Annotated in this window: 54 protein-coding genes, 1 tRNA gene and 1 riboswitch (2 of these 56 cut by a window edge); of the genes, 29 read left to right on the forward strand and 26 right to left on the reverse strand. The window is 49.7% G+C overall.

The genetic code is table 11. The features are described from left to right. A protein-coding gene (locus CODIS_RS07485; protein WP_069123241.1) for a YggS family pyridoxal phosphate-dependent enzyme crosses the window boundary here: on the reverse strand, positions 1–626 show its 5' portion. 82 nt of this gene lie to the left of the window's left edge; 626 of the gene's 708 nt are visible here — the first part of the coding sequence; the start codon lies at positions 624–626; the stop codon falls past the left edge of the window. Positions 627–913: 287 nt separating this feature from the next. Between CODIS_RS07485 and CODIS_RS07490 the strand changes: the two genes are divergently transcribed. Both CODIS_RS07490 and CODIS_RS07495 read left to right on the forward strand, forming a co-directional pair. Then, complete coding sequence (locus tag CODIS_RS07490; protein WP_069123245.1) at positions 914–1,948, forward strand: type IV pilus twitching motility protein PilT; 1,035 nt, start codon at positions 914–916, stop codon at positions 1,946–1,948. 114 nt (positions 1,949–2,062) lie between these two features. Continuing rightward, the gene (locus CODIS_RS07495) at positions 2,063–3,187 is read left to right on the forward strand and encodes a PilT/PilU family type 4a pilus ATPase (protein ID WP_069123662.1); all 1,125 of its coding nucleotides are present in this window, start codon (positions 2,063–2,065) and stop codon (positions 3,185–3,187) included. Between the two features lie 19 nt (positions 3,188–3,206). Here the strand turns inward: CODIS_RS07495 and CODIS_RS07500 are convergent, their stop codons facing one another. The 5 genes from CODIS_RS07500 to CODIS_RS07520 all read right to left on the reverse strand — a co-directional run bounded on the left by CODIS_RS07500 (position 3,207) and on the right by CODIS_RS07520 (position 7,590). Further along, positions 3,207–3,671: a hypothetical protein gene (locus CODIS_RS07500; protein ID WP_069123248.1), complete on the reverse strand. Its 465-nt coding sequence runs from the start codon at positions 3,669–3,671 to the stop codon at positions 3,207–3,209. Positions 3,672–3,825: 154 nt separating this feature from the next. Further along, positions 3,826–4,416 (reverse strand): ankyrin repeat domain-containing protein, encoded by a 591-nt coding sequence (locus CODIS_RS07505; protein WP_069123260.1) that lies wholly within the window; start codon positions 4,414–4,416, stop codon positions 3,826–3,828. 61 nt (positions 4,417–4,477) lie between these two features. Next, a complete protein-coding gene (locus CODIS_RS07510; protein WP_201259016.1) occupies positions 4,478–4,813 on the reverse strand; it encodes a DUF1820 family protein in 336 nt (111 codons plus the stop codon). 133 nt (positions 4,814–4,946) lie between these two features. Beyond that, positions 4,947–6,554, reverse strand: coding sequence for a TIR domain-containing protein (locus CODIS_RS07515; RefSeq protein ID WP_069123264.1), 1,608 nt, complete (start codon positions 6,552–6,554; stop codon positions 4,947–4,949). Between the two features lie 322 nt (positions 6,555–6,876). Further along, complete coding sequence (locus CODIS_RS07520; RefSeq protein ID WP_154723050.1) at positions 6,877–7,590, reverse strand: hypothetical protein; 714 nt, start codon at positions 7,588–7,590, stop codon at positions 6,877–6,879. Between the two features lie 285 nt (positions 7,591–7,875). Here CODIS_RS07520 and CODIS_RS07525 point away from each other — a divergent pair, with 285 nt between their 5' ends. The 7 genes from CODIS_RS07525 to CODIS_RS07555 all read left to right on the forward strand — a co-directional run bounded on the left by CODIS_RS07525 (position 7,876) and on the right by CODIS_RS07555 (position 16,108). Continuing rightward, a complete protein-coding gene (locus CODIS_RS07525; protein ID WP_154723051.1) occupies positions 7,876–8,973 on the forward strand; it encodes a 6-bladed beta-propeller in 1,098 nt (365 codons plus the stop codon). Between the two features lie 593 nt (positions 8,974–9,566). Then, positions 9,567–10,193, forward strand: coding sequence for a cytochrome c3 family protein (locus tag CODIS_RS07530; protein ID WP_069123281.1), 627 nt, complete (start codon positions 9,567–9,569; stop codon positions 10,191–10,193). Positions 10,194–10,212: 19 nt separating this feature from the next. Beyond that, positions 10,213–10,899, forward strand: a complete 687-nt coding sequence (locus CODIS_RS07535) for a c(7)-type cytochrome triheme domain-containing protein (RefSeq protein ID WP_083220608.1) — start codon at positions 10,213–10,215, stop codon at positions 10,897–10,899. Between the two features lie 74 nt (positions 10,900–10,973). Continuing rightward, the gene (locus CODIS_RS21705) at positions 10,974–11,288 is read left to right on the forward strand and encodes a c(7)-type cytochrome triheme domain-containing protein (protein ID WP_069123291.1); all 315 of its coding nucleotides are present in this window, start codon (positions 10,974–10,976) and stop codon (positions 11,286–11,288) included. A 23-nt stretch (positions 11,289–11,311) separates the two neighbouring features. After that, the gene (locus CODIS_RS07545) at positions 11,312–13,309 is read left to right on the forward strand and encodes a hypothetical protein (RefSeq protein WP_154723052.1); all 1,998 of its coding nucleotides are present in this window, start codon (positions 11,312–11,314) and stop codon (positions 13,307–13,309) included. Next, positions 13,306–14,313 (forward strand): 6-bladed beta-propeller, encoded by a 1,008-nt coding sequence (locus tag CODIS_RS07550; RefSeq protein WP_069123299.1) that lies wholly within the window; start codon positions 13,306–13,308, stop codon positions 14,311–14,313. The genes CODIS_RS07545 and CODIS_RS07550 overlap by 4 nt, the downstream gene beginning before the upstream one ends. A 253-nt stretch (positions 14,314–14,566) precedes the next feature. Further along, positions 14,567–16,108, forward strand: a complete 1,542-nt coding sequence (locus CODIS_RS07555; protein WP_162420164.1) for a cytochrome c3 family protein — start codon at positions 14,567–14,569, stop codon at positions 16,106–16,108. A gap of 46 nt (positions 16,109–16,154) precedes the next feature. Here the strand turns inward: CODIS_RS07555 and CODIS_RS07560 are convergent, their stop codons facing one another. Beyond that, positions 16,155–16,484, reverse strand: a complete 330-nt coding sequence (locus tag CODIS_RS07560) for a c-type cytochrome (RefSeq protein ID WP_069123311.1) — start codon at positions 16,482–16,484, stop codon at positions 16,155–16,157. 223 nt (positions 16,485–16,707) lie between these two features. Here CODIS_RS07560 and CODIS_RS07565 point away from each other — a divergent pair, with 223 nt between their 5' ends. Beyond that, on the forward strand, positions 16,708–17,865 hold the full coding sequence (locus tag CODIS_RS07565) for a c-type cytochrome (RefSeq protein ID WP_069123315.1): 1,158 nt from the start codon (positions 16,708–16,710) through the stop codon (positions 17,863–17,865). Between the two features lie 96 nt (positions 17,866–17,961). Here the strand turns inward: CODIS_RS07565 and CODIS_RS07570 are convergent, their stop codons facing one another. Beyond that, positions 17,962–18,348, reverse strand: coding sequence for a hypothetical protein (locus tag CODIS_RS07570; RefSeq protein ID WP_069123320.1), 387 nt, complete (start codon positions 18,346–18,348; stop codon positions 17,962–17,964). 113 nt (positions 18,349–18,461) lie between these two features. Further along, positions 18,462–18,550: riboswitch (cyclic di-GMP riboswitch) on the reverse strand. A gap of 327 nt (positions 18,551–18,877) precedes the next feature. Here CODIS_RS07570 and CODIS_RS07575 point away from each other — a divergent pair. Then, a complete protein-coding gene (locus tag CODIS_RS07575; RefSeq protein WP_069123325.1) occupies positions 18,878–19,351 on the forward strand; it encodes a DsrE family protein in 474 nt (157 codons plus the stop codon). Positions 19,352–19,429: 78 nt separating this feature from the next. Here the strand turns inward: CODIS_RS07575 and CODIS_RS07580 are convergent. The 11 genes from CODIS_RS07580 to CODIS_RS07630 all read right to left on the reverse strand — a co-directional run bounded on the left by CODIS_RS07580 (position 19,430) and on the right by CODIS_RS07630 (position 29,371). Then, positions 19,430–19,505: transfer RNA gene (locus CODIS_RS07580), tRNA-Thr, on the reverse strand. 114 nt (positions 19,506–19,619) lie between these two features. Beyond that, the gene (gene thiO, locus CODIS_RS07585) at positions 19,620–20,705 is read right to left on the reverse strand and encodes a glycine oxidase ThiO (protein ID WP_069123331.1); all 1,086 of its coding nucleotides are present in this window, start codon (positions 20,703–20,705) and stop codon (positions 19,620–19,622) included. 255 nt (positions 20,706–20,960) lie between these two features. Beyond that, positions 20,961–21,422, reverse strand: a complete 462-nt coding sequence (locus CODIS_RS07590; RefSeq protein ID WP_069123334.1) for a type IV pilin protein — start codon at positions 21,420–21,422, stop codon at positions 20,961–20,963. Continuing rightward, entirely contained in the window at positions 21,415–24,234 is a 2,820-nt protein-coding gene (locus tag CODIS_RS07595) for a pilus assembly protein (RefSeq protein ID WP_069123338.1), read from the reverse strand. The genes CODIS_RS07590 and CODIS_RS07595 overlap by 8 nt, the downstream gene beginning before the upstream one ends. A gap of 11 nt (positions 24,235–24,245) precedes the next feature. After that, the gene (locus CODIS_RS07600) at positions 24,246–24,770 is read right to left on the reverse strand and encodes a pilus assembly PilX family protein (RefSeq protein WP_154723054.1); all 525 of its coding nucleotides are present in this window, start codon (positions 24,768–24,770) and stop codon (positions 24,246–24,248) included. A gap of 8 nt (positions 24,771–24,778) precedes the next feature. Next, positions 24,779–25,624 (reverse strand): PilW family protein, encoded by an 846-nt coding sequence (locus CODIS_RS07605; protein ID WP_069123345.1) that lies wholly within the window; start codon positions 25,622–25,624, stop codon positions 24,779–24,781. Between the two features lies 1 nt (position 25,625). Further along, entirely contained in the window at positions 25,626–26,204 is a 579-nt protein-coding gene (pilV, locus tag CODIS_RS07610; protein WP_083220612.1) for a type IV pilus modification protein PilV, read from the reverse strand. Next, positions 26,201–26,641, reverse strand: a complete 441-nt coding sequence (locus CODIS_RS07615; RefSeq protein WP_069123351.1) for a GspH/FimT family pseudopilin — start codon at positions 26,639–26,641, stop codon at positions 26,201–26,203. Before CODIS_RS07615 ends, pilV begins: the two co-directional genes overlap by 4 nt. A 470-nt stretch (positions 26,642–27,111) precedes the next feature. Next, positions 27,112–28,071, reverse strand: a complete 960-nt coding sequence (gene ispH, locus CODIS_RS07620; RefSeq protein ID WP_069123356.1) for a 4-hydroxy-3-methylbut-2-enyl diphosphate reductase — start codon at positions 28,069–28,071, stop codon at positions 27,112–27,114. A 25-nt stretch (positions 28,072–28,096) separates the two neighbouring features. Then, complete coding sequence (locus CODIS_RS07625) at positions 28,097–28,582, reverse strand: FKBP-type peptidyl-prolyl cis-trans isomerase (RefSeq protein ID WP_069123361.1); 486 nt, start codon at positions 28,580–28,582, stop codon at positions 28,097–28,099. 3 nt (positions 28,583–28,585) lie between these two features. Beyond that, positions 28,586–29,371, reverse strand: coding sequence for a hypothetical protein (locus tag CODIS_RS07630; RefSeq protein WP_235615153.1), 786 nt, complete (start codon positions 29,369–29,371; stop codon positions 28,586–28,588). A gap of 99 nt (positions 29,372–29,470) precedes the next feature. On the opposite strand from CODIS_RS07630, the gene CODIS_RS07635 reads away from it, so the two are divergent. Beyond that, positions 29,471–29,671, forward strand: a complete 201-nt coding sequence (locus tag CODIS_RS07635; RefSeq protein ID WP_069123369.1) for a hypothetical protein — start codon at positions 29,471–29,473, stop codon at positions 29,669–29,671. Between the two features lie 132 nt (positions 29,672–29,803). On the opposite strand, the gene CODIS_RS21235 is transcribed toward CODIS_RS07635, so the two are convergent. Next, complete coding sequence (locus tag CODIS_RS21235; protein WP_201259017.1) at positions 29,804–29,944, reverse strand: hypothetical protein; 141 nt, start codon at positions 29,942–29,944, stop codon at positions 29,804–29,806. A gap of 339 nt (positions 29,945–30,283) precedes the next feature. On the opposite strand from CODIS_RS21235, the gene CODIS_RS07640 reads away from it, so the two are divergent. From CODIS_RS07640 to rimO, 3 genes are read left to right on the forward strand one after another with little or no spacing between them, the layout of a single operon-like run. Next, positions 30,284–30,616, forward strand: a complete 333-nt coding sequence (locus CODIS_RS07640) for a transcriptional regulator (protein ID WP_069123374.1) — start codon at positions 30,284–30,286, stop codon at positions 30,614–30,616. Further along, complete coding sequence (locus tag CODIS_RS07645) at positions 30,613–31,476, forward strand: tetratricopeptide repeat protein (RefSeq protein ID WP_069123378.1); 864 nt, start codon at positions 30,613–30,615, stop codon at positions 31,474–31,476. The genes CODIS_RS07640 and CODIS_RS07645 overlap by 4 nt, the downstream gene beginning before the upstream one ends. 10 nt (positions 31,477–31,486) lie before the next feature. Then, positions 31,487–32,827 (forward strand): 30S ribosomal protein S12 methylthiotransferase RimO, encoded by a 1,341-nt coding sequence (gene rimO / locus CODIS_RS07650; protein ID WP_069123381.1) that lies wholly within the window; start codon positions 31,487–31,489, stop codon positions 32,825–32,827. Between the two features lie 84 nt (positions 32,828–32,911). Here the strand turns inward: rimO and CODIS_RS07655 are convergent, their stop codons facing one another. Beyond that, positions 32,912–33,112, reverse strand: coding sequence for a YgaP family membrane protein (locus tag CODIS_RS07655; RefSeq protein WP_069123669.1), 201 nt, complete (start codon positions 33,110–33,112; stop codon positions 32,912–32,914). A 159-nt stretch (positions 33,113–33,271) separates the two neighbouring features. Between CODIS_RS07655 and CODIS_RS07660 the strand changes: the two genes are divergently transcribed. Both CODIS_RS07660 and CODIS_RS07665 read left to right on the forward strand, forming a co-directional pair. Beyond that, a complete protein-coding gene (locus tag CODIS_RS07660) occupies positions 33,272–34,840 on the forward strand; it encodes a bifunctional aminoglycoside phosphotransferase/ATP-binding protein (protein WP_069123385.1) in 1,569 nt (522 codons plus the stop codon). Between the two features lie 75 nt (positions 34,841–34,915). Beyond that, positions 34,916–35,245, forward strand: coding sequence for a hypothetical protein (locus CODIS_RS07665; protein WP_069123388.1), 330 nt, complete (start codon positions 34,916–34,918; stop codon positions 35,243–35,245). On the opposite strand, the gene CODIS_RS07670 is transcribed toward CODIS_RS07665, so the two are convergent. After that, the gene (locus CODIS_RS07670) at positions 35,242–36,156 is read right to left on the reverse strand and encodes a LysR family transcriptional regulator (RefSeq protein WP_069123394.1); all 915 of its coding nucleotides are present in this window, start codon (positions 36,154–36,156) and stop codon (positions 35,242–35,244) included. The genes CODIS_RS07665 and CODIS_RS07670 overlap by 4 nt on opposite strands. A 115-nt stretch (positions 36,157–36,271) precedes the next feature. On the opposite strand from CODIS_RS07670, the gene CODIS_RS07675 reads away from it, so the two are divergent. From CODIS_RS07675 to CODIS_RS07695, 5 genes are all read left to right on the forward strand, one after another. Next, positions 36,272–37,117, forward strand: coding sequence for a pirin family protein (locus tag CODIS_RS07675; protein ID WP_069123399.1), 846 nt, complete (start codon positions 36,272–36,274; stop codon positions 37,115–37,117). Beyond that, positions 37,117–37,662, forward strand: coding sequence for a cytochrome b (locus CODIS_RS07680; RefSeq protein WP_069123411.1), 546 nt, complete (start codon positions 37,117–37,119; stop codon positions 37,660–37,662). The genes CODIS_RS07675 and CODIS_RS07680 overlap by 1 nt, the downstream gene beginning before the upstream one ends. A 23-nt stretch (positions 37,663–37,685) precedes the next feature. Further along, entirely contained in the window at positions 37,686–38,285 is a 600-nt protein-coding gene (locus CODIS_RS07685; RefSeq protein WP_069123416.1) for a flavodoxin family protein, read from the forward strand. A gap of 448 nt (positions 38,286–38,733) precedes the next feature. Further along, positions 38,734–39,306 (forward strand): YceI family protein, encoded by a 573-nt coding sequence (locus tag CODIS_RS07690; protein ID WP_201259018.1) that lies wholly within the window; start codon positions 38,734–38,736, stop codon positions 39,304–39,306. A gap of 413 nt (positions 39,307–39,719) precedes the next feature. Continuing rightward, positions 39,720–41,144, forward strand: a complete 1,425-nt coding sequence (locus tag CODIS_RS07695; RefSeq protein WP_069123426.1) for an SPFH domain-containing protein — start codon at positions 39,720–39,722, stop codon at positions 41,142–41,144. Here the strand turns inward: CODIS_RS07695 and dusA are convergent, their stop codons facing one another. After that, positions 41,145–42,167 carry a tRNA dihydrouridine(20/20a) synthase DusA gene (gene dusA, locus CODIS_RS07700; RefSeq protein ID WP_083220613.1) on the reverse strand — a complete coding sequence of 341 codons (1,023 nt, stop codon included), beginning with the start codon at positions 42,165–42,167 and terminating at the stop codon, positions 41,145–41,147. It abuts the gene before it with no gap. An 876-nt stretch (positions 42,168–43,043) separates the two neighbouring features. Here dusA and CODIS_RS07705 point away from each other — a divergent pair. The 4 genes from CODIS_RS07705 to CODIS_RS07720 are packed head-to-tail and all read left to right on the forward strand — an operon-like array spanning position 43,044 to position 49,421. After that, on the forward strand, positions 43,044–44,201 hold the full coding sequence (locus tag CODIS_RS07705; protein ID WP_162420168.1) for a TolC family protein: 1,158 nt from the start codon (positions 43,044–43,046) through the stop codon (positions 44,199–44,201). Beyond that, entirely contained in the window at positions 44,198–45,829 is a 1,632-nt protein-coding gene (locus CODIS_RS07710) for an efflux RND transporter periplasmic adaptor subunit (RefSeq protein WP_069123440.1), read from the forward strand. Before CODIS_RS07705 ends, CODIS_RS07710 begins: the two co-directional genes overlap by 4 nt. 27 nt (positions 45,830–45,856) lie before the next feature. Next, on the forward strand, positions 45,857–49,054 hold the full coding sequence (locus CODIS_RS07715) for an efflux RND transporter permease subunit (protein WP_305782093.1): 3,198 nt from the start codon (positions 45,857–45,859) through the stop codon (positions 49,052–49,054). A 13-nt stretch (positions 49,055–49,067) separates the two neighbouring features. Then, positions 49,068–49,421 carry a copper-binding protein gene (locus CODIS_RS07720; protein ID WP_069123444.1) on the forward strand — a complete coding sequence of 118 codons (354 nt, stop codon included), beginning with the start codon at positions 49,068–49,070 and terminating at the stop codon, positions 49,419–49,421. Between the two features lie 116 nt (positions 49,422–49,537). Here CODIS_RS07720 and CODIS_RS07725 read toward each other — a convergent pair whose 3' ends face one another. Further along, a complete protein-coding gene (locus tag CODIS_RS07725; RefSeq protein WP_069123448.1) occupies positions 49,538–50,722 on the reverse strand; it encodes a YbfB/YjiJ family MFS transporter in 1,185 nt (394 codons plus the stop codon). Positions 50,723–51,170: 448 nt separating this feature from the next. Between CODIS_RS07725 and CODIS_RS07730 the strand changes: the two genes are divergently transcribed. Next, entirely contained in the window at positions 51,171–53,276 is a 2,106-nt protein-coding gene (locus CODIS_RS07730; RefSeq protein WP_069123451.1) for an ATP-binding protein, read from the forward strand. Between the two features lie 34 nt (positions 53,277–53,310). Here CODIS_RS07730 and CODIS_RS07735 read toward each other — a convergent pair whose 3' ends face one another. Continuing rightward, on the reverse strand, positions 53,311–54,990 hold the full coding sequence (locus CODIS_RS07735) for an ATP-binding protein (protein WP_069123454.1): 1,680 nt from the start codon (positions 54,988–54,990) through the stop codon (positions 53,311–53,313). A 130-nt stretch (positions 54,991–55,120) separates the two neighbouring features. After that, complete coding sequence (locus CODIS_RS07740) at positions 55,121–55,882, reverse strand: sensor histidine kinase (protein ID WP_069123457.1); 762 nt, start codon at positions 55,880–55,882, stop codon at positions 55,121–55,123. A 391-nt stretch (positions 55,883–56,273) separates the two neighbouring features. On the opposite strand from CODIS_RS07740, the gene CODIS_RS07745 reads away from it, so the two are divergent. Both CODIS_RS07745 and cfa read left to right on the forward strand, forming a co-directional pair. Further along, positions 56,274–57,182: a crotonase/enoyl-CoA hydratase family protein gene (locus tag CODIS_RS07745; protein ID WP_069123675.1), complete on the forward strand. Its 909-nt coding sequence runs from the start codon at positions 56,274–56,276 to the stop codon at positions 57,180–57,182. A gap of 453 nt (positions 57,183–57,635) precedes the next feature. Continuing rightward, positions 57,636–57,671, forward strand: the 5' end (the start) of a protein-coding gene (gene cfa / locus CODIS_RS07750) for a cyclopropane fatty acyl phospholipid synthase (protein WP_069123460.1). The gene runs 1,134 nt beyond the window's last position; 36 of the gene's 1,170 nt are visible here — the first part of the coding sequence; it begins with the start codon at positions 57,636–57,638; its stop codon lies beyond the right edge, outside the window.

A 57,671-nucleotide genomic window follows, 5' to 3' on the forward strand; every position in this document is an offset into this window, starting at 1 on the left:
TCGTCGGACATACCCATGGATAGGGTGTCCAGCGGTATTTTCGCGCTCTTCAGCTCATCACGCAGTAATCTTAACCGCTTTAGGGGGGTGTGTTTAGCGGCTTCATCGGCTGCGGGCGCGGGGATCGTCATCAGACCCCTGATGCGTACATTGGGGAGTGCGGTACAGGCCTCGAACTGTTCTCTCAATCTCTCCTCGCTGTAACCATCCTTGCTCGATTCGCCGCTGCTATTGACCTGAAGACAGATATTCAAAGGCGGCAGATCGGAGGGGCGCTGGTCACTCAATCGAGTGGCGTGTTTCAGACTTGCAACACTGTGGACCCAAGTGAAATTTTCAGCGATCGCTCGGGTCTTGTTGCTCTGAATACGACCGATAAAATGCCATTCCAGCCCTTTGCCCCGTAACTGCTCGATCTTTGTCAGCGCCTCCTGAAGATAGTTCTCTCCGAAACGTTGATGCCCGAGATCCGCCAGCAAACCGATCTCTTCGGCACTCCTGGTTTTACTGACAGCGAGTAGCTTAACGCTACCCGGTGTTCGCTTAGCTGCTTTTTCCGCTTGATGAATCCGATTCAACACCCTTTGATAGTGCTGCAGGAGGCTGTTTCTTGTCTGATCTGTCACGCTTGATACGCCATTAAAAAATTGTGCGGATGGCCTGGTTGTTCGGTTGAATTTGATACTATGCTGCAAAATGAGGCCTGGTTAATGTCATTTCAAGTAAAAGCGCCCTGGATTTTAAAGCGCTTTCTTAATTTTTAACCTCAACACGGCTAAACTAATCTACTTTTAGGACGATAGCTATGAAAAGCGCAAATCCAGGGATTGATAGATGCCATCATCGCGGAACATCGCTACAGTGTCTATATAGCGTCTCGTCATGTGTCTTAAGATTTCTAATGGGGGAATGAATGGATATCGCTGAACTTCTGGCCTTCAGTGTCAAGCATAACGCATCAGATTTGCATATATCTGCCGGTTTGCCGCCCATGATTCGTGTGGATGGCGACATCAGGCGCATCAATGTCCCCGCACTTGAACACAAGGTCGTGCACGCGCTTGTGTATGACATCATGAATGATAAGCAGCGCAAGGACTTCGAGGAATTCCTTGAAAACGACTTTTCCTTCGAGATTCCCGGATTGGCGAGATTTCGTGTCAATGCCTTCAATCAGGCACGCGGAGCCTCGGCTGTTTTTCGCACCATCCCATCCAAGGTGTTGACGCTGGAAGAGCTCGGTTGTCCTCAAACCTTCAAGGATATCGTGGATGTACCCCGGGGACTGGTGTTGGTGACCGGACCGACCGGTTCCGGTAAGTCGACCACGCTTGCCGCCATGATGGATTACAAAAACGACAATGACTACTCCCATATCCTCACCATCGAGGATCCGATCGAGTTTGTTCACTCCAGTAAGAAGTGCCTGATCAACCAGCGCGAAGTGCATCGTGACACACTGGGGTTTTCCGAGGCGCTGCGTTCCGCATTGCGTGAAGACCCGGATATCATACTGGTCGGCGAGCTGCGTGATCTGGAAACCATCCGCCTGGCGCTGACTGCCGCCGAGACCGGCCACTTGGTATTCGGTACCCTGCACACCAGTTCGGCGGCCAAGACGATCGACCGTATCATTGACGTATTTCCGGCGGGGGAGAAGTCGATGGTGCGCTCGATGCTCTCCGAATCGCTGCGATCCGTCATTGCGCAAACCCTGCTGAAAAAGATCGGCGGCGGACGAATTGCGGCATGGGAGATCATGATCGGCACGCCCGCGATACGTAACCTGATCCGTGAGGACAAGGTTGCCCAGATGTATTCCGCGATTCAGACCGGCCAGGCGGCGGGTATGCAGACCATGGACCAGGCACTGAAGGAGTTGGTGCAGCGCGGTGTTGTAAGCCGTCTTGATGCAAAGGCCAAGGCACAAAATAAGGATCAGTTCTAAACTATAGTTATCTTCCGGGTGTATGATGGCACCCGTTCGGCCCTGAAAGCGGTTGCTGCACGCTGCCATTTGTTTACTGCTACAGGTTGGTATGTGAATGAAGAGGATAAGATTATGGATTTGAACGTACTCCTGTCCGTGGTCGTCAAAAACAAGGCGTCCGATCTGTTCATCACCGCCGGGCGGGAACCCTCTATCAAGGTAGATGGAAAGATCCATCCGATCAACAAGACCCCTCTGACACCCAGGCAGACCAAGGAGATGGTCTACAGCATCATGACTGATGCGCAACAGAAGGAGTTCGACGAAACCAAAGAGTGCAATTTCGCCATCAGTGCGAAAACACTGGGGCGTTTCCGTGTCAGCAGCTTCTTTCAGCGCGATACCGTGGGCATGGTGTTGCGTCGCATCGAAACCAAGATACCCAGCCTGGAGTCACTCTACCTGCCCTCCATTCTGCAGGACCTCTCCATGGTGAAGCGTGGACTGGTGATCTTCGTGGGCGCCACCGGTACCGGCAAGTCGACCTCTCTGGCCGCCATGATCGGCTATCGGAACACCAGGGGCGAGGGCCATATCGTCAGTATCGAGGACCCCATCGAGTATATGCATGATCACGACAAGTGCATCATTACCCAGCGTGAAGTGGGCATAGATACCGAGTCCTATGAGGTTGCGCTGAAGAACACCCTGCGCCAGGCACCCGATGTGATCCTGATCGGTGAGATACGTACCCGTAAAACCATGGAACATGCGATAGCCTTTGCCGAGACCGGCCATCTCTGCCTATCGACCTTGCATGCCAACAACGCCAACCAGGCGCTCGATCGTATCATTCACTTCTTTCCGGAGGATGCCAGAGACCAGATCTTCATGGATCTCTCCCTGAATCTGAAGGCAATCGTGGCTCAACAACTGATCCCGCGTGTGGACGGTAATGGTCGACGGGCTGCCGTCGAGGTGATGCTGAATACGCCGTTGGCCGCAGAACTGATTCGCAAGGGCGAAATCCACAAGCTCAAAGAGCTGATGAAGCGTTCCACGGAACACGGCATGATCACCTTTGATCAGCATCTCTTCCAGCTCTATGAAGAGGGCGTCATCAGCTATGAGAATGCCTTGGCCCATGCCGATTCCGCCAATGATGTACGCTTGATGATCAAACTGGGCGCTTCACATACCAGCGACTCGCTCATCGATGAACTGGATGGGATCACCCTGTCGGATGATAAACGCTGAACCCATTTTAGAGGCGATGTTACTGTTCTAAACCTTCGAGATAGCGTCCAGTCATCTGATACTGTTTTTCCGACTCGTTTGCGATACCGCCGTCATCGTTCAAAATCATCTCGCAATTTTTCGCCATTCGGGCCTGCATGGCCGCTTTCCACGCCCCACGGGCGCCGCTCTGATCATCGCTTGAGAGGGAGGCTGCCGCGGCCGCTGCGACGAAATGCTCGGCCTGTGCCGCCCAATCGGCATCACTACCACAGGCGGTGTAGGTTTGCGTCGCAAATGCCTTCACTGTCTTATGGATCTGCTCCAACTCCGCCGGTGAAATATCCGGGTCAATAGCCGCATCTATCGCACGGCTGATACGCGGGTCTTGGCTCAAATGGCCTACATTGGCAACAAACTGACCACCCAGAGCACGCTGCTCTACAGGTGAAAGTCCACTGATGGCTTCTCGAAGATCATGGTCATTGGTGATGGTTTGGGGCATGAGAGATCCCTCCTGAGAAACACTCAATCACAGATAGGAGCATCTGATTAAATATCATAGATTTGGCGTGCTGCGGGGGTGATGATCCAGATCAGTTAATTAGCATATTCTGGTAAAACAAAGCACAATTCAGTATGAATCGTCTGGGGACAGGTTATTCCAGTAGCGAGACTATCTCCTGAAACTGATTCTGCCGGGCCCAATCCAGGGCCCGCTTTCCGCTAAAATCGCTAATCTCTCGATCTGCCGGGTATCTCAACAGGTGCTCCACGGCCTCTCTGTGACCGCGTTTTGCTGCCCAGATCAAAGCAGTCCATCCTTGCGTCATCTCGACTTGATTGATATCGGCGCCCGCCTTGATCAACAGATCGATGATAGCCGGGTGATTGTTCGACGCAGCCAGCATCAGGGATGAATAACCCCCTTTGTCCTTCCGATTGATGTCCGCGCCGGCCAGAATCAGGCGCTCAACCACTTTGGTGTGGCCGTTCAACGCGGCCTTCATCAGGGGTGTCCAGAAACAGGCATCCTTGACGTCGATGACTGCATCATTACCTTCGATCAGCCTGGAGAGGGTAGGGAGGTCACCGTTTTCAGCTGCAATCAGCAATGCCGGGGCCGGCGTCTCATCCTTGTTGGCCTCTTCCGGCGTATCGTTGCTGCAGCCGTGCAAGCTCAGCGCAAGCGGCAACAGCCAAATGAAGAGGCGCGTGGGAGTGGTATGAATGGTTCTTATTCTCTCCATTCTCTCCAGCTCGAAGAAAGGCACAATGCGGATTCGCAATCAGCGCCAAAATTTCAGGCGTCTATTTCTCGGGCGTCTTCTTGGGATCGAACAGGTGATTGGGAAAGGGTGTGATATTCGAATTGGAGTCTATCTCAATGATTTTGCCGGGCCCATGTTCCTTCTTCTCCACTTCATCGATACGAATCACCGCATGGATGGGTATCCGCGTCCGGTGAACACCGGAGAACTCCTCTTTCAGCTTTTCGGCAGAAGGATCGACGACTACCGAGCTGGTCTCCTGAAATATCAGGTCCTCGATCTCGACAAATCCATAGAGTTCACCCTGACGCACGGTTCTGGCGAAGATTTCGTAGACCTTTCCCTGGTTCAGAAAGACAACTTTATATATGCGCATGGCTGACTCTACATTTCAGGATTGAATCGTTGTATTACCAGAATCCGCATACTCGAATTCCACTGTTTCCCTGTAGCGGCATGGTACAAAGGATGATTTAGAGGTTTCGTCACAGGGATAAAACAATTGTACATCAAGTAGGGTCGAGTTTGGAAAAACGGTCGGCAAGTATCTTTTCAGCATCCGGGCTACTCGGAAGGTCAATGGCCTGCATTGCGGCAAGATAGTCGTTGACATCGCCTGGAGATGTGTCGTCAATTATGATTGGGATGATACGATTATCCAGGTGTCCGGAAGCAACGCCGAGATCAATTTCACGCCGGACCCATTTCGATTGGGCGGAATTCCTGGAGACAATAACCGCCATCCAGTTTGATTCGGAAATCGCCTTGCGAATTTCGGCAGTCCAAAGTGCTCCTTTGGGAATATCCGCTGTAGAATACCAGGTACGGATTCCTCTTTTCTTCAGTGGTTCGAGAAGCTTTTTCTCAATAAAATGACTATCTTCGTGGCTGTGGCTGAGAAATACAGAAACACTCTTGTCCGAATCCAGTTCGCGGATGTTGTAGCACTTGTACTTAACACCGACATCCTGGCCGGGTTTTTGTAGCAGGAAATCTACTGCATCATCGGCCGCTACAATGATGTCTTTCGCATTGCGATAGGTGACTTGATCACATAAGATTCGTTTCCCATTGCGGGCATTGCTTTCAAATGCGGCGCTAAGATTCACTGCAGTGCCGATTGCTGTATAGTCCCGCATGTCTCCACTGCCAATCCCCCCCAATATCACCTGATCGGTAACTATGCCCACTCCCAGATCAAGAAAATCGAGCTGTTGATTGCTTTCTTCATTCCAACGCCCTTTCATCAGCTCAAATTCCCGCACCATGTAAAATGAACACTTCACGGCCCTCTCGCTGCAATCTTTCCCCTGAAACAGTGCCATTACTCCATCACCCAGAACCTTATTTACTATCCCGTCGTGATCGAGTACGGCATGACTGAGAATCGTAATAAACTCGCTCAGTCGCTCTTGTACAATTCCAGGATCGAGTAATGATTGACAAAGTTGGGTAAAACCTCGCATGTCGGCAAACAGTACCGATAAGGTTTCTGAATGAGCTTCTTGCTCGAGTTCATTCATTCGCGCGATCAACTTGTCGGTTTGGCGTGATGACCCGTAAAGACCGCTATGGGCAAGAAGACTTTCGACCAACCGTGCGTTACGGATAGCGACACTGGCTTGATCGGCAAAATATTCCAGAATAATGCGATCCCGCTCGCTATAGTCGCCATCGATTTTATTTAGGACCTGCATCACTCCCAGACGACTGTCGCCGACTACCAATGGCACGCATACCATACTCTTGGTGATCTTGTTCGTCTCATCGTCCACTCCGCCGAAATGATCCTTGACAATGTTCTCAACCATCGAAATGCCGGACTTGTACACTTCACCTGCTTTACTTCCGTCGATGGGTACCTGCTGGTCCGAGTGGAGTCCAAATGAACTCAGAACCCACTCCGCCTCTTCTCCGGTTGCCGCGGCAAAATAGAGTGTCGGCTGGCGTTCGTTTCGCAGGATAATGCTTGTCTCGGGTGAATTTGTTAGTTTCCCGGCTGTGTCCAGAATGGTGTTGAGCAATATTTCAAGTGAAAGCTCCTTTGTCAGTGCCCGTGAAGATTGAGCCAAGGCTTGAAAGTCATCTCTCGTCAGGAGGTCGAGGTTTTCTGTCATCCCATATCTCTTCCGATCAGTTATTTGGATACATTAGAGGAAGTATATACTGTCTTTCCTCCAACAATAGTCCATTCTTGTGTTTGCCGGTACTGTAAATATACGCTGGTGATTCGGTTAAATGCCGTTAAGTATGTGAGTATGATTTATAATAATGAATCTTCAAAAATACCGACGATCGAGAACACAATTACTAAAAAAGATATTAGTGCTAATCGACCCTGATTCAGTCTCATTCATCTCTTACATTGTAAGTGTCGAGTGACCCGGGTATGGACAATATCCCTTTGCGCAAGCGTTTTCCGTAAAGCATGTGATGATGTTACTTTGACGAGAATGTCGTTTGTTCAAGTAAGACCTTATATGTGTATCCTGAACCGATATCGACATTATACCGAATCACACCATTGGCAATGACAAGCTCACCCGGCGAAACCAGTTCTGTCGATGTCGCAATCAGTTTGTCATTGGGTGGTGTGCCGGTTCCATCCTGCAGGGTAATCCAGTTCTTGCCCATAATGTTTGGACTGACCTTTATAACTCTTGCTCGCAGGTTTACCGATTGCTCATTCAGCTGGATTGCATCTACCATTATATCGGCGATCGTCTTTCCGTCAGCCAGTTGCGGAATCTCTCCAGGTGCAGGCACCTGTACTGAGGCCGATCTTTGAGTTTGTCTGTTTTCATTTCCATGGTCTTCTCCTTTCAGCACCTGATGTTGGCTGCTTTTGGCACTTTCACCCAAACGCTTGGCTGCTTGTACAAAGATGACAGAATCGAATTTCCTGTCCAGCGCCTTACTGTAGAAATCCCTCATCTCAATGCCGCCTCTATATTCAATTGTATCGCCTACAACCACCGGTAAATGGCTGGTTGCAATCCAAGTTCCCTGCTCACTGAGCTGTATATAGGTGTAACTACCGACATCGAAAACCTCCGACACCGTACCCGATACAGATCCTTCTTCATCTGCGACAGCGGTTGAAACAGCAAAAAGAATAGTGAACCCTATTGTCATTAGCTTAAGAATATTCATGGTTTTCTCTTTAGATACTTGAATACCGATTCCTGGATTTGGTCCATGCCACATGGTGGACTACTTTAAAAATGAATAATGTATTAAATCATAGTAATCGGAAAAAAGGTCATTTACGTCACAGTGTCTTTTCATACTATAGGTAACTGGTATTCTATTCATATTGGATAAATGTCATACTGAAGTTCCAACTCACTTGAGTTGAGCTACCATTCAATAAAGCGTACTGGGTCGGTACTACAAATACAAAATAACAGTTGGTATCTGAAGATTGGGAGGATAAGTGTGGACCTTAAGCTGACAAAGTATTCGCCGTGTCGCTTGCATCAAACAGGCCTGATATTGGCACTAAGAATTGGTCTCACGGCCATCATCATCCTGATTTCAGGGTGCGCCTCTCATGCACCATCCGCAACTACTGAAAATCCCACAGCAGAAGATTTCGTATGGCCGGCTCCTCCGGCAAAACCACGAATCCGCTACCTTGGCAGCCTGAAATCCACTGAATCCATTATTGGTAAGCAAAAGCAGAGCCTGCGTGATTGGTTACTTGGAAAAAAGGATGAAGAACGTCTTGCCCTGACTAAACCTTATGGGGTACACAGCGATTCAAAGGGACGAGTTTATGTTGCCGATACAGGCATTTCCGGCCTGGTGGTATTTGATCTGGAAAGGAAAGGCATGACTTATTGGGGCATTGACGGACCTGGGGCGTTAAAGAAACCAACCGGTGTGACCAGTGACGCACAAGGTAACGTCTATGTCAGTGATGTCATTGACCACCGCGTGGTAGTCTACGACAGTGAAGGAAATTACCGGGATGCACTTGGCGGTAGCGAGATATTAATATCTCCGGTTGGGCTGGTATTTAATGATAAAACCCAGCAACTTTACGTTGTCGATTCGAAAAAACACCAGATTGTGGTGTTCAACCAGGAAGGTGGAGTGGACTTCACTATTGGAAAACGTGGCGCTGATCATGGAAACTTCAACTTCCCGACGAATATTGCAATTGACCAGGATGGCCGTCTCTATGTCGCGGATACTATGAACTTTCGTGTTCAGATCTTTGATGAAAAAGGTACCCACATCAGCAGCTTCGGTAAACTCGGTGATGGTCGTGGTCATTTCAGCCGGCTTAAAGGGATTGGCATCGACCGTGAAGGACACATTTATACTGTGGATGCCGCATTCAATAACGTACAGATTTTTAATCAGAAAGGACAGTTGATGCTGGCGCTTGGCAAATCCGGTGCCGGACCAGGAGGGTTTTACCTGCCGGCGGGCGCACATGTTGACCAAAACAACCGGATATTTATTGCTGATCAGCTAAATCATCGGATACAGATGTTTGAGTATCTTGGAGAATCGACTCTACCCTGATGGGTGAATGTAATATTTGAGATACCACGCCACTGCACTTGGGGAACTTTCAGTCTCATTGATAACATCGACTCAAGTGGAGCTATTCAAATATTCTGATGGCCAAGGCTTATCATCCTGTGACATAGATCAGTCGTCAAAGTTAAACGGTGAGTGAGTAACTCGCTCACCCGTGTATTGCGTAAAATAGGCGTAAGCAATTACACACTTTCGTTCACATCATAAAACCCTACGACAAGAACTATCGACTACGAGTAAACACCAATCTATTTTCCTACTACTAACGTCAGTTAATTCAAAAAAGTTTGTTAATACAAACTGGGAATTTAATGACTATTAAAAACAATTAAGCAAATAGTTCCCAACAGTCATTGACGATTACACATAGCTGTCTTAATATTCATTGGAATGTTATGGGAATATTGTCCCAATTCTTAAGCAAACCTTAAGAATTCAATAAATATAATAATTTCCATAAAGCAGTATGAAGCACTCAAGCAGTAGAAGTATCCACGCAGTAGAAGTATAAAAAATCGGCTTACAGCACTGACAAGAAGCTGGTGCATCATCCTATCTGTACCTGGAGGATCGGAATGAAAAAAATAGCTATCCTAGCTTCCTTACTTGTATCACTTGGCCTTTATGGCACTGCGGCATTTGCAGAAATCACCGGCACATCTCATGACCTGACCAGTAATACGACGTTGTTGACAAATGCCGGCAATACCGAGATCTGTGCGTACTGCCATACTCCTCATGATGCCAGTACTACCAACACTACAACGCCACTGTGGAATCACGAGGACACGCAGGCAACATACACGATGTACAGCAGTCCCTCACTGGATATGACCATTGCCGTCTCGCCAGCGGGTGTCTCACTGGCATGTCTGAGTTGTCATGATGGAACTGTGGCTGCGGATCAACTTCTCAACTTTCCAAGTGGGGTTAACGCCGGGCAGGGAATTTTCAGCCTTGGCAACAGCCTTGGTACTGACCTCAGTAATGACCATCCGATCTCCCTAACCTACAACGCCGCACAGGACGTGGATTTTGTCGCACCTGTGAACTCACAAGTGAACGGATTGCAACTGTTCGGTGCGGGTGGTGATCAAGTTGAGTGCGGTACCTGCCACTCCGTACATGACAATACAAATGAGCCGTTTCTGCGCATGAGTAACGCTGGAAGCGCCCTGTGCCTGGCTTGTCACGTTAAGTAGCTCACAGTGGTTTCGCCGTATGAGCACAATGGCGGAAAAACTGAGACTGGGAACCAGGGTAATGAAAGTTGCCCTGGTCCTTTCACTGGTACTGATCGTCGCGGCCTGCAGCACTAAGACCAAGCAGCTGTTTTTCGATATCCAGCCTCCGACAGCTAAAGAGCTGGCGGAACAGGAATTAAAAAAACAGGCGGCACTGATTGAAGCCCAATCCGAAGAACTGAAAAAAAATCATGCAGCCGGATCGAAAGGCATGCTTTTCAATCTACCCGATGATAAGGCACCGAGACCGGAAATTGAGTCGGTCATGGAGTGGGATCGGGTAAAGAAGTTACTGCCTAAGGACTACAAAAAAAATATTGATTGGTCGGCCGCACTGGAACAGGGGTTGATTCGACCGCGGCCCGGTGAGGATCCTCGCGCGCTGTGGGCTACAGCATTCCAGTGGGACTTCGTTATCAAAGGTGAGGAGCCCGAGGACGATGCATTCTTTCCTCACTCTGCTCACACCCAATGGCTGGGGTGCAGGAATTGCCACAATCCATCCCTTTATCCCTATAAAAGAAATCCGGCTACGATGAAGGAGATGAAGAAAAAAGGCGTCTCCTGTGGTGCCTGCCACGGCAAGAAGAAAGTTTCCTTTTCTCTCAAAGCATGCGATCGCTGCCATTTAAACAGCGATGAAGACGACGAAGAAGAAGAATGATAATACATCTGCTGTGACGACATGGCGATGTAAAAGCAGAAGGTATGTGTATGCGTAGATGCCTATCACAGTTGATGTTCCTGTTTTTGATAACAACATGTGCTTCTGTTTTTGCTGCACCGGGAGATATTCAGTATGAGCGCGAGGGAGGGGACCCGGAAAAATTAAAATCATTTCCGCCATCCATTTTTCCCCACTGGATACACCATATCAATTATCGATGCGATGCCTGCCATAACAAGATCTTTGAAATGAAGACCGGTGCCACAGCGATCAATAAGGACCTGATGAAAGAAGGTAAAGTCTGCTCCACTTGTCATAATGGCAACGAGGCCTTTGATGACGGTTTCGCAAACTGTAACCGTTGTCATTTAATCAAAGAGAAGTAATCAGCATGGTTCCGGTAGAGACCATGCCAAGAATCGCAGATCCACCGGTTTATTCATGGTTGCTTTTTATACTCATCATGCTTTGGACCGGTAGCCTCAATGCTCAATTTGGGGAGAATATTGTTCTTTATCCCACTGAACTAGAAGCTATTGTAAAGTTTGACGGCACCAACAGGAGAAATGGCACCGACTCCCGTGAAACTGAGTGGGAGGCCGGTTTTAGAGTTGGTCAGATAGGCTATGTACTGGATCCGGAGATTGCCTGGTTTCTGATCGATATCGAGCCTGTATATACCTGGAGTGAGTTCGACTCCAGTGTTACCCGGCAGGAAAATGATGGGGAACTTCTAAATTACCTTTTTCAGACCAACCTGCTACGGGGCACACCCGGACCAGTGGGTGTTAATTTATCCGCACAAAGAAGCTCAAACCTCAATACAGGCTCACTGGGCAGCCGCTACGATACGGTGATTGATTCTAAGAATGCCACGCTTCAATGGAAAAATCCGGCATTCCCGATGAGTTTGACATACGAGGAGAGGTCACTGGATGAAGAGTTCCGCTCCAGTCTCAACAGTTCGGTGACGGAGCGTGACGAGATTCTCGAGAGTTTGATCCTGAAAGGGCGCAGCAGTAAATTAAGCGTGCATCTGGAACACGCCAGTTTGGATGACAGAATCATTACGCGTGATCAGGATTACGAGCTGGACAGAGCCAACCTATCCCATAATCTGCATTGGGGACGAAATAGCCAGCTGCAGTCACTCATCAATTATTACGACCGTACCGGGTTCAATGCCAATGAGCGTCTGACAGTGGATGAAACAGCCCGGATACAGCACCTGGACAATCTTTACAGTCGCACCTCCTATCACTATCAATCCATAACTCAGACTATCGAAAATGAGGAGCATGGAGGTGATTTCGAATTACACCATAGGTTGTACAACAATTTAAACACCACAGCCCATGTCAATATTAATACTCGCGACTCTGATAATGTGGATGAAGACAGATGGCGTTTTGGGCTTGAGACGCAATACAACAAGAGCAATCTCCTGGGCGCCAATGTCAGGGCCGGGCTTGGAGCCACCTATCAAGAGACCGACCGTATTTCAAATCTTGGGCTTGTGGATGTCATTGATGAGAGTCATGTCGTTCCTTTGACAGGTGCGGTCATTCTTGACCGGCGCTTCATAATTACCGGCAGCATCATCGTCACCGACAGCAGTGGCACCATTGTTTACGATGAGGGGATGGATTACACGGTACTGAGTCTGTCAGGAGACCTCACACAAATCCAAGTGATACCGGGTGTTAGAATCGATACCGGTGACACCATCCTGGTCAGTTACAATGCACAGCAATTACCATCGCAGGAATTTTCCACCACCTTTACAAACTACAATTTCTCAATCGACTATGATTGGGTACGCTTTTCCCATTCCGACAGCAAGTCTGACGACAAGCTCATTTCAGGTGCCAGTGAGAGTTTTCTACAGAGCACACGCAATACCCTCACGGATCTGGAATTCCATTTTAAGCTGGCAGGTATCGATGCCCTTGTTGGCGCCGAACGACGCTTCACACTGTCAGGCGGATTCGAATCAACGAGTTACACATACAGGCAGCTTTTCTCCTGGACAACGTTGGAAAACACCCGATCCAGGGGGATTTTATGGAACCTTAACGCAACACAATCGTTCACCGAACAGGAATCCTTGGATACGGACCTCTACCGAATCGACCTTACAGCCAATTGGCAGCCTCGTCCTAGCCTGACGATCCGACCGACTATAAGCGCTTGGAAAAGACATGACGAGGGTAGTGTCATCACAGGCGGTCGTTTGGATGATGAGTTTATCTCGGCCGGCATTTGGGCGCGCTGGCGATATCGTAAAGTCGATCTTGAATTAAACTACCATCATGATCGTCGTACCGTTGACAGATCACAGAACAACGGTTTGACAGAGACCATCGACGACAGACTGATGTTTACCTTGAGACGGAGGATCATGTGACCAGATATTTGGGCATGCTGCTTCTACTATTGCTTGGCGCCTGCTCATCGACCGGGCCGGTGACATTCAACGAAACCAGTGAAACGCCGCATTTGGTTTGGCCGGCAACACCTGAAATATCAAGAATTAAATTCATAACCGCATTCAAAAACGCTGAAGACCTGGGCTTTGAAAAAAATCTCTTCCGCAGGTTGCTCGACCTGCTCACCGGCAGTGAGGAACACAGCCTGTCACGTCCATATACAATTGCCGTCAATGAAAACAGAATAGCGGTAGCGGATCCCGATGCAGCAATTGTGCATCTGTTCGAATTGGACAGTAAATCCTATCGTAGAATCGATCATGCCGGAAATCATCGATTAGAGTCGCCGATCGGAGTTTCACTGGCGAAAAACAGGCTGTTTATCGCCGACTCCAAATTGAATAAAGTATTCATCCTGAATTCCAGCCTGAAGACATTACATATGTTGAAAGGTTTCCTGCGTCCGACCAGCCTGGCTTTCGATCCAAAATTACAGCGACTCTATATTGCGGATACCCTGGCCCATGAGGTATTGGTTTTCGATTCTGACGGAAATCTTATATATAAAATCGGTGAGCGCGGGGAGCAGGACTTACAGTTTAATTTTCCAAGTCACCTGGCATTTTTCGATCAGCGATTGTTCGTCAACGACACCATGAATTTCAGGATACAGTCTTTCGATAACAACGGCCTTCACCTGAAAACCTTTGGCAAACAAGGCAATGCTTCAGGTTACTTCACCCAGTCAAAGGGGCTTGCCCTTGACTCCGACGGGCATATCTATGTTGCAGATGCGTTGGCAAACCGTATTCAGATTTTCGACCAGAGTGGGGCATTCCTGCTTGAGTTCGGCGGTGTCGGTGATGCCCCTGGTAATTTTCGTATGCCCTCAGGTCTTGCGATCTGGGATGACAAGATATTCGTGGCTGATTCTTACAATCAACGCATCCAGGTTTTTCAATACCTGAAGGTGGGTAACTGACGTGCATAGGATCTCTCTACCCTTCATATGTCTTATGGTTGTTTCCAGTGCCGTTCTCGCTGGTGTTGCGGATACAGTTCATAATCTTTCGATCTCAGGACCTGGTCTGGTCAAGAGCCAAACGGAAGATCGAATATGCATATTCTGCCATACACCTCATGCGGCGGCTCCCGACTCACCGTTATGGAACAGACATTCAGGTGGTGGATATATTGACTACCAAAGCAGTACCAAGGATGCGGAAGCAGGCACCATGAGTGCCTCATCAGTGCTTTGCCTCTCCTGCCATGACGGCACCATTGCCCTGGGGAACATGATCAATCCCGGTGTAACCAACGACCTCGGCAGTACCTTTGTGACGGGACGTGCGCTCGTGGGTACAGACCTATCAGATGACCATCCGGTATCGATTCTATACAATCAAAACCTGCTGCCGACCGACCCGGATCTGATCTACCCCAACAACGTCGATCTGCCGCTGAGAAACAATGAACTTCACTGTGCCTCATGTCACGATGCGCATGAAGATATGCATCCGCCCTTTCTTCACAAATCTACATTGAACGGTGAACTGTGCACTACCTGCCATATTCCGACAGGTACCGGTTGGGATTGGACGGGCAGCTCTCATGCAACCTCTACCGCCACAGCGCAGGGTACGAATCCATGGTCAGATCGGAAGCCTGCATGGACGGGACTGACGGTGCAGGAGAATGCCTGTATGAATTGTCATACACCCCACAATGCATCGACGCCTGAGCGACTTATCAAGGAGCAGGAAGAGAATACCTGTTACCTCTGTCACAACGGAACGGTGGCACAGACCGATATACAGGCCGAACAACAAAAATTCTATCACCATCCAGTGGAGCAGACACCCAGCATCGGCCATGACACCACCCGCGAGGAGAATCCGCTTACCATGACACTGCATGTTGAGTGCGAAGACTGCCATAATCCTCATGCCATGTTCAGTTCGCCCCCTATGATCTCATTCGATCCGATCAGTCCAATGAGCACGAACCATTCGACCGCACCCTTCGTCAACGGCAGCATGGTGGGTGTGACAGGTATCGATATCAATGGGAGTGTCAAACCTGAAGTGGATTACGAATACGAAGTCTGCTTCAAGTGTCACGGTGTACCTGGAAAGAGCGCATGCGACAATCAGCGGTGTTCGACTGCCAACAGCTACGATATGATGCGTCAAGATGGTGTCTATAATATCCGCGACAAAGTGAATTCAGGAAATCCCGCGCTGGTCTCCTATCATCCTATCGAACTCAACAATCCCGTTAACAACAACGAGGTACCCAGTCTTCGCAACGACATTCCGCTGAGTACGATCAGTGGACAAATCTACTGCAGCGATTGTCACAGCAGCAATGTGTCTCCTGCCGGCGGAGGTTCGGGTCCATCGGGTCCTCATGGATCTACACATGAGGGTATCCTGGCACAGGCTTATGATTTTGACCCATTGAATGCCACATCGCTCTCAAACAGTCTCTGCTTTAAATGCCATGATTCAGGTAATTTATACACTGACCAGTCCTTTCCTCACGACAAGCATGTGATCGGTGAAAACCTTGCCTGCATCAACTGCCATGATCCTCACGGCTCAGCATCGAACCAGCATCTGATCAACTTTCTCACCTTTTCAAATGTGGCTGGGCAGATTCGTGAGATTACAGGTGCTGGTGTCTTTGCAGAACCCACCTGGGTAGACAATGGCCTGCACAATGGTACATGTTGGCTCAACTGCCATGGGGTAGTACACGATGGTTTTGATTATTGATACGAAGAATACTTTTCAGCATTCTTGGAGTGATGCACTGAAAAAATTATTGCTTCTGAGGCGGCGGTGGCAGCGAGGCATAGTAGGCGGCAACATCAGCCATATCCTGTTCACTGAGATCAGCCACATCCATGTCCTCGTTCTCGTCCTTTCGCTTGCCCGTCTTGTAATTCATAAGTTCTTTAATGTGTTCCTTAGGGTTCATGCCGGCAATGGGTGGCCTGTCGTAATCACCCAAACCATCATCGCCGTGGCAGTCCGCGCAATCCGTCTCAGCAAGCAACTTACCTCTGACAGGATCGCCTTCCGCCATGGCAACTGACACCGGGAACAATATTATGACCGCAACTACTGGAATCAACTTCATGAGCAACATAAATGCAGACTCCTTTGGTAAGAAAACCTATTGTGCTGATTTGAGATTAAATCGTTCTGGAAAAACAAAAAATATCGGGACTCTTGCATGCCGTCAAGCTTTCCAGCAAAAAAAAGAATTCACATTGCGTTTATCGATGGTTTCTTAAAGAAACCTTAAGATTGCCTTTAATAATGCTTAAATTATTTCATTTATTAATGATATGAAAATAGAGGGTAGATACATGAAACACATGATCCAATCGGTGACATCAATCGCTCTACTCATACTATTAATCTCTGACGTGACTGCTGCACTTCCTCCCGCCTTTGAAGGTAGAAAGCTATACATTTCGCACTGTCTGCTGTGTCATGGCATCGACGGCAAAGGCAACGGACCTCTGGCAAAAAAGATGCAGATAAAAGCAAAAGACCTGACGGCTGCCATTCTTTCCAGAAGTGACAGCGCACTTCAGCAAATTATCACAGGAGAAGCGCGAGATACCGTATCTGATCGCCCAGGCCACGGTCAGATCAGTGAAGACATGCCTAAATGGGGAAATGTTTTCAGTCTTGATCAGATCAATGCATTGATTGCCTATCTACGTTTCCTAAGTACTTCCAGACACACTCTGACCGGTGACCCTGAACTCGGCTTCCGTGTTTACCGTAAATATTGTTCGATCTGCCACGGGAAGGAGGGTGATGGAAAGGGAACCATGACGAATCTCATTGGAATCAAACCCATCGATCACACCAATCCACACAAGACTGACAAACTTACTAATGAGGATCTTGCCAGAAGTATAATTGATGGAAAGGGACGTTTCATGCCTGCGTGGCGAGACATATTAACTAAACGTGAGATAGACGGCCTCGTCAGCTATATTAGACTGCTTTATCAAGTGTGGGGGAAATTGGAAGCCGGTGGCTTAGTGATAGTTCTAAGATCGCCTACCATGGAGACAAATGTAGAGATTACACGTTCATTGCTTCGTGACACATCTTGTAAAAGTGAAGAGAATCTATCCGAAAAGGGCAAAGCGCGAGCGATCAGAATAGGAAAACAGTTCAAATCGAGGGGCGTACCGATAGAGCACGTCCTGACAAGTCCGCACTGCCTGGCAAAAGAAACCGCCACTTTTGCGTTCGGTCAGGCAGAACCTGTGGAATACTTAATTTCAGGAGAGAACCTTGCTGAGGATCAAGCAGAGTTATACACATCACAATTAGAGGAAAAAATTGGGTCATTCTCAGGTAAGGGCAACCTTATTATTGTGACCCACGAATCAAATATAAGCACCTTGTCTTTCCAGTTTTTCGAAGAGGGCAATTTTCTTGTTTTAATGCCTATAGGTGAAAATGAATATGAAGAAGTAGGCACATATAAACTAACTGATTAGGAGAGCTGTAAAATCCTATCAACAGCAGATTTACCTGTTACCGATGGTAATCGCGACTTTTCCAAAATACACATCAGATCGAACTGGTTGAAAACACTATCTGTTGACAACGAAACGAGGTGAAAACATCGATTTAAGTTGCACGCTACACTGGGGTTTTTGGTGACATAATACTGATTCCACCAGCATGATTGCTGAGCTTTCATTATCAGGGCGCCGCCATATAGGGATATATTTTGTTGAACTTTCCTGATTCTCGCCTTCCATGATCAACGAATCATTCAACACATGTGCCAGGTCATCACAGCGCAAATACAGCACATCATTGTGTGCTCGGCTGTAATCGCACACCCATTGCTGTCTATGACTGTGATTGGCAGACAACTCACTGAAAGGGTCACTGGCCATTATATTCATTGAGAAGCTGAAAATTATCAGCGTCAGCCCATACATGGTTAAAGTTGATTTGGCCCTTACGCGCATCGGAATTCTCCTATCCGGTTATAGGAGTTCGAATCGACGAGACGCGTACTGCAGGGGAGTGCAGCTGCGAATATATGACACCTACCAGCAGGGAGTCGGTTGCGAGTCACGGTTTCGGTAATCCATCGGTCGTAGGCAATGAAACAACCCTTAGACTGTGATTTTGCGTCCCTGCCTTTCGGCAGGTTTGCCTTTTCGAACACGTTAAAAAGCAAATTATTACTTGCTTCTGAAGCCTATAACGGCCTGTGCCAGTGTAACTTTAGCAACATAATCAACTGACAACCTGACGCTCATAAAAAGAGAGTTTAACTTTATGTAATTGAAAGAATAGATAAAAAAGAGTGTAATAAAAACGAGATTCTGATAGAAAATGCAGGTGAGAGGCCTGGCTGGCAATCAATATCTCCAGTGATGCCGGATGGTGGTTGTCATATCTTGTTATCTGTTTTTTGATTGGTGAAATTGAAACTTGGATAGTACGTTAGCTGTCCATCCATTCATAACGAATCCGGGGAGTGTTTGCAGCATGCGCCTTTTCTCTCTGATATTACTACTCTCTTTATCGAGCCTATCCATGGCCGACACACAGGTCGATCGGCTGCTTGAGGCAGACGATGCGCCTGTCGGCGTGGTCTTCGAGATCATAGAGGATGATGATGACGCCTTAGGCTGGGCACTGCCCAAGGTCGCGCGGCTAAGCGCCCAGTTACGCAAGCGTTTTCCTGAGCTGCCGATCGCCGTAGTGTCACATGGCCGTGAGCAGTTTGGTCTGCTGGCTGATGAGGCCGAGGGGCTTATGGCACCGATCCATGATAAGGCACAGAAGCTGCGAGATGATGACATCGATCTTCATGTCTGCGGTGTCCATGCCGGGTGGGATGGTTACACACCCGAAGATTACCCCGCTTACGTGGATGTTTCCCCATCGGGTCCGGCGCAGATCCGTGACTACCGGAATCTCGGATTCGTGCTGATCGTATTGCAAGGTCCGGATTATTAAAGCTGGATAGAACGTAGGTTGAGAGGGAGCGCAACAACTTTATGATGTGTTCCCTAGTTATATAAATTATTTATTTGATGGAGCCGATGGGCGGAATCGAACCGCCGACCTACTGATTACGAATCAGTTGCTCTACCGACTGAGCTACATCGGCCAAAGCGGGTAATTATAGACGCTGAGCTGTTTTCCGGTCTAGTCTTTTGGGGAGCTTCACGCGGCAACTGCAGGCAATCACGCATACCTAACGGACTTCGATCACGCCTCAAATTTATCTTTTAGCATCAATAGCATAGGGTTCAGTATCCAGTATCGGTGTACGATCCAGCACGATATCCGCCATCAACCTGGTCGATGCCGGTCCCAGCACCACGCCGTTGCGAAAATGTCCCGCATTGAGGTATAGGCCGCCGATCTCCGGAATCGGCCCGATATAGGGGATGCCGCTGGGGGAGCCGGGTCTCAGGCCGGCCCAGTGGTGTTCGATTTCTGCATCGCCCAGGCCGGGGAAGTGGGCGAGGGCGAAAGCCTTGAGCTCTTGTTTAGCCTGCTCGGTGGTGTGCTTGTCGAAACCTCTGTACTCCAGGGTGCTGCCGACCAGGACCCTGCCGTCCTTGCGGGGGATGATGTAACGGTCGTTGTGCAGGACGATGCGGGTGATCGCACCGGGCTGGTGGCGAAAAATGATCATCTGCCCCAGGACTGGTTCGATGGCCGGGGGTGTGACGATGTCGCTCAGCAGGTTGCCGCTCCAGGCGCCGGCGCAGATGATCACACGGTCCGCTTCGAGGATGCCGGTTGGAGTCTTGACGCCGTGTACCCGTCCCTGCTCGATCAGGAGTTCAGTGGCCTCTGTCTGTTCGTGAATGGTTATCTTCTGTCGGATGGCGTGATAGAGGGATTTGGTGAGCCTGGGATTGCGTATCTGGGCAACTTCAGCCAGCCACACTGCTTCCGTGGCTTTGGTATCCAGCCCGGGCTCGCACTGAGCGATGCCTTCCAGGTCAATGAGATGGAGTGGCTGGTCGAATCGCCCTGACCATGCCGTTGCGCGATCGGTATCGGTGGGCTCCAGGATCAGCAACCCGCTCTTTAGATATTCTGGATCGGGCCCGCCCGCATCGATCAACATCCGGGTGATTGCAGGGTAGTGGGCCTGGCTCCATTGGGCGAGCTTGGAGATTGAGTCGTCATAGCGCCAGGGATAGAGCGGCGAAATGATGCCACCCCCCGCCCAGGAGGATTCGCGTCCGGGGCTTCCCTTTTCAACCAACGCGACAGCCATTCCCGCGGTGTGCAGTTCGTTCGCCGTGAGCATGCCGATGATGCCGCCGCCGACGATAAGACAATCTATCATAATGATTTTTTAGTTAAGAAAGCTGAGTTCAACAGGGTCTAACATTAGCAATCGGTAGTAACCCAGAGTCTCTCAGTTGATATCTGAGCGTATTTATACCACTAAAGTGATGATTCAGCATGTAGGATCGAAATATGATTGGCTAGGGATGAAGCGAAGATGGCAATGAAGCCAGTGTCGGATATGTGGAGACCGATCTAGTGCTGGTCCATAAACAGTCGTATTGATAATAAACAGTTGACGATCGCCATTCCATTATTGGGAATGGCGCGCATCAACACAGGGATATTTCTCTCTCCAGTTGGTTTGCCAAGCTCCATCTTCATACCGTCCCTCTACACCTGACGAGCTGAGGCGAAAGGCGGTTATGTCATCATATGCCTGTCGATTCTGAGCATCGATTTGTATGACATAACAGCTGACGATAGGGCAATCATCAGTCGGTTCAAGCACGGTTAGGTTGCCATAATAACCATCAGGGCTTTCATCATTGAGGTTTACGAGAGCAATGTCGTCAGGATAAGTTGCAGTGCGAGCACGATAGACCTCAAAGCTCTGGGCGGCGGCGAGGAGCGTTTCCGTGCCATCACCACGGCGCGCCCTTTTGACATACTCATCGTAGCTGGGGAAGGCTATCGCCGCCAGAACGCCAACAATGAGAATAACCACCATCAATTCCACCAAGGTGAACCCAGGCGTTTTAAGAGAGCTATTCATCAATCACCTCCTCCCAATAAATTGGACGGAAGCGGTCGCTCCACTCGTGTTTTTTCTTGAGATCGGAGAATAGAAAGATTTTCTTGCCGATTATGGTATTTCCCTGATCATCTGTACCACCCGGGAATAAGAGCTGAGGTGATGGCGGGATGCCCTGCAGTTCCAACTGAGAGGATCGGTCGCTGATAGTTAGCGGATTTTCGGATGAACCATCCCAATGAATTGCGCCATTCGCTGTGAGTAAGTTGAGTCCATAGATCCTTCCCGTACCAATCGTACCAACGGCTTCGCAGAGGCTATCTGGCTCAACAGTATCTGCGCTGTAGGTTGTAAAAAAGATGGCGTAGTCGTAAAGGATCGCTTTAGAGAAGGATTTCTCAGAATTAGAGAAATCGATATACCAACCCCTGTTTTCTGGATCAAGACCAGCTACTGCTGTATCTGAAGCATCTACAAAGTCGCTATGAGCGATTGCATCGTAGGTATTCCAATCAGGTGTATACCAGAGAGCTGTGTCTTTGATCATGTAGAATCGATCCGTTACATCCCCGAGTGGATTCGCGATATCGCCGGTACCGATCAATATGGCAAGGAATTGTATACCCGACTTGGAGAAGTAACCGATCTGAGGGGTATTGAAGAATTTGCGGTGAACAGAAGCACCGTCATTGATATCGGCAATTATGCCGCCGGTGATCGTATTGCTATTGTCATTTTCATCATCATCGAGATCGATGCGAATGATTCTGCCACCCACATCGGAGGCGTAGATACGTTCAACTACGGCATTCCCGTTCAAGTCGACTGTAGCAAGATCACTGGGAATGGCAAAGGTCATTTCGGGGATATTCACATTGGCTCCCGTATCCGAGATAGACCTCAACAGGGTGCCGTCCTCTGCGTCAACGATAAAGATGGCATTACCCTCATCGTCAGAATAACTCGGATCGGGTGGGGTGGCGTCATCCTGATCGGGATCGTAGCCACCACCGAAAACCAGGACTTCACGAACCGTGCCGCCGATTTCCATCTTTACGAAAAGCGGTTTCGACCAGGTTTGGCCAAGTTTGCTGAAATGGCTGGAGGCGTCGCTGGATATTTCAGCAACGTACTCGGGGGCAAGCCGCTCGGTGACATTGATAATGTGGTATTTTCTTCCACCGCGTCGCATGCCGAAAATGACCATTTTTTCATTGCCAACCTCATAATAGGTCATGGGGCCGTCCAAGCCATAGTAGGGTATGGAGGAAGCGTCATTGTTCTTTATCGTGTTTATACCAGGTAAGAGATCTTGCGGCATAAAGGCCCAGAGTTCTTCTCCTAATCTGGCATCGATGGCCTCGAGTACGCCCTCACTGGTAGGAATCAAAACCACATCTCCACCACTGTAGCTGACCACGACAGGCTGGGTATGAATGGGTGCGCCCATCACGCCTGAATGTGATGGATCATCTTCCGTTGCGACATAAGCGGGATCCCTGGTGACCCAATTCAGCAGTTCGGTCCGTAACTCATCAGTCGCTACCCCTAACATGCTGGTGGTAATAGCGGTGTTTGAATTTCTGACTCGATTCGCGGCACTGGTCAGCACCGGGTCACTGCCGAGGTAGGTATAGAGGTTTCTGACTTCAGTCATGTCCTGTGCAACGCCACCCGCAAGGGGGTATCCTTCATCGGGATCACAAGCGTCATCATCACAGAATAGGTCCCTCGTGCTTTGAAACTCCTGAGCTTCATTTAGTACGCGCTCGTTATTCAAAGCTGTCAGCACCACATCCTCTTCTGTGACGGTTATCGTGTATTTCTTTAGATTGCCTTTCCAAAAGGTGCGATCTTCGGGAAGAAACATGGGGACGTAGATCTCATCGCCACTAACTGCGGCATTGTCCGAATTAAACGGGATGGTCGGTGCATTGTAGGCGTAGTCGATATTGGTTTGTGCACTCGTGATGATGTCAGTCAGGTCTTGAACCAGTGAACCACCGTCGGAGTCATAATAGGATCCACCACCGAACTCCGCGACTCGCTCCAGGAATGTACGCGTATTGCCTGATGTGTAGAAGCCCATCGTGCTGACAGTGATATTCTGAACGCCATCCCAACCAGTACCTTCCATGAGGTCAGTATTGTTTGCCCAGGTGGCAATCTCATTAGCACAACGATCACCTGGAATAGGATCCCACCAGGTCGTTCCAAAGAGATTGTTTGTATTGCACTGAGCTCCATTAAACTGTGTGAATGTATTGCTGTTAGGTGAACCATCTGACAGTAAGACAATGTGATTCGGTGCGCACCGCATATCCTCTGCGCGCACCCCGGCCTCTTCAAGTGGAGATTCTAAGGTTAGATTGTTGGCGTCAGTGAATGTGGCATCGGTTCTGAACCAATTGACAGCAGCATTCAACGCAGCTACTGTAGGTGTGCCGCCATCAGCTGTAAGATTGTCGATCTGGGTAATGAATGAACTCTGATTGCTACCCTCCGAGATGACTTTGAATGCACCTGAATGTGCAAAGTTTCCCCGCGTCGAATAGCCCAGTAGGGTAGTGTTGACATTACCCATGGCATCATCATTGAAAACTGCTGTCAATGCGGTAACAAGTTGATCCCGACGAGTTGGAGTATTCCAACCCATACTTCCAGATTCATCCAATACGAACAGGATATTAGGCGGCACGGGATCAGGCGGCTCCTGCAGATAGACTTCAATATCGTCAGACAGGGCTGTTGGTGAGGTAAACGCAAACAGCGATGTCAGCGCCAAGGCAGACAGGGAATGCCGGTGTTTCAATGTGGGTTTCATGCGTATCATGGTTTAACTCCTTACTGCCGTATCAGCGCGACTTGCATACGGTTATGTGTCCTGGTGCCGCTCTCACCGACCGTTCCAACGGCATCCGCCTGGAAGAGGTGAGTGATGATATCGAGTTGATGGCCGGAGAAGAGCATATTGCCTCTGCCTTCCTTGGGATCGATTTTGTCTTCGTAAAGAAGATCGACATCAACCGACATCGGAGGTTGTTCAGCGAGTGTTGGATCTATTGGCGTACCATCTGGATGAGATTCGAAAAAATCCACATTGTGGGCGGTGTTGCCAATGGTGCTTGGAATGTCCAGGTTTGTTGAATCCAATTCGGGACCGGTGACAATCGCAAGGGCGTTCTCGGCGGCTCGAAAGCTCAGCTCCTTGAACTGATGGTTGACTGCGATCTTTGTCTCGAAGTTGGTGTTGCGCATCGCAGTGACACTTAACATCGTAATGATGAGGAGCAGAATCATGCTAATGACCAATGCCGCACCGCTCTGTTTCTTTCTATGGTTTGAAAATAATCTGGTGTAAGTTGTCATAGCTAGCCCTAATTATCGGATGGCTGACGATCCACATGATGAAGATTTCTTAATGAAATCGTAGTACTGGCGGATTTATAAACGTTATTTGTGTCCGGGGCAGTGAATACTTTGCCGAGAAGATCTAATGTCTCAGGGTCCTCAGGGCGGAAGGCATTAGGTAGCTCTATATCGTCCCCGGATTGGACAATCAAGCCGATACGGATGGAGACGACTGCCGGCCAACTTTCCTCATCCACCTCATTTGCCGTGAGAAACTGATTCGCGACGCCATCAGGTTCATCAGTGTCGGTATCTATGCCATAAAGCGCCCGCATTTGCACAATTCCGGAAACGAGGGGTTGAGATATAAGTCGATCGGCGCCCCGATAGACTTGGCATATGAGATTGCCTTCATCATTGACTAAAAAGCGTACCGTGAGAGTATCCGTAAACTCTGCGTCAGCCACGCCGCAAGGGGCGGGACCGGAAGCATAGCGGATAGCTACAACGCTCGAATCTTCGGGATCGGGGCTCCAGGGCGAACCTCCAGCTGTAGCGCCACTCACTATGCCGTCAGGCACTTGGTCGACAGCGGGAAAAGTGCGTGAACCGTTATCGGTTCCTTGATAGGAGTCACTGCCATCGTCCGATGCGGATACGCCCCTTCCCGCCATCACCAGTGCACGGCGCATATCCTGGAAAGCGAAGCGGTAGTTCTCCGTCGCTGCGGCGACGGCTGTCCTCGCATTAAAGGTGTTTCTACTGTCGACATAGACCTTGCCGGCGCCTCCAATAATAAAGATGCCGATGGCGCTGGCAATCATCAATGAGATGATAGAGAAGCCTGATTGATATTTTTTGAATGTAGTCATTTTAAGGCGCCCCCGGTATGGCCGTCATGATTACCTGCTCGGTCGCATTGTCTTCGCTTTGCAAAGCCCAGGTGATCGTAATCAACAGGGGGGAAAGATCGGAACAGAGATCAGCATCAGATCCATCGTTATCAATGCAGGTGATAGTTAGCTGACCATCAGGCAAAGCGCCCTGGACACCACCATCGCAGCTGATCTGCCACATATCGTAGGTTGCCATCTGGGTTGGATCGCACTCGCTGACCCCTACGGTATTGGTCATGTTGGGATTCATGGCGCAGAGTGCTGCAGGAGGTGCTGCACAGTAATCTACTGGGATTTCCGGTGTATAAGCGTTGTCATGATCGCCCTCAAAATCAAATGCGTTAAGATTCGCATGCATTCGGTCAGACAGGGCAGAGGCGAAATCGATAGCTTTGGATCGATAATCCGCATTGCTTGCACCTTGTAGGGCTGTGACTTGCAGTGCCGCCACGCCTAACAGGCCTATGGCGATCACGACAGTTGCAACCATTACTTCGATTAGTGTCATGCCTTGACACCTTACCCGGGAATGAGCGATAGGCGTTGATTTCCTCATGGGCAGTCTCCATCTTCTACCATTTTGATGAATGGGCGACCGCTTAGGTTGAGGCAGACACGACTCTCTAGGACACCTTTGTAGCTGATATCGATTGATCGTTCTGCAACAAGATTGGCTCTACCTCTTGGGCTGTAGGTAACAGTATCACCATCGATGGCGATAAAGTCGCTTTTAACAGTATGGTCCAGTAGCGTTACATCACCAGATTCGACCAGCCACCCGTCAGCTTCAGGCGTGAAAGTGGCTGTGGCTTCTTGTCTTACGGCTTCACTACGGGCGTATAAAATGGCTCCCAGCAAGTCATTGCTGGTTGTGGCGACTGTATTTCTTTGGATAAAGTTAAAATAACTCGGGATGCCCACAGTTACCAGAATTCCTCCGATAGCAATGGCGACCATTAACTCTGCCAATGTGAAGCCATGGACTCGATACATAATAAAACCTCGCTCATTTTGCTTACTAGCTTAGATCAGTCGCCATCATGGTGGCATACCGTTCATCGGGAGAGATTGCCCATATGTCTGGAAATAAGTGACAAATCGGGCCCTAAGCTACAATCAGTTGATTATATCGGCATTAAATGACTAAAAATTAGTGAGAAAGTAATAGTCTACTAAGAATATGTTTGAATATAGGAATTAAACGCCTTGGGACAATGATTGATCTATGCTGAATTATGCTTTTTTTATGTCTAAATCATTCAACAGCGACTTGATGATAAGGAAAAGCGCACGCTTGGATATTCCGGCCTCGACTCTACCTATTTGGATCTCCGGTTCTTGAGTTGGTCAATGACGTTTACCATTGTGTGAAAACGATAATCCTTATTTTTTACATCAATCACATGTTGTATTTATCTTCGAGCTATTGCAGACAGCCGTTATATTAGGATGACTGCGTATTCCTACAACGATTCACCCATTAATGATTTTGGCAAGGCAAATACAACCTGTTCCTCTTTGCCTTGGGTCTCCATGACCTTTTTCGCCCCCCATTCCTTTAATTTGTCGATCACATTTTCAACCAGGATCTCAGGCGCTGAGGCACCCGCAGTGACACCAATATGGTGCTTGCCGTCCAGCCAGCTTGGATCGATATCCTCGGCGCCGTCGATGAGATAAGCTGGAGGACCGTTCTTTTCTGCTATCTCTCTCAGACGATTTGAATTGGAGCTGTTTGGAGAGCCTACGACCAGTACAAGGTCACACTGTTTGGCGAGTTCCTTGACGGCATCCTGACGGTTTTGTGTGGCGTAACAGATATCGTTCTTTTTAGGACCGATAATATTCGGGAAGCGCTGTTGTAAGGTGTTGATGATCTGTTGTGTATCGTCGATGGATAGGGTGGTTTGCGTGACGAAAGCGATTTTCTCTGGATGTCCTAGATCCAGCCCTTCGACATCTTCACTGGTGACCACAAGATGGATGCGGCTGTTATCGTTGTCCGCCATGCACTGTCCCATGGTGCCCTCGACCTCGGGGTGCCCTCTGTGGCCGATCAATATCACTTCATAACCGTCCCGACAGCGGCGGGCGACTTCAAGATGTACTTTGGTCACCAGGGGGCAGGTGGCGTCGAATACGCGGAGCTGTCTCTGTTTCGCCTCCTCGCGGACCGATTGGGAGACGCCGTGGGCGCTGAATATCACGGTATGTCCGTCAGGAACATCACTCAGCTCATCAACGAAGATGGCCCCCCGTGTGCGCAGACTCTCCACGACAAAGCGGTTGTGTACGACCTCGTGACGGACATAGATGGGTGCCCCCAGAAGCTCCAGGGCACGTTCGACGATCTCGATCGCACGATCGACACCGGCGCAAAAGCCTCTGGGATTGGCCAGTAGTATCTGTTGTGTTCGGTTCATTGGTTACAGTGCCTGGCATGCATCTTCAATTGGTGCCCGGATCGTTCTCCTCCGGGCCCGGAAACGGGGCCGGTTCAACCTCAAGGATAGTGACTTTGTAACTGAATTGCTTGCCGCAGAGGGGATGGTTGAAATCGACTTGAACACGTTCATCGTCAATCTGCAGAACCGTACCGGCAATCTCCTCGCCTTCAGGGGTGGTGAAGGCGATGATCTCCCCAGGGTTGAAAGTTTGATCGGCCTGAAACTCACTTCTGTCCAGCCAATGGATCAAGGTGCTATCTCTTGGTCCGTAGACATCGTCGCCTTTAACAAGCAGTTCCTGCTCATCCCCGACGTGTAGCCCCAGCAAGGCAAACTCCAGCATCTGTTCCATGGTGTTGTCACCGAGGCTGAATTCCAAGGGTTCTTCCCCATAGGTGGACACTATTTCCGTCTCGTCGGGGAGGGTCAGTGAAAAGTGCATCTTGACCCGGCAGAGAGGAGCGATTTTGGGTTTGAACTCAGTCATTTCTTACTGCTCGGCACTACTTTGTTGCAGTGCGTGGAGCTGTGGTAGATCAAGCTTCAGGCGCTCGGCATGGGAAAGTGCCCGTTGCAACCTGGCCCGGGCGCTGCGTCCCATACATTGATGCTGCGGGTCACCCTCGAAGGCCGTGACCATGGCGGCAATCAATGCCTCCCGGTCGAAGATTCTGTTTGTCAAGGCTTCCTGCAAGGATATGATCTCCCCGGCAACCTGCCGGGCAAAGGTTTGATGGTGTTGCCAAAGCTCACCCACATTACCACCGGTGCGCAGTCCGGCTATGTTGCTGGTGAGAATGTAGAGATTCTTCAAAACCAGCTGAAAAAGCAGCTGTTCCTCATCCGCCAGGACCGTCACCGGGATGTTGACCGCGGCCAGGGCGCGACGCATCAATTCAGACTGAGGGCCGAACACCGGGGAGGGTATGATGACCTTGGCGTCGATGCCCGGCTTTTTCTCGAACCAGATGGAGATGACTGTCGGTGAGTCCACCCCCTGCCAATCGTCAGGTAATAACTCATTCTGCAGCAGGCAGAGACCTGATCGCCATTTCTCGGGTATCCCGTCGAGTACGCCACTCAAGGCATTTTCACCGACCGCCACGATCACCAGCGCCGGCTGCCCGATCCGCGCGGCCAATTGCTGACTGTCACTCTCCCGGGTTACCGGGTGGACACTGAAGCCCAGGCGGAGAAAACCCTTGGCCAGAACGCCACCTATCTCTCCGATACCGATCAAAACAACCTCATTTCCCGGCATATGTCTACTCACCATTGGTTCTGTTTAGCAGGACGCATCATAGCGGATTTGCATTATTTTTATAAAGGTCTAACATATCCTTAAGTAGGAGGATTAATAAATATAGGCAGTACTATGATAAATAAAGAAATTATTGTCAATCACGAGCTTCCTCTCTATGAAGTTCAAGAGGTTTCCCTACTCGATGCGATGTTACTTTTGAAAGAGCAGGGTGGTTCTGGCCGGGAGTCGTCGATCACCCGCGCCGCTGAAATGATAAAGCATCGAAGCCAGGCGCGATCGATGGACGCAAATTGGCCCATGACGGGCACTTAGAAGCACTCCACGCCAATTCTCAATATGACGGTAGACAGGCCGAGCGTGGTATTTTTCTGCCGTATCAGCCCGCCTGGATCATCATGAGAATAGAGGCTGAGTTGTGCAGAAGCATTCTCTCAATCCGCTGATTCAGACGAGTATCTCCTGGGTGACGAAGAGGATACCTATAGAGACGATAACCACCACCACCGCCAGGTATTGAAACAGAATACAGATTCCGGGTAGGTCGTTGCAGACTTTGCTGAATCGGCAAATCTTGCAGTTTTTCATTCTCATACCTCACAAACTACAGAGGTCGGCAGCTCTACTTAATAAGATGAGCCGACCGTTGCTGCTTAGGCCGGGGTGGCCTGAACAATGGCTCATTGAGCCGATCTTAGCCACTATGCACAACATGATCGTTCAGGTGGTTGGTGTTCCTGGACGACGCAGGGTTGCAGCAATCAACCGGCAATCATGGTCGCACACTTTCTCAGGTGTTGGAAGTGGCTAGTCTTGCCGGAAAATACCAGGGTATATCTAAGTATTTGTTTTTAGAAGGTTCGCTTTGATGATCTCCGTGATCGTATTAACATGTCCCCTGGTTTCACTCGATATATGGAGAAGCGGATGCTGATTGAAGGCCCTTTGAAGATTGCCGTGCTGGATGATCCTGAACAACCCGGGCGCGAACTGCATATCAGTTTTACCTCTGAGTTTCAGTCACTTGAGCAATCAGGCCAGGCAAACGACTTCACCGAGTATCTACAGCTACTGGGACGCAGTATCGAGTCACTTTCGGAGGGCGATCCCAATCGGGCAGGGATGCTGATCGTACAACAGATCGCAGAACAGCTGTTGCCGCATCTGCAAACCGGGGATTTGGAGATCTCGGAGACGATTATCGTCGAGATGGGACGGGATTATGCCAGTGACTCCCTCATGGGCCTGCTCAATTCATGAGCGATGCCGTTTATATCCTGGAGGGGACAGTTGACAACTTTGACCGGCTGGTGGTGGAGAACTCTAAACGGGGTTTGGTAATCGTTGATTTCTGGGCGCCCTGGGTGGGACCATCCCTTAAACAGCGTGAGATTTTTGTCGACCTGGCCAAGCACTACCAGGGGCGTTTCCTATTGGTCTCGATCAACACCGACGAACAGAAACCGCTGGCTGAACGGTTCGGTGTGCGCAGTCTGCCCTCATTCAAGCTCTTCCACCAGGGAGAGATGGTCGCGGAGTTTCATGGGGTACAACCGGAAGCCGATTATTCACGGATAATCGACGAATATGTACAACGACAGCCTAACCCTATCAGTCGCGAGGCGATTGCCGCATGGCAGGCGGGAGATCCGGAAAAGGCATTGCAGTTGCTTGCCGAAGCGGTGGTGGCCGATCCTGAAAACCTCGCCTTGCCGGCGTTGATGAGCAAGATCCTCATGCGTCAGCAACGCACTCGTGATGCCCATGCCCTGCTGAGTTCACTACCGGAGCAGGCCCGGGAAGCGGTGGAAGTGCGCAACCTGCTGGCGCATCTGGATGTCATCGTTACTGCTGAGGATGCGGATCCGCCAACTACCCTGGTGCAACGTTTGCAGGCGGACCCCAAGGATGCCGATACGCTCTATCAGCTTGCCGCAATACGCTTGGTCGGAGATGATTTAGAGGCAGCCCTCAAGTTGTTGCTAGAAGTTGCGCATAGCTATCCTGGTTATCGTAACGGTATTGCGCGTAAAGCCATGCGGGCCGTACTGGATCAACTCGATGCCGGTGATGAACTGGTGGCACATTTTCGTCGCGAACTCTACCGGCTCGATTACTGAATTCGAAAAGATGCCTGAAACACCCCCACAGATCGGATTTGTCAGCCTGGGCTGTCCCAAGAACCTGGTTGATTCGGAGCAGATACTGAGTCGTCTACGGGCGGAAGGGTATCAGCTTTCCGCCAGTTATGCTGGCGCGGATCTCGTACTGGTGAATACGTGCGGTTTTATCGATGCGGCTGTGGAGGAGTCTCTTGAGGCAATCGGCGAGGCGCTGGAGGAGAACGGCAGGGTCATCGTGACCGGTTGCCTGGGGAAGGATGAGGCACGTATTCGAGACGCACACCCACAGGTACTGGCGGTGACGGGACCCCACGCCTATGCGGAGGTGATGGATGCTGTACACCGACAGCTTCCGCCTCCCCATGATCCCTTTACCAGCCTGGTTCCACCGCAGGGTATAAAACTGACCCCCGGGCACTACGCCTATCTGAAGATCTCTGAAGGGTGTAATCACAGCTGCAGATTTTGCATCATTCCTGATCTGCGCGGTCCCCTGGTGAGCCGGCCTTTCGGGGAAGTCATGCTTGAAGCCCAGCGGCTGGTCGAATCGGGAGTCAGGGAGTTGCTGGTCGTCTCCCAGGACACCAGTGCCTATGGCGTGGATATCAAGTACCGACCCGATTTTTGGCAGGGCAGGCCGGTCGCCACGAAATTAGCATCCTTAGCCGCTGCCCTTGGGGAGTTGCAGGCCTGGATAAGACTCCACTATGTCTATCCCTATCCCCACGTGGATGACCTGATCCCATTAATGGCGGAGGAGCATATCCTGCCCTATCTCGATATGCCGCTGCAACACGGCAATGTACGGGTTCTGCAAGCCATGAAACGGCCAGCTGCCACCGAGAAGGTATTGGGTAGAATTGAGCGCTGGCGTCGGGAGTGCCCGGATCTGACCCTGCGCAGTACGTTCATTGTCGGATTTCCCGGTGAGACAGAGGCGGAATTCGAAGAACTGCTGGCATTTCTGCGCGAGGCAAAGCTCGATCGGGTGGGTTGTTTTGCCTACTCACCCGTTAAGGGAGCCCAGGCCAATGATCTGCCGGATCCAGTGCCGGACGAGGTCAAAGAGGCCCGTCGCGCCAGGTTTATGCAGGTACAGGCGGAGATCAGCCGTGAACGATTACAGGCGAAAATAGGTAACAGGATGGTGGTTCTGGTTGATGAGGTCAGAGATAAACAGGTGGTGGCCCGTAGTGCTGCGGATGCTCCCGAAATAGACGGTCGGGTATTCATTCCCGGCGCCTGGAATCTGCAACCTGGGGATTTTATAGAGGTACGGGTTACTGCCGCGACGGCACACGATCTACGGGCGGAGCCTGTGGATGTGGATGAATCGGAGTGTGAATAGGGTAGTGGATCTGGCGCATCCATGCGCCATGCCAACCGAAGGAGAGGGCGAATCGCCCTTTAACTGGTGATGAGGGCCATTCAATCAGAATGCAGAGCCGCTCTGCCTGCCCATCTTCTTTAGAATTGTAGCCAATGGACAGAATCCGGTGAATGCGGATTGTAAGAGATTGAGCCCAACGAAGGCGGTCAGGAAGAGCCAATAGGGGTGATGGTAGTGTGAAAGCACTACACTCAGAAGGATTACAACACCCGCAAAAGCGAGAACGATTCGGTCGATATTCATGGATTTGCCTCTAAACTGTCTATGTTTATCCATCAGCCACACCTGAAATAGATGGATCAAGATGTGTCATTCATGGAATGAGCCATCGCGAAAACAGCCTGCGAAAAATTGGACGCTATATTAGCACTATCTAATATTTAGTCAAGGACATAACCAATCATGACCCTGAACCATGAAGAAGCAGATATACAGGATCGTTTGATAGCGCGATTGGTGCATTGTCCGATATGCTTTGGCGATCCCCAGTGTGAAGTGGAGCATATCGAGACCCATATCTTACACCTGCTTTTGGCGGGAGATCGGGTCTATAAGATCAAGAAACCACTGGATCTCGGATTTCTGGACTTCTCTACCTTGGAAAAAAGGCGACAGTGTTGCGAGGAGGAGTTGCGTCTCAACAGCCGATTGGCGCCAGACCTCTACCTGGGGGTGGTGGGCATAGGGGGAACTTTGGACTCACCCCGAATCGGTGCGGATGAGGGGATCATTGAGTATGCCGTAGAAATGCGCCGGTTTCGCCAACAGGATCTGCTCAGTCACACCTTGCCGGACAGAGAACAGATCGAGTACCTGGCCCGCTTGCTTGCAGAGTTCCATCATTCCATACCCTCGATCAGTCATGGTATGCCCTATGGCACCCCGGAGCATATCATTCAGCCCATTCTGGAGAACTTTCGGCTCATACGGGGCTTGAAACAGCCGCTGTTTGAAATCGAACGATTGAATGTCCTGCAGACCTGGGCCGAGCAACAAAGCATGGTTCTGCAACCCATCATGGAAGAGCGCTACTATGCAGGCCATATCCGCGAATGCCATGGTGACCTCCACCTGGGTAACATCACACTGTTTGAAAATAAGATCACACCCTTCGACGGCATCGAATTCAATCCCGATCTGCGCTGGATCGACACCCTCAGCGACATCGCATTCCTGCTCATGGATCTGCAGCATCGCGGGATGAATTCTGCGGCTTCCCAGCTCCTCAACAGCTACCTGGAGCGAACGAACGATTACGCAGGATTGCCTATGCTGCGCTTCTATCTGCTCTATCGCGCCACGGTGCGGGCCAAGGTTAGCGCGATCAGGGCTACGCAATCGGGCTTGCAACATGAGGAGTGGGAGCAGCAACTGGAAGAGTATCGGAGTTTCCTGAGCCTGGCGGAGTCGGTGATTCGCCATCCGCCCGCTTCGCTTATCCTGACCCATGGGGTTTCCGGCTCGGGAAAGAGTACAGTCAGTGGCTGGCTTGCGGAGCAGTTGATGGCGATCAGGATAAGATCCGACGTGGAACGCCGGCGTCTGTTTCCTGAGCGGAAGGGCTCAGGTGTGGAAATTGAGCGCTACAGCGAACGTGCATCACGCATTACCTACAATCATCTGGCGGGCATGGCAAAACAGCTGCTGCGATCGGGTTTTTCAGTGATCATCGATGCCACCAGTCTGGCGCAGTGGCAACGAGAGCTGTTTCTGCAACTGTCGGAGAACCAGCAGGCGCCGATGGTCATCATCGACTGTCAGGCAGAGGAATCGCTGCTGAAAAAACGTATCCGGAAGAGGTGTGACGGTGGACAGGACGCCTCTGAAGCCGATCTTGCAGTACTCAAGCTACAGCAAGAGAAACGCCAGCCGCTAACCGCCTCGGAACTGGAAAGGACAATTGTCGTCGACAGCGAACACTTTCCACCTTCCGGACTACTGGCCACTGTGCTGCAACGATTGATGCGATAGCATGTTGTGCTGCATGGGTAGTGGGTGATTCCTTTTTTACGAACCCAATTGATATTTGACATACAGGTATTAATAATGCGTTTTCCTCAACTCAAGATCGGCCAGCAATTCGAATATCAGGGTAAGCGGTATACCAAGACAGGTCCTTTGACTGCCTCTGTAGAGGGAACGGGTGCCAGTGCAATGATCAGGCGTTCGGCGGAGGTGGTGCTGGTTGATGGTGAGGTGGCAGTACCATCTGCTGCACAACTGAAACAGAATTACAGTCGACAGGAGATGCTGGATCTATGTCGGGATTACAGATTGAAACTCCACCATGAACTCAAACAAATGGCAGTGGAAGAGGGTGGTTTGGAATTAGGCACTGTTCTGCGGGTGATCGATAACACCTTTGGCAACTCCTAGACCAAGCCTTCATCCCAATAGGGTTGCTCACCGAACAGCTCACGAAAATACTCCGCCAGGATCCTGACCCGCTGCGGTATGAAACGACGGTTCGGGTAGATGGCATATGCGGTCGCAGTGGGGAGTTCGTAATCTGCCAGGATCGGCACCAGGCGGCCCTCGAGGATGGTCCGGTAGGCAATGAAGGTGGGGGAGATGCAGATACCATGTCCCGATGCGGCGGCCTCGAGGATGATCTGGCCGTTGTTGGCCAGCATTCTGTTTTCCACACGCACAGTGTGTGCCACACCTTTACGGTCAACAAAGCGCCATTTTTGCGGTTCCGGCAGATTTGAATAACAGAGGCACTGATGACCTGTTAGTGCTTCAGGTGTCTCCGGAGTACCGTAGCGGGCGAGATAACCCGGACTGGCGCAGAGTATCGTGCGGATCGGCGCCAGGGGCAGGGCGACCATGGTGGAGTCCTCAAGCTGACCGATACGCAGTGCCAGGTCGACACCCTCCTGGATCAGGTCGACCTGGCTGTCGTTGAAATCCATATCCAGTATCACCCCGGGGTGCTTGCTCATGAAGCTGTTGAGCGCGGGCGCCAGATGCATCAAGCCAAAAGAGAGTGGGGCGGCCAGGCGGATTCGGCCACTCAAGGCGTGCTGGGCGCTGGAGACAGACTGCTCTGCATCCGCCAGATCTTCCAGTAACTGAATCGCCCTTGGATAGAAGGTGCGACCGGCATCGGTGAGGGATAGACGGCGTGTGGTGCGCTGGATCAGTAGGGCGCCTAGATACTCCTCGAGCTCCGAAACCCGTCGGCTGATGACCGATTTACCTAATCCTAAGCGTTCCGCGGCCGCGCTGAACTGACCTGACTCGACCACGGCAACAAAGCTCTCTAAGCACTCTAATCGGTCCATTGTTCCAAATTCTGCAACAGTGTTTCCTGAATTGTGGTCTTTATCTTCGAAATTGACAACCTAAACTAGCTGATAACTGATTAAAACACTATGCATTTTTTGCGAGGAGGCTGTCATGGAACAGCTTGTTACTAACAGACGAGGGATTAAGCAAGTCGTTGTCGGCCAAGAGACTTCCGATGGCGCCGGCGTGCGCCTGACCCGGGTTATCGGCGGACCGCAGTTGCCCCAATTCGATCCATTCTTGCTCCTTGACCACTTTGTGTCCGACGATCCCGATGACTATATCGGTGGTTTTCCTCCCCATCCTCACAGGGGGTTCGAGACGGTGACCTATCTGTTGGCCGGCCAGGTTGAGCACCGCGACAATGCCGGTCATACCGGTCTTCTCGAGACGGGGGGCGTGCAGTGGATGACCGCCGGGCGAGGTGTGATTCACTCCGAGATGCCGCAACAGCAGGATGGCCTGTTGTCCGGTTTCCAACTCTGGGTCAATCTGCCGGCCGGCGAGAAGATGATCGATCCACGCTATCAGGAGTTCGATCGCCAGGCGATACCGCTGGAGGCGCGGAGTGATGGTGTCGAGGTACGCGTGGTGGCCGGGCAGACATCCCGGCAGACGAGAGGACCGGTGAGTGAATTGGTGACACCGGCACTTTTTTACGATATCACACTGCCCGTAGGTAGCCGCTTCGAAGAATCTTTGCCGGAAACCTATAATAGCTTTGTTTACCTCATCGAAGGGGCGGTTTCAATCGATGGAATTGATCTGGAGGTAAATAGCCTGGCGGTACTGGATCAAGGAGATAGTGTTGAAATAACCGCGCAGGAGCCGAGTCGTTTACTGCTGGTGGCAGGCCAGCCACTGCACGAACCCATTGCCCGGCGTGGTCCCTTCGTCATGAACAGCGAAGCGGAGTTGCAGCAGGCCTTCAACGACTATCAGGAGGGTCGTTTCTGATGCGCTTGGCCAATGACAGGGAGAACTATGGTCTGGTTGCCATTCTGCTGCACTGGCTGGTGGCCCTGGTGATCTACGGCCTGTTCGGTCTGGGGATATGGATGCGCGATCTTGGCTACTACGATCCCTGGTATCAGCTTGGACCCTGGTGGCATAAAGGCATCGGCGTGATGCTCTTCTTCGTATTCGTGCTACGCCTTGCATGGCGCTTCATCACGCCGCGCCCAGATCATCTGCCCACCCATAAACCCTATGAACGATGGGCAGCCTCCCTGGTGCACTGGCTGTTCTATCTGCTGATACTCATCGTCATGATCAGCGGCTATCTGATTACCACCGCAGATGGTCGTTCGCTGGAGGTATTTGACTGGTTCGAAATTCCGGCAACCCTGAGCGGCATCGACGGACAGGAGGACATCGCCGGCAAGATCCACCTCTATCTTGCCTGGGGCATAGTGCTGCTCAGTCTGTTGCACACTCTGGCGGCCTTGAAACACCACTTTTTTGACCATGACCGGAGCCTCAAGCGCATGCTGGGGATCTGACACGACTCGGAGGAGAGAATCGGATGATAAAGGTAGCAATTGTCTATCACAGTGGCTTCGGCCATACCAAGTTGCAGGCAGAGGCAGTGCATAAAGGCGCCGCATCAATCGATGGTGTAGAGGCCGTGTTGCTTACCGCGGAAGAGGCTGGCGCCGACTTGGACGGTCTCGATGATGCGGACGGGATCATTTTCGGTACACCCACCTACATGGGAAGCATGTCGGCGGGGATGAAGAAGTTCCTTGAGACCGCGGCGGCCAAGTGGTTCACCCAATCCTGGAAGGATAAGGTGGCGGGTGCCTTCACCAACTCCAGTTCCTATTCCGGGGATAAGTTGAATACCCTGGTGGGGCTGATGATCAATGCCATGCAGCAGGGGATGATCTACGTCAGCCTGGGCATGCACCCGGCCGCCAGCGATCCGGATTCGATGAATCGCATCGAAGGCCCCGGGCCGGAGGTGATGAATCGGATCGGCTCCTATTCGGGGCCGATGGCGGCAAGTTTTCAGGTGGATCCGGGTGATGCGCCATCATCAGGGGATATCGCAACTGCGGAGGCCTACGGTGCCAGGGTTGCAACTATCACGCAACAATTGGTACGGGGAAGAGAAGTTGGTTGAACAATTGTTTGGAAACTACAAACAAGCAGTTTAACGAGCGACTGATGACGGTCTTTCGCAGCAGCGGCATGGATGCCGCGGTAGCCCCGTCAGCATATGGACGTGCTGCTGGGGCGGCGGGGAAAGACCGTCATCAGTCGTGTAGAGCCAGCTTGAATCTCGGTTACCAAGAGTCAGATTTACAGACTGACATCTACTGTATAGAGCCATCTTAGAATTTAAGTCAGTAGATCCTATACAAGGGGAAATGACTAAATGGATTTTATAAACAAATTGTAAAGGAGTATTGGCCAACTTCCACGCGGTTGGCGGTCATCTTTTTACGCCGCCCCAACAGTACATCCATGTGCTGACGGGGCTACCGCGACATCCCTGTCGCTGCTACGAAAGATAACCGCCAACCGCTCTTAAACTGAAAGATTGTATCAATAGAAAGATGGAGAATCCGATGAAAAAACTTTTAATACCATTGATAGCAGCGAGTTTTATTTTTGTGACACCCCTTAACGCGGAAGAGTATGTGATCGACACTAAAGGCGCCCATGCCTTCATACAGTTCCGCATCAAGCATCTTGGTTACAGTTGGCTGCTGGGCCGCTTCAACGAGTTCAGCGGCAGCTTCAGCTATGATGAGAAAAACCCCCAGGCCGCGAAGATATCGGTGGATATCAAACCGGCCAGCGTTGACAGCAATCATGGAGAACGTGACAAGCATCTGCGGGACGAGGATTTTCTCTATGTGGACAAATACCCCAAGGCGTCATTCGTCTCAACCTCTTTTACCGAGAAGGGCGATGGCAAGGCGGAACTCAAGGGCGATCTCACCCTGCGCGGGGTAACCAAACCGGTTGTGATCGCGGTTGAACATATCGGACACGGTAAAGATCCCTGGGGCGGATACAGACGTGGATTTTTCGGAACCACCGAGATCGCGCTTGCCGACTTTGGGATCCCCTTCGACCTGGGACCAGCCTCGAAAACCGTGCAGCTGGAACTATCAGTGGAAGGGATCAGGCAGTAAAGTGATCCATAATCAGGCGATGGCATGTTCTCTCTGTAAAGGAAGAGAGGTGCCAATCGCCTATTTGCTTACATAAAAATTTAGCCGCTAATAAACGCTAATCACCGCAAATATACGCAAATGGTTTGATGATACTTGATGTCCTGAGACCTCCCGCAATGCTTTGTAGACTCCCGAGAAACATGCTGATTGAATAGTACAGATTTATCCGGATACATCGAGCCAAGCCTCAATCGACAGAAATTGAGTTACACAATCGCGAAAATTTGCGGTGATTAGCGTTCATTTGCGGCCTGCATATGCTTAATCTTTTTACCCACTCGGTTATGGCAAGAGTGCCGGTTAACCGGTCAAGATATATCCCAGGCGGCCGAAACAGGGACGAATAACCACTATCGGGAAAGGAGTCACGCATGTTGATGCAGTTTATTACCTATGCAGGGTTGGCATTGATTACCCTGTCGATCCTGGGATTCATCTATAACGCCATCCGGAAACAACGTGAGATGGGCCCGTTCATGGGGGCATCGGCGCTGTTTGGACTGCTCACCATCGGTTTTGTACTGGGCGGCGCCCAGGGGATCATCTTTTATGCCAGTCCGGGCATGAGCTATCTGGTGCAATATCCCTGGGGTACCCAGCAGGCGGTACTCGAACCGGGCTTTCATCCGCGTTTTTTCGGTGAAGCGATTCCTTTCAAGAAATATCTGACGGTCTCGTTCGGCGGCATGGCGGGTAATTTCTCCGGGACTGCGCCGGTGCAGGAGATACGTTTTCACGATTCGGTGACCGCCAATATGCGCATGACAGCGCGCTTTCAAATGCCCAAGGTCGACGAGCAATTCCTGCCGATGGCCATTGCCTACCGTTCTCAAGACAATCTGATCAACTCCTCATTGATACCCATCATGCAGGAGGCGATGCGCAACTCGGGCCGAATGTATTCCGCCCAGGAGTATATCGGCGGCAAGGGTGGCGATTTCGAGAATGCGGTGCTGGATCAGATTCGTAACGGTATATACCTGCTGGACATCGATGAGCGACGTGCCGTCAGCGGGGCGCTGGCGATAACCGAACCCGACAGTCGCACCATTCAGCAGGACCAGACGGTTCACGTACGCGTGCGCATACGGCGAAACAGCGCCGGCCTGGAGATGCGTAAGGATGCTGAGGACCACCCGTTGAAGAAATTCGGGCTCGTTCTGGTCCAGGCCAATGTGCAGGATGTGGATCCCGACCCCGCATTCAAGGACAAACTCAAAGAGCAGCGTGAAGCGGCTGCCCAGGTGGCTATCGAAAGACAGAATGCACGCAAGGAAGAGGAGCGCAAGAAACGCATTATCGCTCAGGGTGAAGCCGAGAAGGCGGAGAAGAAGATCGAACTGGAGAAACAGCAGATTGAGCGGGTCATCGCCGGTGAGACCAAGGCCAAAGAGGCAGAACAGGAACAGGTGAAAAAGGTGACCGAAGCAACCACCCGGAAGCGGGAAGCGGAGATCGAGCTGGAGCGCAAACAGATAGAATTGGAGACCGCCAGGCTTGAGGCGGAGCGTATTCAGACCCTGGCCCAGGCAGAGTCGGATCGCAGGCGCATGCTGATGGAGGCGGACAACGCCCTGGAAAAGCGCCTGGAGGCCTATGTCACCGTATCGGAGGCCTTTGCCGATGCGATTCGGGACAAGCGACTGGTGCCTGAAGTGGTGGTCAGCGGCGAAAAGGGTTCGGGACAGTCGAATGCCACCGACCTGATTGCGTTACTGATGGCAAAGACCGCCAGGGATCTGGGGGTGGCCGTGAGTGAGCCGGATCGGTTTAGTACTGCTGGGCAGAAACAGTAGTCACCGTGACGAATCCGGCAATCGAGATGTAGGGTGCGGCTTGCCGCACCGATTTGTCACTTCCAAGACCTGTGTCGCCGCTTGGCGCAACAGACCGCTGTCGGCAGTCGCCAGATGTGATCCTTCACTCAATTTACGGCGCCACTTCCTGGCGCCCGGCTGACCCTGAAACAGACCGAGTATGTGACGCGTGACGCGATTGATCGGCGTTCCCTTCGACAGTTCATGCTCGACAAAAGGAATCAATGACTCAACGACCTGGTGCCGGGTCAAAGTGGAGCCGGATTGACCGAATATCAGGCGGTCGGCCTCGGCCAATATCCAGGGATTGTGATAGGCTTCGCGGCCGATCATCACGCCATCCACCTGTTTCAGCTGCTCGCCAACCTGGTCAAGGTTAGTGATTCCTCCATTGATGATAATTTCGAGATCGGGGAAGTCGAGCTTAAGGTTATGAACCGTTCCGTATGAAAGGGGAGGGATCTCACGGTTCTGCTTCGGGCTCAATCCCTGCAACCAGGCCTTGCGGGCATGCACGATGAAGGTCCTGCAGCCGGCATCGGAGACTGTGCCGACAAAGTCGCAGAGTTCTTGGTAGCTGTCCCGCTCATCCACACCGATACGGTGCTTGACGGTGACATCAATAGTGACGCTGTCCCGCATCGCCTTGACGCAGTCACCGACCACCCCGGGTGTCATCATCAGGCAGGCGCCAAAGCGGCCCGATTGCACCCTGTCCGAGGGACAGCCCACATTGAGGTTGATCTCGTCATAGCCCCAATGGCTGCCCAGTTTTGCACATTCGGCCAGGGCTTGCGGATCGCTGCCGCCCAACTGCAGCGCCAGCGGGTGTTCAGTGGGATCAAAATCGAGGAATCGTGCCCGATTACCATGCAGCAGGGCGCCGGTGGTGACCATTTCCGTATACAGCACCACGTGCTTGGAAATCAGACGCAGGAAATAACGACAATAGCGATCTGTCCAATCCAGCATCGGGGCGATGCAGAGTCTACGTACTATCATTCAAAAAATTACAGTAAGATCAAATCGGTCTATACTAACTCTTTTCATAGCCCAGTTGAATTGATGATCAGCCGCGTCCGTTAAAGCCTGCCTGTTTGTAGGAATCGATGTCGCCAGGCTCAGCCAAGATAGAGCCGAATCTCTTTTTCATAGTTGGATGAAACTATTAGTGGTATTTGGTTGTCCTCGGTAAAAGCGGTGTTTGGTTAGCAATCCGGGGTACGAAAATATTATGTGTGATCGAATGAAAAGATTGATTGAAATTCTGTGATTCTGGGTTGACGCTAGAGTAACTTGTCTTACATTATAAATACCTATGAGAACCAATCGAGATCCTTGGGTTATTTGCATTCTGTCGTTTCTGCTATTGCATGCAACGATCTTGATGTCGTGGCCCCAGTTCGCCGGAAATAGTGATGGATCACCGCTAACATTCAACATGGAGGTGACTTCCGAGCATCTTAATTGTCACGATACCGGAGACCCGTCTACCATCTTTTCGGAAAAAGGATGTGTTTTCTGTGGCTTCGTGACGCAAAGCTCCAGGTCTCGATTAAGTGTCTTCGTTTCACTACAATCGGTGATTCTCACTCCTGTCACTGCGGCAGCTCCACGCTCAGAGCACCCTGTCGAAACGCCCCCACCAAAGATATCCCCCCATGTAGGTGCGTTCCGTACTTAAGGTTGGCTTTTGTTCACAAAGGTGAACTCATGCGTGGGGGATATTTCATGTACTCTGTTAACGCGGCGCTATTGTCGCGTAAATCATATTCTATCTCAGGTCCTTACGGCTCTCTGTCTAGTGGCCGCCGGTACTTGTATGTATTGCTGTTGATGCTTTATCTAGCTGTTGATCATACAGCGGCGAGTGCGGAATTGACTCCACTTGAAGCAATGGTGGATCGCTTGCATGAACACCCCGAGGTTCGTATGAATGAGTCGATTGCAAGGAAATGGAGCATTAACTCGGATGGCGCACTGGGTTTGCCTAATCCAAGCATAACGATCGGTTTGAACAATGTGCCTGCAGATGATCCTTTGAATCTAGAACGCTATTTACCCAGCAACCGCAGCCTGGAATTTAAGCAGGCAATCCCCAATGGAGACGCACGGGAAGCAGTACGGCGTACACACCTTGCACGCTCGGAAGTGGCAAAATTGGAACGATTAAAAGTTCTGGCTAAGTTGAAGGAAAGACTGATAACCGCGTTGGCAGAAAGGCGACGGATTGCGGAATCCAAAGAAGCTTTGAACGGACAACTGGATCTTATTAGTGATTTGGAACATTGGCTTCGCGGCGAGATGGAAGGAGGGAATTCTGTTTACGCCCGCTTTGATGAGCTAGATGTACAACGCGGACGAATCGAGGAGAGACTGGTTGCGCTAGATGGCGAAGACCTTCGTTGGCAGGCCGAATTAAGAGAGCTCCTCGATACGGTTCCGGATCAGAATATATTACCCGATATCGAACCTCGAGAGTGGACGGGAAACGCTTCGGAATTGCTTGCCGTTCGGGGTGCGCAACGGAAACTTGAAGTTGCACGATCCCGAGTAAACGAAAAAAAGGCTGCATTATCCCCCGACTACGCTTTGGGTATGGCTTGGCAACAACGGGAGTCAGGATCGAATTTCGATGGTCAGGATTGGCTTACGTTCAAGTTCACCGTTAGCATCCCGTTTTGGGCGGATTCCAACCAACGGCCCAGATTGATTGCCGCGGAAGAGGCGGTAACGAGTGCGACGGCTGAACGGGAACACCGATTAAGAGAGGCTCGGGGAAAATATGATGACGCCATGGCAGACTACCGTACATCGGATAACTTGTTACGAGCATTGAGCAGACGCAACGGAAGGCTGAGCGAGCTTGAAGCTGCCAACAGGAGACGTTACGAAGCGGGAGATGGTTCACTTGAGGACGTCATTCGTCCTGCGATTCAGCGAACCGAGATTGCACTGGACAAGGCGAAACAGCGCGCAGCGCGTACCATTTCCGCTGCCAGAATCAATGCCCTATTGGTGGAGGATGGCTCATGACTCCGATTCAGTTATTCAATCCCCGTATGTTAGGGTTTGTGTTGTTCCTGGTATCTTCTGTAGTGGGCGCTGGCGAAGAGGGGGACAGCGCCAAATATACTTGTCCAATGCATCCGCACTATATCGCCGACGAGATGGGGAGTTGTCCCATATGTGGTATGGACTTGGTAAAAATGACGTCTGGGCCAGCGCTGGCTCTCGAGGAAGAAGATGCAGACGGTGAACGTGCCGCGATAACCATCGCACCAGAGACCATTCAGAACATGGGGGTACGCTACGCACAACCCGAAGCCACGGTATTCGGCCGTCGTATACGTGCCTATGGCGTGGTGGCGGAGAACGAACGATTGCGTAGTGAGATATCGAGCAGGGTGGCAGGCTGGATAGAATCGCTCGCTGTAACCGCTGTCGGTGATAAGGTAAAACGCGGTAACTTGCTATACAGATTGTTCAGTCCAGACTTGGTAGCGGCTCAACAGGACTATCTCAGCGCTCTGGAAAGACAAAGTGCAAACCGTATCCAGTCTGCAGCGATCAGGCTTGGTGCCTTGGGCGTTTCCAAGTCGTTTATCGCCACGCTGCGTAAGAAACGAAGCGTCGTGGAACATGTACCTTTTTACGCTTCAGCCGACGGTACTTTGAGCGATTTACGGGTTAGGGAAGGAACCTATGTGCGGCCCGGGGAGACCTTGGCAGTAATTCAGGATTACTCCACGGTCTGGATTAATGCTGCTGTGGCAGAGAAGGATTTGGTGGCAATCAACAATAAGACACAAGTTCGTATCATGCTCCCCAATCTTCCAGGCCAGGTGATTGAGACCAACGTTGATTACATTCACCCAACTGTGGATCGATCGAGCAGGACCGGTACAGTGCGTTTACAGCTGGATAACAAGGATAACCAGCTTAGGCCCGGCGCATATGCAGATGTGCTGTTCGAGGTGGGGTTGGATCGTCGATTGGCGGTACCGGATAGTGCACTGTTAATTGGTGCCGATGGCCCCTATCTGGTTGTGGCGCTTGGAAACGGTCGTTTTCAGCCACGCAAGGTACGTACAGGACTGAGCAGCGGCGGATTTACCGAGGTGGTTGAAGGAATAGACAGGGATGAGCGTATCGTCGCCTCTGGCCAGTTTCTCATCGATTCTGAGAGTGCGCTACGAGAGTCTTTTCAGAAACTCCAGCGTCTCAAACTGGAGTTGGCCGATCTAAACCTGAGTAAGGCTCAGATGGCGATGGTGGATCATCTAGTCGACGCTGGCCTATATCTGCACGAGGCTTTGGCTGATGGTTACGATGTCGATCCCGTGCAGTTGCAGCCTGCACTGGAGATTCGCGACTTGCTATGGCCGAAGTTCGGTAATACACGGTTGGGGCCGGTTCTAGACAATGCTAATCATGCCATCGCTGAAGCCCAACAGGCAAGAACAGAGAGTGACTTGCGGAATGCATTGCATGGTTTGGTCAGTGCTCTAAGGCCTTGGATGCTGGATGGTAGAAAAGACTATTACCACGAAAAGGGGGTGCGATTGTTCAAAGACGTAACCGATGGGCGATTGTGGGTACAGCAGGGCGACCAGGTATTCAGCCCCTATCTCGATGGCAGCAAGGGGGCGTTGGTGCAATGAGCAGAGATCGATTCAGAAGAAGGAATCATGATGCATGATGCAAGCGATATTGTGGGAGAGGATCCCTCCCGGTCCTTTATCGCCCAAGTAATTAGCTGGTCGGTTCACAATCAGTTGATCGTGTTGATCTTAACCACGGCCTTGGCTGTCGCGGGTATGCTTGCGATTGATCGCACACCTCTGGATGCGATTCCCGATCTCTCCGATACGCAAGTGATTATCCGCACTGATTTCGCAGGGCAGGCGCCACAGATCGTTGAAGAACTGGTGACTTATCCGCTCTCCACCACCCTGCTAGGATTGCCAAAGACAGAAGCGGTACGTGGTTTTTCCATGTTTGGAACGAGTTTCGTCTACGTCATATTTCAGGATGGTGTAGATGACTATTGGGCACGTAGTCGGGTCGCTGAGGCTTTGGCGACGGTACAGAATGATCTTCCCGAAAACGCCACCCCTCGACTCGGTCCCGATGCCACAGGTGTGGGTTGGATCTACCAGTATGCCCTCCTGGACCGAACCGGCCGCTATGATCTGGCCGAGTTGCGTGCGCTGCAGGATTGGTTCTTGCGCTTCGAGCTCGCAACTGTATCCGGCGTATCTGAGGTTGCCGCTGTTGGCGGATTTGTACGCGAGTACCAAGTGCTGATTGATCCAAACAGATTGCGCGCTTATGACATCCCGTTGGTTAGGGTACGCGAGGCGGTTGAAGCCGCCAGCATGGAGGTGGGTGGCAGGGTGTTGGAACGGGCCGAGACCGAATTAATGATCCGTTCCCGAGGCTATGTATCAACCTTGGAGGATTTACAGAGGGTTGTGGTGCGGGCGCGTAACGGCACGCCTGTATTGATCACTGATGTTGCCAGAGTACTGGAGGGGCCAGAGCTCAGGCGCGGTGTCGTGGAACTGGACGGTGAAGGCGAGGTAGTCGGTGGTATCGTGGTCATGCGTTCCGGAGAAAATGCGCTGAACGTGATCAAGGCAGTGAAGGAAAAGCTCGATATTCTGCGTCGAGGTCTACCCGAAGGTGTGGAGGTCCGAACCGTGTATGACCGGGCTCCCCTGATTCGGGGTGCAGTTGATTATCTCAGCCACAAGCTGGTTGAAGAGGGAATTGTGGTTGCCCTGGTCTGCATCCTTTTCCTGTTACATGCACGCTCTGCCTTTGTCGCCATCATTACCCTTCCGCTCGGTGTGCTGGGTGCATTCACTGTGATGTCAGCACAGGGTATCACCGCCAATATCATGTCGCTCGGTGGCATAGCGATTGCAATCGGGGCAATGGTGGATGCTTCAATCGTGATGGTGGAAAATGCCCATAGAAAGCTTAGTGATATGCCAGATTCCGTGGGTCAAAAGGCTCGTAACGCAGCTATCCTGCAATCGGCCAAGGAGGTTGGGCCAGGTCTCTTTTTCAGCCTCTTGATCATCACCGTCTCCTTTTTGCCGGTTTTTGCACTGACGGGCGAAAGTTTCCGGTTATTCTCGCCGCTGGCGTACACAAAGACCTATGCCATGGCCTTTGCATCCCTGCTTTCGGTCACTATAGTACCTATTCTCATGCTTTGGCTGATCCGGGGCAGAATACGCCGTGAGGAGGCTAACCCACTTAATCGTCTCTTTGTTGCGTTGTACAAACCTGTCCTACAGTTTTCTATGCGGGTTCGTTGGTTGACGCTGATGATCGCATTGCTGGGTATTGCCAGTCTGTGGTACCCGCTATCCAAGCTTGGCTCAGAGTTTATGCCCGCTCTCTATGAAGGAGAATTGCTCTATATGCCGACCACATTGCCGGGTGTATCTATCACCAAGGCGAAGGAGGTGTTGGCGCAGACCAATCGCTTGATTCGTTCTGTGCCTGAAGTGGAGCAGGTTTTCGGTAAGTTGGGGAGGGCCGATACAGCTACGGATCCCGCACCAATATCAATGATAGAGAGTTGGATTCGCCTCAAGCCGAGGGAACAGTGGCGGCCGGAGGTGAATATAGACGAATTGATCAAGATCCTGGATCAACAGGTGAAGTTACCCGGTTTGGTCAACAGCTGGGGTTATCCCATCAAGATCAGAATGGATATGATCTCAACGGGTATACGCACGCCAGTCGGCATTAAGATATCCGGTGCAGATCTTGACGAGATTGGGCGTATCGCACTAGATGTGGAAGCGGTAGTCAAGGATGTGGAGGGAACCCGTAGTGTATTTGCCGATCGTGTAACCGGCGGCAAATACCTGGAAATTACACCAAATCGAGATGAATTGGCGCGGAGAAATATCGATCTTGGTGTGTTTCAGTCTATTATTCAAACCGCGCTCGGTGGGATGAAAGTGGCGGAAAGTGTGCAAGGACGGGAACGATATAACATCATTCTACGTTATGACAGGCCGTTTCGCGAATCTGTGCAGGATCTCACCGAGGTTCTTGTGCCGACACCTGGCGGTATGCATATTCCTCTCGGTGAACTGGCCGAAATCAAGTTTACCGAAGGCCCTCCTATGATCAAGTCGGAGAATGCCAGATTAACCGGTTGGGTATTTGTGGATATTGGTGAGCGTGATATTGGCGGTTATGTGGATGAAGCGCGTAAACTGGTGGCTGATCAAGTTACGTTACCGCAGGGTTACGCTATTACATGGTCCGGTCAATACGAACAGATGCTTGAGGCGAGAAGCAACTTGAAAATCGCGATACCGGGAGCTGTCGCAATTATCCTTGTTCTCCTGATGATTCATTTTGGCCGTACCGATCGTACGGTGATGGTAATGACCGCCTTACCATTCGGCCTGGTGGGTGGCATGTGGTCGGTCTATCTTGCAGGATACAATCTTTCAGTGGCTGTGGCGGTCGGTTTTATAGCACTTGGTGGCATCGCTGTGGAGACTGCTGTGGTAATGCTGCTATATATCGATCAGCAGATGCGTACTCTACCACCATTGGACCGGCATCAATTGTTTGCCGCCATTATGGCAGGTGCTGCTTTACGCGTCAGGCCAAAGCTCATGACCGTTTCAGTTATCATTGCCGGCTTGTTACCGATATTTTTCACTGAAGGTCCCGGTTCAGATGTCATGCGACGAATTGCTTTGCCAATGGTAGGCGGTATGATCAGCACTACAGTCATGACCCTTATCGTGGTTCCTGTAATCTATTTAATCTGGGAGGCGCGCCGTCTACCCGAGACTGTACCGACTTCTCTAAAAACCGATGTATACACATCCAGACTGCCCTAAGAGGATTTCGAGCATGAACAAATTACTAAAATTGATCTCAATTGCGTTTGCCGGAGCAATCATCGCTGCTCCAGTTTTAGGTGACAGCCACAACAGCCATAGTATGCATGATCACGGTGATATGACGAGTAGCGCTAATCAAGGTGAGGGGAAGGGAGTGCTACACAAAATCGATATGGAAAATAAAACCGTCAATCTGACACACCAACCAATTCCCGAGCTCAATTGGATGGGGATGACAATGGACTTGCCGGTTACAAGACGGGTCGACTTGTCTGGATTCAAACCAAATGACAAGGTTAACTTTACAGTAAAAAAAGGTCGTGACAAACAGTTTCGTATTACCGTCATGGAATTGGACAAGTGAATATAGGGCGGTGAGCAAACAACCTCAATAATAACGAAGATCTCTTGGACCTGTACAGGGTGCTGTCACAGACAAGTTGACCTTCAAAGGCATACAATGATGGCGACGCTACTGTATTATAAAATAGCGGAGTTTTGTTTGGTCTCGAACAGTCTCAGGCCGGCTATCAATAGTGAGCCGATTATCATGATGCCGGCTGCCAGATAGAGGCCGTCACTATAGCTGCCGCTACGTTCAGCCAGCACTCCTGTAATGGCAGGAATGACGATCTGTGCAATACCGTAGGAAATGGTCATTTTTCCCATCATTTTGGCGGGGCGGGTAGGGTAGTAGCGCCCGGCCATGGTCAGTACCAGGCTGACGATGCCGATGAATGTTCCGCCAAACAACAACGCCCCGGCCATCGCCATGATTGGGCTATGAGCTACCACCGGCAACAGGATGCCGGCAGTCTGCAGCAGGAAGGCGATGAGCAGGGCGTTGAGATCGCCTGTTCGACGCGCAACCAGGTCCCAAAGGATACAGGCGGGCGCCGCGGCCATGCCGAGGATGAAAAAGCTCCAGGCGCCCAGCTCATTGAGACCGGGTAATTGATCGATAATGGCTACGATAAAGGTGGCGCTGACCACATAGCCCGCACCAGCACAAAAGTAAGCAGCCATGAAGAGTTGCAAGAAGCGTCGGCTGGGTGGTGTATCGACCATCACTTTACCGCTGCGTGTGACCTGGCTGGTATCGGGTGGAGGCAGCCATGCCCAGGCGGGTAAAACCATCAGGGTACCCATCAGGCTCAGCATCAACCATTGCCCGCGCCAGTCGAAATAGTGACTCATCAGTTCCACCGCAATGGCGCCAAATGCGATCCCAAGACCGACACCACTGAAATGAATACCCAGCTCGCTGCGATGACCGTGGCGTATGAGCCAGTTAAGAATGAGACCGGAGCCCAATAGCAGTCCCGCAGCACTGCTTAAACCTGCAATAAAACGGTAGAAGGACCAAAGCCATATGTTCTCTGTAAGTCCCATGCCCAGGGTGGATACCACCGCCACGATCAGGCCGATACGATAGAGACGGTCTTTGAGTACCAGGTCACTGATCAGTGATGCCGTGATAGCTCCGCTCAGATAACCTAGATAGTTGACCGCCGTTAGCCAGCCTCCCTGGGAAAGTCCTAATCCGGCCTGTTCCAGCATGATCGGGAGTAGCGGTGTATAGGCAAAACGGGCAATGCCCAGCATCAATATCAGGCTGATAATACCGCCAGCCAGTACTTTTAATCTTTCAGTCTGGTTGCCCATGTGGTGAGGTTTTTACTGTACATAAAATCTTGATATTACTCACTAAGATGTGATTTTTTAGATCTGTTGTGTTCAATGTAACCGTCGCCCGGCCATTAGGTATTGTAACGGTAGACTCAGTGTGTTTTGAGAAGCAGAGCCAGTTCGAGAGTATAACCAAAATACGGGAATCTCGTTAGATATGTGCTGTTCTCTATCCGATGGTTTGTTAAGCTTCCATAATCTCAGAGTATGGCAGGAGGGTTCACTTTCCATGCCTGAATCTGCGAATCCGTGTCAATATAGTTATTCATATACGGGGCTTTAAAAATTGTACTAAAGAAGCCATTTTATAAAAATTGTTTTGTAATAACTATCATCAGTGTTAACAGAATGCCACTTATTATGATTTTGTACACATTATTATTGTAAACTTGAGATTTCTTGAATTAATCAAGCGAAACGGTAAATGATGGAACAAAATATCACTCGTTCTTTTTCTTTTGTTCAGAGGATTATTTCTCGCTTTAAAAATCGGCCAGACTCTGAACATGAACAATCCATTGTTAGGATCGCTATTACGATAATAGTGCTTATTTATCTTGGGTTGTCGTCACTGTTTGGCGAGCCAAGTGAGTCTGTAAAGCACGGCCTGATAATTCTCTGTCTATTTTTGGTTTTTTCCACGTTAATATTAATAGCTATTGCAATCAATCCAGGCATCTCTGTTACCAGGCGAATAATATGTATGCTTGGTGACATGGGGATGATTTCATATCTTTTGTACTATTACGGTCAGATGATGACTCCACTATATGTTGTATATCTATGGGTGTCATCCGGTTATGGGTTGCGTTACGGAAACCGCTATCTAGCTGCCTCTACCGTGCTTGCTGCAATGGGCTTTATTTTAGTAATGCACTACAACGCAGAGTGGAGAGAGGATCCAATCATAGGTTGGAGTTTGTGGATTGGATTAATTGTACTTCCCATGTACATTGCCTCATTATTGGCTAAACTATCACGCGCTCTCGATGCCGCCAAATCCGCAAATGAAGCCAAAAGCCGGTTTCTGGCCAATATGAGTCATGAAATCCGTACACCTATTAATGGTGTAATTGGATTATTGGAGTTGTTAAGTGTTACACCTTTGGCGGAAAAGCAGAAGTCACTGGTACATGGAGCTCAATCATCAGCTGCTATGCTGTTGCACTTGGTCGATGATGTATTGGACATTAGCAAAATTGAAGCAGGACGCATAATAATTGTAAATGCTCCTTTTGATTTGCATGCTCTAATAAACAGTGTTGTCGGCTTGTTTAACAATGAGGCAAGAAAGAAGAATCTGATACTAAAGCGTAATATTGATCCGGCATGTCCATACTGGTTGATCGGAGATGAACTGCATTTACGTCAGGTCTTGGTTAACTTGGTTGGAAATGCTGTAAAGTTTACTGATCAGGGGTGGGTTGAAGTACGAGTAGAAGCCAATAGCGTAACAAGTGACAGAGTGCAAATTAATTTAACTGTCGAAGATACCGGGATAGGTATATCTGAAGAGGCTAAATCTTATATTTTTGATCCATTTCGACAAGAGGATGAGAGGATCAACAGACGGTTTGGTGGCACAGGATTAGGCATGAGTATCGCCAAGCAATTGGTTGATTTGATGGATGGACAGCTTATAGCCTCAAGTGAGATAGGCAAAGGCAGCCGGTTTACTTTGACTATAGATTATCAGCGTGCGAGTGTGCCAACTGGCGTACAGTATTTGAGGTTTCCTGCTGGTATCCGCTTAATCAGTAGTGACAGTAACTTAACCAAGACTTTATGCGAGTGGTTTGGAGAGTGGAAAATAAGCTGCAAACTGGATCTGGGAATCACATCACAAACAGATTTTGACGAAACAGTTGTACTTATTGATACACGTTGTTTGAAGCATGGAGATAAGTCGATACTTGGTAAATCAGGACTTGCCAGTCGAGACATGATATTGATCACCGACAAAACACACGAATGGCAAGATGCTGACAAATTCAACTATATCGATATACATCCACTACCGCTTGAACGTGAACGCTTATTCAACGTATTACATAGTTTGCAGACAGCGACATTCAATAAAACTGAATTTAAGCCAGATCAAGATAATGCAACAGCAAAGTCGTTATTAACCGGTCATATTTTAGTTGCAGAAGACAACAAGATAAATCAACGAGTAACGTGCAGATTTCTTGAGCAAGACGGGCATAAGGTTGTATTGGTAGATAATGGGGATACAGCCCTTGATCAATTAAAGGCGCAAGACTTTGATTTGGCTATTGTAGATATGATGATGCCGGGGCATGGCGGACTCGATGTGATCAAGTTATTTCGTAGTACACAGGATAACCGAGCTGAACTGCCGTTTATTGTACTCACTGCCAATGTAAGTAAGGAAGCACAGATGGCATGCGATAGTATAGGCGTCAAGTATCTAAGTAAACCATTGAGAGGAACAGATTTAAAAGCAGAAGTTCAGCAAATACTGATGACAAGAAAGGACGAGCACAATAGCAAAGAGGGCAGGTTATAGATTTTAATATTCTTTAGCGGAACCGTTGCTGAGGTTAATCCTGGTTATCCTTGCGGTTGATCAGTTTTATGTTGATGTGATTGTCTTCAAGGTATTGTTCCAAGGCAGACTTGGTTTTATCTAAGATTTCAGCCAACTCTTTCAGGTAGGCTTGTCCATTACGTCTGATCTCTTCACTCGATGAACGATTCAGTTTACTCGCCTTTTCGAGCAGATAAGTTGCACCAATATTACCTGCGGCACCTTTGATTGCATGTGCATCATCGATGATCTGCGTTATATCGGCACCATGTATAGCTATTTCCATGCGTTCTATGCAACTGTAGACATCAGTAAGAAAATGGTTAACTAGTTCCTTGAAAAAATCATCGCGTGTACTCAATCTGGTTAACTGATCAAGTGTGTCCCGGTCCAGGTATTGCATTCTTTTTGATGCAAAAGGAGTTGTCTTATGACCGGCCATATAGGTAGTGACTGCCTGTTCTGAAATTTTATTGCCACTATCCGTCAGGCGATGTATCTCCTTGAGTAGGGCGCTGATATCGATTGGCTTTTGTAAATAGACATCGGCCCCTGCTTCCCGACACTGCTGTTCCGCATCTTTCGAGATATTTGCTGTCAGTATGATAAAAGGTATATCTTTTATTAGGCCATACCCGGACTTGTACTCGCGTATAACATCAAGTCCACCGATTCGGGGCATTTGCATATCAAGGATGGCCAAATCGTATTCACAATCTTCGAATTTTTCCAAGGCACTTTGTCCATCTTCTACCAACTCGACTTGATAGCCTGCCTTAATCAGCATCTCACTGAGAATTAGACGATTAACGGCAGTATCTTCAGCAACAAGAATCTTGAGTTTGTCGTGGTTCTGAGAATGTGCCCAGCTATCGATTACCTCTACACCCTCCGGTAGGTTGGTATCGAGAAATGCAGTGTGAATCGCATTATAAAGTTGGCGCCGGTTTTTCAGATCATGGACTACTGAATCTATTTCAGGGGGTACATCAAATGGTTGGTATTTGCCAATAATATCAACTAGTATCAGGTGGGCTTGATCACCCGATACTTCACGTAATCTCTCTGCAAGTTGTGCTAGATTTTCATCTACATACTCTGCATCCAGAATTAAAAGGGGTTGTTGATCAGGTGTAGATGTGCTTTGAGTGAGAAGATCAGTCAATTCTTCAACTGTACTTACTACATCATTGCCTATCTCCCACAGCTTCAGTGGTTGGTTGATCTTGTTGTAGAAGTGAAGGCTGTTGGTGAATGTGATTGTAGTGTGTCCTGTATAGCTCTGCTCCTTTGTTGACTCAGGAATCTCGAGTGGAAGATCAAAATAGAACCGAGACCCCTTTCCCAACGTGCTTTCAACCTGAATATCGCCACCCATACAGTTAACGAGCTCTTTAGAAATTGTAGTACCGAGACCTGAACCACCATACTCTCTGGTAATGGAATCATCGATTTGGTTGAAACGCTGGAATAAATTATTCAGACCCTCTTGGGAGATACCGATTCCGGTATCTATAACCTCAAATCTTAAATTTACCATTGAGTCTGTGGTGTGTAATGGGTTGATTCTGATGTCTACATAGCCTTGATGAGTAAACTTGATGGCATTGCCCACGAGGTTGTTAAGTACCTGTTGTATGCGGTGGTTATCACCAAGCAGATCGAATGGAACTTCAGGAGAAATATGGGTCATCAAACTGATGTTTTTCTCCTTTGCGATTGGTTCAAGTGATGCGCTGACGGTTGTAATAAGTGAATGCAGATCGAACTCCTGGTGTTCAATCTTGATTTCACCGGCATCGATTTTCGAAAAATCAAGGACATCATCGATGAGTGAAAGTAGGTGTTTTTACTGAGGAGTCGATGGTATTGACTTTTTTCTCTATCCCTTTTCCCAAGTTCTCAGTCATCAATAATTGAGAAATACCTATGATGCCTGTTAACGGTGTTCGCATCTCATGACTCATATTGGCAAGAAACCGCCCCTTTGCCTGATTTGCCGCCTCAGCAATAGCTTTTGCATCTACCAGCTGTCCAAGTATCTTAGAGACGAAAATTGGTATGATAATGTTGGTGATGATCAATCCATAACCCACAACCGGGTGTGCTAGCCAGAAGGGTGTTGTGTTGATCACAACCAGAAAACCGGAGGTCGAGAGCAGCATACCCAGGTAGAGATAGCTGTTACCGAAACGTGCGCCATAGCCAACGGTGATCCAGAGTAGGACTGTAAAGAGTGGTGCACCAACCTCACCTGCGCCATACATGGCGAGACAGGTCATCGTATGATCACCCAGCATGGTGATGGTTTTACGTAACTTTGAACCCTGTTTGATGTAAATAAACGATAAAAGAATCAGAATTGAGAATAGTTCGTATCCAGCTGCCAGCCTTGTGGCTGTTACGTGAGTACTGCCGAGGGGGTTGGTCAGATCAGAAATCAGCAGATAGGTGAACACGATGAAGGTAAAAAAGAGGCGAATCAATCCCTGCTCATATTCCAGACGTGCCTCATCACTTAGTCCCTGGGAGATGAAAGTGAGTCTGGGTAATTTAAAAACCTCTTTCAATGTATTGCCAGCCATGGCACAAATACCCCTAAGTGATTGATTTTAGGTTTTCTAGACCAGCCATTGTAACAGTCAAGTCATACGTTTGAACGTATAGGACAATGATAGCGGCTGAAAATAGGCAAAATTTTAGTCATTATAAGAAATAAATTCCTATAAAAAAGTTTAATGTCAAAATATGTTGCTCGGGATCAATTGCTTAAGCGATTCTACTTCCCAGGGAATGTGGAATTGAGTCACGATCAGATTGACTTGATTACTCAGTCCTTAAACATTTCATAAAATGCTGTTTCTATCCAGTGGTGGCAACGCCTAATATAAATTCACCATCTTTTTTTCTTTTGCGATGGATATTAAACATACCTATCACCAGACCTATATAACATCTACCCGTGAGGAACAGAAAATGCTCAAAGCCGTACCTACACAATCATTATCAGAGTTGACATTTGACACGCTGAACATTCGATATGATGAAAGCTACAGGACCCTTACCTTTGCCATGGATCCCGGGACAATTCCCTGTTTTTCACCCCAATTACTGAAAGACATCAATAGTTTTCAAACATGGACAAGTGAATACCTAAAAAGTACTGAATCGAAGACCGATATCGATTTCCTGATTTTTGGCTCCGATGTGCCTGGAATATTCAATCTCGGTGGCGATCTGAAATTTTTTGTGGACATGATAACAACCGGTGACAGGCAGACCCTGCAAAAATATGCGGAGCTGAGTATCGATGTGCTGTATGCCAATTTCATCAATCTCAATACCAATGTCCACACCATATCGTTGGTAACCGGAACAGCGCTTGGAGCGGGATTCGAAGCAGCACTTTCCAGTGACTACATCATTGCTGAAGCCGGTAGTGTATTTAAATTTCCCGAGGTTGTTTTCAATATGTTCCCTGGAATGGGGGCCTATTCCTTCCTGTCCCGGCGGATATCACCCGCATTGGTGGAGCGAATGATCATTAATGCCGAAGGTTATACCGCAGAACAGCTTTATGAGATGGGAGTTGTTGATGTTGTTGCAGATCCGGGTGAGGGTGAACTGGCGCTCAGATCATTCATCAAGCGTCTCAATAAGTCGAATATTACCAGGCGTTCAGTACTAAGGATGCGAAACCGGATCATGCCCTTGGAGAAACATGAGTTGCTTGATATTGCGCATGATTGGGTGGATGCGGCATTTTCGCTCTCAGATAGGGATATTTCCGCGATGTCGCGTCTTGTAAGGGCACAAACGAAGATGATGAGCCAGCAAGAAACGCAAGAAAAGCCGACTGACTTGCCTATGCAGAGTCATGGTTAACTGGCGGCTGTAAGATAACAAATTTATCTAAAACTAAATTGGAGAGTGTGTTATTGGATTGATATAAATAAAAAGTTTTGATTAAAAATCTGGTGAGATGTAGTGGTGCGATTTTTTGGTTTTATTACCCCTTGTACCGAGGGGGGCTATTGTTGTGTTACCAGTTTGTGTCAATTCCATAAGAAAGTACATGCTCAGTTGAGCATTGGGCTGGAATTGTGAAGAGTTGGCCTGAAACCAGCAGGTGATATGCAGCGTATCTACTAGCATCAAGAATTGTAAAACTAAAACAGTAGTGTATTAATGAAACTACGTTCTGGTGCTGTGGTGCATATCTGTAACAAAATGACAATGAAGCGGCAACACGCAATTGATTGAACCTGTCACGCAAAAATAAATCATTTTGTAATAGGTGAATTGATATTTTGCCGATTACCTGAGAGGAGATTGCCTATGCCTTTCGTGAATATTAATCACGGCCTGCATAAT

It is taken from the genome of Candidatus Thiodiazotropha endolucinida (assembly GCF_001715975.1).
GTDB classification, from domain to species: domain Bacteria; phylum Pseudomonadota; class Gammaproteobacteria; order Chromatiales; family Chromatiaceae; genus Thiodiazotropha; species Thiodiazotropha endolucinida.

What these genes read in the sequence shown, in the direction of transcription:
- CODIS_RS07490 (WP_069123245.1), top strand. Translation starts at nt 914, where the DNA reads ATGGATATCGCTGAACTTCTGGCCTTCAGTGTCAAGCATAACGCATCA.
- CODIS_RS07495 (WP_069123662.1), top strand. Translation starts at nt 2,063, where the DNA reads ATGGATTTGAACGTACTCCTGTCCGTGGTCGTCAAAAACAAGGCGTCC.
- CODIS_RS07500 (WP_069123248.1), bottom strand. Translation starts at nt 3,671, where the DNA reads ATGCCCCAAACCATCACCAATGACCATGATCTTCGAGAAGCCATCAGT.
- CODIS_RS07505 (WP_069123260.1), bottom strand. Translation starts at nt 4,416, where the DNA reads ATGGAGAGAATAAGAACCATTCATACCACTCCCACGCGCCTCTTCATT.
- CODIS_RS07510 (WP_201259016.1), bottom strand. Translation starts at nt 4,813, where the DNA reads ATGCGCATATATAAAGTTGTCTTTCTGAACCAGGGAAAGGTCTACGAA.
- CODIS_RS07515 (WP_069123264.1), bottom strand. Translation starts at nt 6,554, where the DNA reads ATGACAGAAAACCTCGACCTCCTGACGAGAGATGACTTTCAAGCCTTG.
- CODIS_RS07520 (WP_154723050.1), bottom strand. Translation starts at nt 7,590, where the DNA reads ATGAATATTCTTAAGCTAATGACAATAGGGTTCACTATTCTTTTTGCT.
- CODIS_RS07530 (WP_069123281.1), top strand. Translation starts at nt 9,567, where the DNA reads ATGAAAAAAATAGCTATCCTAGCTTCCTTACTTGTATCACTTGGCCTT.
- CODIS_RS07535 (WP_083220608.1), top strand. Translation starts at nt 10,213, where the DNA reads ATGAGCACAATGGCGGAAAAACTGAGACTGGGAACCAGGGTAATGAAA.
- CODIS_RS21705 (WP_069123291.1), top strand. Translation starts at nt 10,974, where the DNA reads ATGTTCCTGTTTTTGATAACAACATGTGCTTCTGTTTTTGCTGCACCG.
- CODIS_RS07545 (WP_154723052.1), top strand. Translation starts at nt 11,312, where the DNA reads ATGCCAAGAATCGCAGATCCACCGGTTTATTCATGGTTGCTTTTTATA.
- CODIS_RS07555 (WP_162420164.1), top strand. Translation starts at nt 14,567, where the DNA reads ATGAGTGCCTCATCAGTGCTTTGCCTCTCCTGCCATGACGGCACCATT.
- CODIS_RS07560 (WP_069123311.1), bottom strand. Translation starts at nt 16,484, where the DNA reads ATGTTGCTCATGAAGTTGATTCCAGTAGTTGCGGTCATAATATTGTTC.
- CODIS_RS07565 (WP_069123315.1), top strand. Translation starts at nt 16,708, where the DNA reads ATGAAACACATGATCCAATCGGTGACATCAATCGCTCTACTCATACTA.
- CODIS_RS07570 (WP_069123320.1), bottom strand. Translation starts at nt 18,348, where the DNA reads ATGCGCGTAAGGGCCAAATCAACTTTAACCATGTATGGGCTGACGCTG.
- CODIS_RS07575 (WP_069123325.1), top strand. Translation starts at nt 18,878, where the DNA reads ATGCGCCTTTTCTCTCTGATATTACTACTCTCTTTATCGAGCCTATCC.
- thiO (WP_069123331.1), bottom strand. Translation starts at nt 20,705, where the DNA reads ATGATAGATTGTCTTATCGTCGGCGGCGGCATCATCGGCATGCTCACG.
- CODIS_RS07590 (WP_069123334.1), bottom strand. Translation starts at nt 21,422, where the DNA reads ATGAATAGCTCTCTTAAAACGCCTGGGTTCACCTTGGTGGAATTGATG.
- CODIS_RS07595 (WP_069123338.1), bottom strand. Translation starts at nt 24,234, where the DNA reads ATGATACGCATGAAACCCACATTGAAACACCGGCATTCCCTGTCTGCC.
- CODIS_RS07600 (WP_154723054.1), bottom strand. Translation starts at nt 24,770, where the DNA reads ATGACAACTTACACCAGATTATTTTCAAACCATAGAAAGAAACAGAGC.
- CODIS_RS07605 (WP_069123345.1), bottom strand. Translation starts at nt 25,624, where the DNA reads ATGACTACATTCAAAAAATATCAATCAGGCTTCTCTATCATCTCATTG.
- pilV (WP_083220612.1), bottom strand. Translation starts at nt 26,204, where the DNA reads ATGAGGAAATCAACGCCTATCGCTCATTCCCGGGTAAGGTGTCAAGGC.
- CODIS_RS07615 (WP_069123351.1), bottom strand. Translation starts at nt 26,641, where the DNA reads ATGTATCGAGTCCATGGCTTCACATTGGCAGAGTTAATGGTCGCCATT.
- ispH (WP_069123356.1), bottom strand. Translation starts at nt 28,071, where the DNA reads ATGAACCGAACACAACAGATACTACTGGCCAATCCCAGAGGCTTTTGC.
- CODIS_RS07625 (WP_069123361.1), bottom strand. Translation starts at nt 28,582, where the DNA reads ATGACTGAGTTCAAACCCAAAATCGCTCCTCTCTGCCGGGTCAAGATG.
- CODIS_RS07630 (WP_235615153.1), bottom strand. Translation starts at nt 29,371, where the DNA reads ATGGTGAGTAGACATATGCCGGGAAATGAGGTTGTTTTGATCGGTATC.
- CODIS_RS07635 (WP_069123369.1), top strand. Translation starts at nt 29,471, where the DNA reads ATGATAAATAAAGAAATTATTGTCAATCACGAGCTTCCTCTCTATGAA.
- CODIS_RS21235 (WP_201259017.1), bottom strand. Translation starts at nt 29,944, where the DNA reads ATGAAAAACTGCAAGATTTGCCGATTCAGCAAAGTCTGCAACGACCTA.
- CODIS_RS07640 (WP_069123374.1), top strand. Translation starts at nt 30,284, where the DNA reads ATGCTGATTGAAGGCCCTTTGAAGATTGCCGTGCTGGATGATCCTGAA.
- CODIS_RS07645 (WP_069123378.1), top strand. Translation starts at nt 30,613, where the DNA reads ATGAGCGATGCCGTTTATATCCTGGAGGGGACAGTTGACAACTTTGAC.
- rimO (WP_069123381.1), top strand. Translation starts at nt 31,487, where the DNA reads ATGCCTGAAACACCCCCACAGATCGGATTTGTCAGCCTGGGCTGTCCC.
- CODIS_RS07655 (WP_069123669.1), bottom strand. Translation starts at nt 33,112, where the DNA reads ATGAATATCGACCGAATCGTTCTCGCTTTTGCGGGTGTTGTAATCCTT.
- CODIS_RS07660 (WP_069123385.1), top strand. Translation starts at nt 33,272, where the DNA reads ATGACCCTGAACCATGAAGAAGCAGATATACAGGATCGTTTGATAGCG.
- CODIS_RS07665 (WP_069123388.1), top strand. Translation starts at nt 34,916, where the DNA reads ATGCGTTTTCCTCAACTCAAGATCGGCCAGCAATTCGAATATCAGGGT.
- CODIS_RS07670 (WP_069123394.1), bottom strand. Translation starts at nt 36,156, where the DNA reads ATGGACCGATTAGAGTGCTTAGAGAGCTTTGTTGCCGTGGTCGAGTCA.
- CODIS_RS07675 (WP_069123399.1), top strand. Translation starts at nt 36,272, where the DNA reads ATGGAACAGCTTGTTACTAACAGACGAGGGATTAAGCAAGTCGTTGTC.
- CODIS_RS07680 (WP_069123411.1), top strand. Translation starts at nt 37,117, where the DNA reads ATGCGCTTGGCCAATGACAGGGAGAACTATGGTCTGGTTGCCATTCTG.
- CODIS_RS07685 (WP_069123416.1), top strand. Translation starts at nt 37,686, where the DNA reads ATGATAAAGGTAGCAATTGTCTATCACAGTGGCTTCGGCCATACCAAG.
- CODIS_RS07690 (WP_201259018.1), top strand. Translation starts at nt 38,734, where the DNA reads ATGAAAAAACTTTTAATACCATTGATAGCAGCGAGTTTTATTTTTGTG.
- CODIS_RS07695 (WP_069123426.1), top strand. Translation starts at nt 39,720, where the DNA reads ATGTTGATGCAGTTTATTACCTATGCAGGGTTGGCATTGATTACCCTG.
- dusA (WP_083220613.1), bottom strand. Translation starts at nt 42,167, where the DNA reads ATGATAGTACGTAGACTCTGCATCGCCCCGATGCTGGATTGGACAGAT.
- CODIS_RS07710 (WP_069123440.1), top strand. Translation starts at nt 44,198, where the DNA reads ATGACTCCGATTCAGTTATTCAATCCCCGTATGTTAGGGTTTGTGTTG.
- CODIS_RS07715 (WP_305782093.1), top strand. Translation starts at nt 45,857, where the DNA reads ATGATGCATGATGCAAGCGATATTGTGGGAGAGGATCCCTCCCGGTCC.
- CODIS_RS07720 (WP_069123444.1), top strand. Translation starts at nt 49,068, where the DNA reads ATGAACAAATTACTAAAATTGATCTCAATTGCGTTTGCCGGAGCAATC.
- CODIS_RS07725 (WP_069123448.1), bottom strand. Translation starts at nt 50,722, where the DNA reads ATGGGCAACCAGACTGAAAGATTAAAAGTACTGGCTGGCGGTATTATC.
- CODIS_RS07730 (WP_069123451.1), top strand. Translation starts at nt 51,171, where the DNA reads ATGATGGAACAAAATATCACTCGTTCTTTTTCTTTTGTTCAGAGGATT.
- CODIS_RS07735 (WP_069123454.1), bottom strand. Translation starts at nt 54,990, where the DNA reads ATGACCCATATTTCTCCTGAAGTTCCATTCGATCTGCTTGGTGATAAC.
- CODIS_RS07740 (WP_069123457.1), bottom strand. Translation starts at nt 55,882, where the DNA reads ATGGCTGGCAATACATTGAAAGAGGTTTTTAAATTACCCAGACTCACT.
- CODIS_RS07745 (WP_069123675.1), top strand. Translation starts at nt 56,274, where the DNA reads ATGCTCAAAGCCGTACCTACACAATCATTATCAGAGTTGACATTTGAC.